The 57,671-nt window shown below is 35.2% G+C and carries 47 protein-coding genes and 1 pseudogene; 31 read left to right on the top strand and 17 right to left on the bottom strand.

The genetic code is table 11. The annotated features are described in order from the left end of the window. The first annotated feature begins 661 nt into the window (after window positions 1–661). Entirely contained in the window at window positions 662–1,033 is a 372-nt protein-coding gene (locus SCA31_RS17725; protein ID WP_106914920.1) for a septal ring lytic transglycosylase RlpA family protein, read from the top strand. A gap of 68 nt (window positions 1,034–1,101) precedes the next feature. On the opposite strand, the gene SCA31_RS17720 is transcribed toward SCA31_RS17725, so the two are convergent. The 4 genes from SCA31_RS17720 to SCA31_RS17705 form a co-directional block, all read right to left on the bottom strand. Then, a complete protein-coding gene (locus SCA31_RS17720) occupies window positions 1,102–1,866 on the bottom strand; it encodes an exodeoxyribonuclease III (protein WP_410698327.1) in 765 nt (254 codons plus the stop codon). An 89-nt stretch (window positions 1,867–1,955) separates the two neighbouring features. Next, complete coding sequence (locus tag SCA31_RS17715; protein WP_410698325.1) at window positions 1,956–2,333, bottom strand: MliC family protein; 378 nt, start codon at window positions 2,331–2,333, stop codon at window positions 1,956–1,958. 109 nt (window positions 2,334–2,442) lie between these two features. Further along, entirely contained in the window at window positions 2,443–3,987 is a 1,545-nt protein-coding gene (locus SCA31_RS17710) for a bifunctional response regulator/alkaline phosphatase family protein (protein ID WP_076352567.1), read from the bottom strand. Between the two features lie 131 nt (window positions 3,988–4,118). Beyond that, window positions 4,119–5,759: a S41 family peptidase gene (locus tag SCA31_RS17705; protein WP_410698323.1), complete on the bottom strand. Its 1,641-nt coding sequence runs from the start codon at window positions 5,757–5,759 to the stop codon at window positions 4,119–4,121. A 270-nt stretch (window positions 5,760–6,029) separates the two neighbouring features. On the opposite strand from SCA31_RS17705, the gene SCA31_RS17700 reads away from it, so the two are divergent. The 8 genes from SCA31_RS17700 to SCA31_RS17665 all read left to right on the top strand — a co-directional run bounded on the left by SCA31_RS17700 (window position 6,030) and on the right by SCA31_RS17665 (window position 13,825). Next, a complete protein-coding gene (locus SCA31_RS17700) occupies window positions 6,030–7,247 on the top strand; it encodes an HD domain-containing protein (protein WP_410698400.1) in 1,218 nt (405 codons plus the stop codon). A gap of 79 nt (window positions 7,248–7,326) precedes the next feature. Further along, window positions 7,327–8,358 carry a UDP-3-O-(3-hydroxymyristoyl)glucosamine N-acyltransferase gene (gene lpxD / locus SCA31_RS17695; protein ID WP_410698321.1) on the top strand — a complete coding sequence of 344 codons (1,032 nt, stop codon included), beginning with the start codon at window positions 7,327–7,329 and terminating at the stop codon, window positions 8,356–8,358. After that, on the top strand, window positions 8,351–9,748 hold the full coding sequence (locus SCA31_RS17690) for a bifunctional UDP-3-O-[3-hydroxymyristoyl] N-acetylglucosamine deacetylase/3-hydroxyacyl-ACP dehydratase (RefSeq protein WP_076352563.1): 1,398 nt from the start codon (window positions 8,351–8,353) through the stop codon (window positions 9,746–9,748). Before lpxD ends, SCA31_RS17690 begins: the two co-directional genes overlap by 8 nt. Further along, a complete protein-coding gene (gene lpxA, locus SCA31_RS17685; RefSeq protein WP_076352562.1) occupies window positions 9,749–10,543 on the top strand; it encodes an acyl-ACP--UDP-N-acetylglucosamine O-acyltransferase in 795 nt (264 codons plus the stop codon). A gap of 93 nt (window positions 10,544–10,636) precedes the next feature. After that, entirely contained in the window at window positions 10,637–11,200 is a 564-nt protein-coding gene (gene efp / locus SCA31_RS17680) for an elongation factor P (RefSeq protein ID WP_076352561.1), read from the top strand. A 70-nt stretch (window positions 11,201–11,270) separates the two neighbouring features. Next, a complete protein-coding gene (locus tag SCA31_RS17675) occupies window positions 11,271–12,173 on the top strand; it encodes an LpxD N-terminal domain-containing protein (RefSeq protein WP_410698320.1) in 903 nt (300 codons plus the stop codon). A gap of 90 nt (window positions 12,174–12,263) precedes the next feature. Then, complete coding sequence (sucD, locus tag SCA31_RS17670) at window positions 12,264–13,136, top strand: succinate--CoA ligase subunit alpha (protein ID WP_047488432.1); 873 nt, start codon at window positions 12,264–12,266, stop codon at window positions 13,134–13,136. 17 nt (window positions 13,137–13,153) lie between these two features. Beyond that, window positions 13,154–13,825: a porin family protein gene (locus tag SCA31_RS17665; RefSeq protein ID WP_410698318.1), complete on the top strand. Its 672-nt coding sequence runs from the start codon at window positions 13,154–13,156 to the stop codon at window positions 13,823–13,825. A gap of 115 nt (window positions 13,826–13,940) precedes the next feature. Here the strand turns inward: SCA31_RS17665 and SCA31_RS17660 are convergent, their stop codons facing one another. The 3 genes from SCA31_RS17660 to SCA31_RS17650 all read right to left on the bottom strand — a co-directional run bounded on the left by SCA31_RS17660 (window position 13,941) and on the right by SCA31_RS17650 (window position 16,624). Continuing rightward, window positions 13,941–15,251 carry an ABC transporter permease gene (locus SCA31_RS17660; protein ID WP_410698317.1) on the bottom strand — a complete coding sequence of 437 codons (1,311 nt, stop codon included), beginning with the start codon at window positions 15,249–15,251 and terminating at the stop codon, window positions 13,941–13,943. A 4-nt stretch (window positions 15,252–15,255) separates the two neighbouring features. Beyond that, the gene (locus SCA31_RS17655) at window positions 15,256–16,167 is read right to left on the bottom strand and encodes an ABC transporter ATP-binding protein (protein ID WP_410698316.1); all 912 of its coding nucleotides are present in this window, start codon (window positions 16,165–16,167) and stop codon (window positions 15,256–15,258) included. 106 nt (window positions 16,168–16,273) lie between these two features. Next, window positions 16,274–16,624 carry a T9SS type A sorting domain-containing protein gene (locus SCA31_RS17650; RefSeq protein WP_106914933.1) on the bottom strand — a complete coding sequence of 117 codons (351 nt, stop codon included), beginning with the start codon at window positions 16,622–16,624 and terminating at the stop codon, window positions 16,274–16,276. Window positions 16,625–16,742: 118 nt separating this feature from the next. Between SCA31_RS17650 and hemB the strand changes: the two genes are divergently transcribed. The 3 genes and pseudogenes from hemB to lptB form a co-directional block, all read left to right on the top strand. Continuing rightward, window positions 16,743–17,732 (top strand): porphobilinogen synthase, encoded by a 990-nt coding sequence (gene hemB, locus SCA31_RS17645; RefSeq protein ID WP_410698314.1) that lies wholly within the window; start codon window positions 16,743–16,745, stop codon window positions 17,730–17,732. Between the two features lie 219 nt (window positions 17,733–17,951). Continuing rightward, window positions 17,952–19,466 (top strand): hypothetical protein, encoded by a 1,515-nt coding sequence (locus SCA31_RS17640; RefSeq protein WP_410698312.1) that lies wholly within the window; start codon window positions 17,952–17,954, stop codon window positions 19,464–19,466. 136 nt (window positions 19,467–19,602) lie between these two features. Next, window positions 19,603–20,328, top strand: a pseudogene (lptB, locus tag SCA31_RS17635) (LPS export ABC transporter ATP-binding protein); the annotation flags it as partial. 551 nt (window positions 20,329–20,879) lie between these two features. On the opposite strand, the gene SCA31_RS17630 reads toward lptB, so the two are convergent. After that, window positions 20,880–21,329, bottom strand: coding sequence for an RrF2 family transcriptional regulator (locus tag SCA31_RS17630; RefSeq protein ID WP_410698310.1), 450 nt, complete (start codon window positions 21,327–21,329; stop codon window positions 20,880–20,882). Between the two features lie 6 nt (window positions 21,330–21,335). Next, window positions 21,336–22,538 (bottom strand): NO-inducible flavohemoprotein, encoded by a 1,203-nt coding sequence (hmpA, locus tag SCA31_RS17625; protein ID WP_410698309.1) that lies wholly within the window; start codon window positions 22,536–22,538, stop codon window positions 21,336–21,338. Window positions 22,539–22,876: 338 nt separating this feature from the next. Between hmpA and SCA31_RS17620 the strand changes: the two genes are divergently transcribed. Next, complete coding sequence (locus SCA31_RS17620) at window positions 22,877–24,604, top strand: ABC transporter ATP-binding protein (RefSeq protein WP_410698398.1); 1,728 nt, start codon at window positions 22,877–22,879, stop codon at window positions 24,602–24,604. 43 nt (window positions 24,605–24,647) lie between these two features. Further along, window positions 24,648–25,598 carry a helix-turn-helix transcriptional regulator gene (locus SCA31_RS17615; protein WP_410698308.1) on the top strand — a complete coding sequence of 317 codons (951 nt, stop codon included), beginning with the start codon at window positions 24,648–24,650 and terminating at the stop codon, window positions 25,596–25,598. Between the two features lie 145 nt (window positions 25,599–25,743). On the opposite strand, the gene SCA31_RS17610 is transcribed toward SCA31_RS17615, so the two are convergent. Further along, on the bottom strand, window positions 25,744–26,235 hold the full coding sequence (locus SCA31_RS17610; RefSeq protein ID WP_410698307.1) for a DinB family protein: 492 nt from the start codon (window positions 26,233–26,235) through the stop codon (window positions 25,744–25,746). A gap of 176 nt (window positions 26,236–26,411) precedes the next feature. Here SCA31_RS17610 and SCA31_RS17605 point away from each other — a divergent pair, with 176 nt between their 5' ends. From SCA31_RS17605 to SCA31_RS17580, 6 genes are all read left to right on the top strand, one after another. Then, window positions 26,412–26,993, top strand: a complete 582-nt coding sequence (locus SCA31_RS17605) for a hypothetical protein (protein WP_410698306.1) — start codon at window positions 26,412–26,414, stop codon at window positions 26,991–26,993. Window positions 26,994–27,293: 300 nt separating this feature from the next. Then, window positions 27,294–29,714: a TonB-dependent receptor plug domain-containing protein gene (locus tag SCA31_RS17600; RefSeq protein ID WP_410698305.1), complete on the top strand. Its 2,421-nt coding sequence runs from the start codon at window positions 27,294–27,296 to the stop codon at window positions 29,712–29,714. Between the two features lie 196 nt (window positions 29,715–29,910). Beyond that, entirely contained in the window at window positions 29,911–30,480 is a 570-nt protein-coding gene (locus SCA31_RS17595) for a cob(I)yrinic acid a,c-diamide adenosyltransferase (protein ID WP_410698304.1), read from the top strand. After that, on the top strand, window positions 30,470–31,117 hold the full coding sequence (locus tag SCA31_RS17590; protein ID WP_410698303.1) for a thiamine diphosphokinase: 648 nt from the start codon (window positions 30,470–30,472) through the stop codon (window positions 31,115–31,117). Before SCA31_RS17595 ends, SCA31_RS17590 begins: the two co-directional genes overlap by 11 nt. After that, entirely contained in the window at window positions 31,114–31,989 is an 876-nt protein-coding gene (locus SCA31_RS17585) for a tyrosine-protein phosphatase (RefSeq protein WP_410698302.1), read from the top strand. Before SCA31_RS17590 ends, SCA31_RS17585 begins: the two co-directional genes overlap by 4 nt. A gap of 122 nt (window positions 31,990–32,111) precedes the next feature. Continuing rightward, entirely contained in the window at window positions 32,112–33,506 is a 1,395-nt protein-coding gene (locus tag SCA31_RS17580; RefSeq protein ID WP_410698301.1) for an arginine decarboxylase, read from the top strand. 114 nt (window positions 33,507–33,620) lie between these two features. Here SCA31_RS17580 and SCA31_RS17575 read toward each other — a convergent pair whose 3' ends face one another. Beyond that, a complete protein-coding gene (locus SCA31_RS17575) occupies window positions 33,621–34,280 on the bottom strand; it encodes an HAD family hydrolase (protein ID WP_410698299.1) in 660 nt (219 codons plus the stop codon). A gap of 211 nt (window positions 34,281–34,491) precedes the next feature. Between SCA31_RS17575 and speB the strand changes: the two genes are divergently transcribed. From speB to SCA31_RS17560, 3 genes are all read left to right on the top strand, one after another. Continuing rightward, window positions 34,492–35,349 carry an agmatinase gene (gene speB / locus SCA31_RS17570; protein ID WP_109623539.1) on the top strand — a complete coding sequence of 286 codons (858 nt, stop codon included), beginning with the start codon at window positions 34,492–34,494 and terminating at the stop codon, window positions 35,347–35,349. A 69-nt stretch (window positions 35,350–35,418) separates the two neighbouring features. Then, complete coding sequence (locus SCA31_RS17565; protein WP_410698297.1) at window positions 35,419–36,261, top strand: bifunctional helix-turn-helix domain-containing protein/methylated-DNA--[protein]-cysteine S-methyltransferase; 843 nt, start codon at window positions 35,419–35,421, stop codon at window positions 36,259–36,261. Between the two features lie 84 nt (window positions 36,262–36,345). Then, window positions 36,346–36,960 carry an alpha-ketoglutarate-dependent dioxygenase AlkB family protein gene (locus SCA31_RS17560; RefSeq protein WP_410698296.1) on the top strand — a complete coding sequence of 205 codons (615 nt, stop codon included), beginning with the start codon at window positions 36,346–36,348 and terminating at the stop codon, window positions 36,958–36,960. A gap of 113 nt (window positions 36,961–37,073) precedes the next feature. On the opposite strand, the gene SCA31_RS17555 is transcribed toward SCA31_RS17560, so the two are convergent. From SCA31_RS17555 to SCA31_RS17540, 4 genes are all read right to left on the bottom strand, one after another. Beyond that, complete coding sequence (locus tag SCA31_RS17555; protein WP_410698295.1) at window positions 37,074–38,933, bottom strand: CocE/NonD family hydrolase; 1,860 nt, start codon at window positions 38,931–38,933, stop codon at window positions 37,074–37,076. A 197-nt stretch (window positions 38,934–39,130) separates the two neighbouring features. Continuing rightward, complete coding sequence (locus SCA31_RS17550) at window positions 39,131–41,848, bottom strand: outer membrane beta-barrel protein (RefSeq protein WP_410698294.1); 2,718 nt, start codon at window positions 41,846–41,848, stop codon at window positions 39,131–39,133. Between the two features lie 93 nt (window positions 41,849–41,941). Beyond that, window positions 41,942–42,361 carry an SH3 domain-containing protein gene (locus tag SCA31_RS17545; RefSeq protein WP_076352535.1) on the bottom strand — a complete coding sequence of 140 codons (420 nt, stop codon included), beginning with the start codon at window positions 42,359–42,361 and terminating at the stop codon, window positions 41,942–41,944. A gap of 10 nt (window positions 42,362–42,371) precedes the next feature. Beyond that, window positions 42,372–42,860: a BON domain-containing protein gene (locus tag SCA31_RS17540; protein ID WP_106914952.1), complete on the bottom strand. Its 489-nt coding sequence runs from the start codon at window positions 42,858–42,860 to the stop codon at window positions 42,372–42,374. A 222-nt stretch (window positions 42,861–43,082) separates the two neighbouring features. Here SCA31_RS17540 and SCA31_RS17535 point away from each other — a divergent pair, with 222 nt between their 5' ends. Beyond that, window positions 43,083–44,333 carry a dicarboxylate/amino acid:cation symporter gene (locus tag SCA31_RS17535; protein WP_410698293.1) on the top strand — a complete coding sequence of 417 codons (1,251 nt, stop codon included), beginning with the start codon at window positions 43,083–43,085 and terminating at the stop codon, window positions 44,331–44,333. A 6-nt stretch (window positions 44,334–44,339) separates the two neighbouring features. Continuing rightward, entirely contained in the window at window positions 44,340–45,074 is a 735-nt protein-coding gene (locus SCA31_RS17530) for a phytanoyl-CoA dioxygenase family protein (RefSeq protein ID WP_410698292.1), read from the top strand. Between the two features lie 40 nt (window positions 45,075–45,114). Here the strand turns inward: SCA31_RS17530 and SCA31_RS17525 are convergent, their stop codons facing one another. Further along, window positions 45,115–45,822, bottom strand: a complete 708-nt coding sequence (locus SCA31_RS17525; RefSeq protein WP_410698290.1) for a hypothetical protein — start codon at window positions 45,820–45,822, stop codon at window positions 45,115–45,117. 83 nt (window positions 45,823–45,905) lie between these two features. Continuing rightward, window positions 45,906–46,976, bottom strand: coding sequence for a discoidin domain-containing protein (locus tag SCA31_RS17520; RefSeq protein ID WP_410698288.1), 1,071 nt, complete (start codon window positions 46,974–46,976; stop codon window positions 45,906–45,908). Window positions 46,977–47,334: 358 nt separating this feature from the next. Between SCA31_RS17520 and SCA31_RS17515 the strand changes: the two genes are divergently transcribed. The 6 genes from SCA31_RS17515 (at window position 47,335) to SCA31_RS17490 (ending at window position 57,623) form a co-directional block, all read left to right on the top strand. Then, the gene (locus SCA31_RS17515; RefSeq protein ID WP_410698286.1) at window positions 47,335–48,945 is read left to right on the top strand and encodes a T9SS type A sorting domain-containing protein; all 1,611 of its coding nucleotides are present in this window, start codon (window positions 47,335–47,337) and stop codon (window positions 48,943–48,945) included. Window positions 48,946–48,950: 5 nt separating this feature from the next. Continuing rightward, the gene (locus tag SCA31_RS17510; protein ID WP_410698284.1) at window positions 48,951–51,932 is read left to right on the top strand and encodes a hypothetical protein; all 2,982 of its coding nucleotides are present in this window, start codon (window positions 48,951–48,953) and stop codon (window positions 51,930–51,932) included. Between the two features lie 5 nt (window positions 51,933–51,937). After that, window positions 51,938–55,555 carry a DUF6443 domain-containing protein gene (locus SCA31_RS17505; protein ID WP_410698283.1) on the top strand — a complete coding sequence of 1,206 codons (3,618 nt, stop codon included), beginning with the start codon at window positions 51,938–51,940 and terminating at the stop codon, window positions 55,553–55,555. Window positions 55,556–55,562: 7 nt separating this feature from the next. Then, complete coding sequence (locus SCA31_RS17500; protein WP_410698281.1) at window positions 55,563–56,132, top strand: hypothetical protein; 570 nt, start codon at window positions 55,563–55,565, stop codon at window positions 56,130–56,132. A 188-nt stretch (window positions 56,133–56,320) separates the two neighbouring features. Next, the gene (locus SCA31_RS17495) at window positions 56,321–57,328 is read left to right on the top strand and encodes an RHS repeat domain-containing protein (RefSeq protein ID WP_410698279.1); all 1,008 of its coding nucleotides are present in this window, start codon (window positions 56,321–56,323) and stop codon (window positions 57,326–57,328) included. A gap of 7 nt (window positions 57,329–57,335) precedes the next feature. Continuing rightward, the gene (locus SCA31_RS17490) at window positions 57,336–57,623 is read left to right on the top strand and encodes a hypothetical protein (protein ID WP_410698277.1); all 288 of its coding nucleotides are present in this window, start codon (window positions 57,336–57,338) and stop codon (window positions 57,621–57,623) included. The last annotated feature ends 48 nt before the right edge of the window (window positions 57,624–57,671 follow it).

The raw sequence follows: 57,671 nt of genomic DNA, 5'->3' as shown, positions 1-57,671 counted from the left end.
AGAGTGAATAAAATATCTAATTTAAGTCTGTTTTTCAAAGCTATATGATGGAGTATATCAACTCCTTTTATTGTTTTATAATCTGTGGTTTTTTAAAATATATTGAGTGTAAATTTTGCTATATTTTCAATGAAAAACTTTTTAAGTTGATTGTAAAAACTTATTTTTGAAGAATATATTTAGAGAAAATGATCTTTTTTACGATCCTGATGATCTAAATTGACTTTAAAAATTAAGTTGAAATTCAAAAAGTCTATTTTTTGCTGTTAACATTGCTGTTAAAAAAAAATATGAGTTTAGGCTTTATGTCCATAAAAGACTTCTATCAGGGCTTTTAAACATATTGAATGTCTTAAATGTTTTTATTCTTAAAGTCGATTTTATTTATATTCTTATAATTTTGTAAATTTATTAAGACATTGGTTGTTAGTGTTTTATGATATTTATTTTTTTAAATTACGCATAAATTAGTTAAATATATTAACGTTTCGCTTGTTTTTTTAACACTTTTTAACAGTGTGCTTTAAAATCCCTATTCATAGGAGGTTACAAGTTCAATTAACATATGTTTTGGTTTTTGTTAACAGTTTTTAACAATTGAAATAGGGAGTTAATGAGATTCCTGATACTTTTGCCCTGTCAAAACCAATAAAAGTTCAAAATGATGAAAAGATTCATTCTCGTAATCATAATGATGATTTCAACCTTAGGTATTTATTCTTTTACGAATAACGCCTTAGATGCGAAAAAAACAAGTTATGCATCGTACTACCACGATAAATTTAACGGTAGAAAAACTGCTAGCGGAGAAATCTTTGATAACTCAAAGTTTACTGCAGCAAACAGAACGCTTCCTTTTGGAACAAACGTTAAGGTTACTAACCTTAAGAATGGTAAAGAAGTAATAGTGAGGATCAATGACAGAGGACCTTTCCATTCATCAAGATCTTTAGACATGTCTAAAGCTGCGTTCGATGAGATCGGAGATATCAACCATGGTACCATTCCGGTCGAATATGAAATTGTCGATTAATCTTATGATTTAAATTATGAAAAGCCAGCTGATTCAGCTGGCTTTTGCGTTTATAGATGTATGGGGTATTATACATCCAATTCCAATAATGCGGGACAATGATCTGAATGTACCGCTTCCTTTAAAATAACAGCTCTGCTAAGCTTGTCCTTTAAACTATAAGAAGTAAAGTTATAATCCAGTCTCCAGCCTTTGTTTCTAGCCCTTGAATTTTGTCTGTAACTCCACCATGTATAATTGTCAGGATCATTATTGAAAAACCTGAAACTGTCTATTAGTTCACACTCATTCATGAAATTGGTCATCCACTCTCTTTCCATAGGAAGAAACCCTGAAACATTCTTTAACCCCTCAGGATTGTGAATATCGATAGCTTCATGACAAATATTGAAATCTCCGGAAATGATAAGATTCGGAATTTCCTTTTTTAAATTTTTGATATACGTCAGAAAGTCATGGCAAAACTGCATTTTAAATTCAAGCCTTTCAATATTGGAAGCAGAGGGGACATATACTGAAATAACAGAGTATCCGTCAAAATCGGCACGAATGATTCTTCCTTCATTATCATAGCTTTCAATACCACAACCATACTCTATATGGTTAGGTTTTATTTTTGAGGCGATTCCGACCCCGCTATAGCCTTTTCTTACTGCTGAATGCCAATAACTATGATATCCTGATTTTTCAAGACTTTCGATATCTATCTGATCATTTCCGGCCTTGCTTTCCTGAATGCAGATAATATCCGGATCAGCAATTTTTAGCCAGCCCAGAAAATCCTTGGTAAAAGCTGCCCTGATTCCATTGACATTGTAGGTGATTAATTTCATAAAGAATAATAAATTTTTTCAAATGTAGGAAAATAAAAAAGTCGGTTCTGAATTTCAAAACCGACTTTTTTATTTTTTAATAAGATATTTTATTTTTTAAAAACTGTTTTACCGTCTTTTGTCAGTTCAATTTCTTCACCTTTTCCTCTAAGTTCATAATGGTCATTCTTATACCAGATCCCAGATGCAGGCTTTTGCCCCTGTAATTCAATCGTTTCATTATTAAATACTACAGTAGCTGTATTTTTAGTGTTATTGAAAGTCATATCCAATGTTTTTCCACTACTGTCTTTAGATGTACTTTTTACAATTTCATCATTACTGCCGGAAACAGCTCCTGAATCAGATGGTTTTGACGCAATGCTGTCTGTAGTTGCCGATGAAGAATCTATTGCACTCTTTTCTTTATTACATGAAGTTAAAAATAATGCCGTAAGTGTTGCGGTAATAAAAATGGTTCTTTTCATAGGTTTATATTTATTTATGGATGTTTCTTATCATGCAAATTGAATGCCTTAAAAAAGAAGCGGAAAAAATCTATTGATTTTTTCCGCTTTTAAATATAAATTAAATAAACTATTTAGGTTCTAAAACACTGATCGGAATAATACATTCTTCCAGTGAAATTCCACCATGCTGGTAGGTTTCTTTATAGTAATTTACAAAATGATTGTAGTTCTTTGGATAAGCCAGAAATATATTGTTTTTAGCAAAGATATATTTTGAGCTTAGGTTTCCTTTTGGAAGGAAAAGTTTTTCCGGATTGGTAATAGCCCATACATCGCTATCATCATACGTTAAACTTTTACCGGTTTTATATCGGATATTAGTAGAGGTTTCTCTGTCTCCAACAACTTTACTTGGTTTTTTAACGTAAACTGTTCCGTGGTCTGTTGTAATGACTAGTTTATAACCATTTTCAGCGGCTGCTTTAATGATCTTCAGCAATGAAGAATTTTCAAACCAGTTAAAGGTTAATGATCGGAAAGTTTTATCATCACGAATAAGTTGATCTACAATATGATTGTCGGTTTTTGCGTGAGAAAGGATATCGATAAAGTTATATACAATTACCAGCAGGTCATTGTTTTTATGTTGATTAAAATCGTCATATATTTTTCTTTCAAAATCAGCATTCAGTACTTTAAGATACTTCATGGATTTGTTTCCAATGCCAATTCTTTTCATCTGATCTTCCAAGAAATCACGTTCAAACTCATTCTTGTTTCCTTCTTCATTGTCATTAAACCATTTCTCAGGGAAACGTTTTTCAATTTCTGATGGCATTAATCCTGCAAAGAAAGAGTTTCTTGCATATTGTGTAGCAGTAGGAAGAATACTATAGTAATAATCTTCTGAAACCTTATTGTAATATTTCGTAAACAAAGGCTCAATAACTTTCCATTGATCATAACGAAGATTGTCTACCATCAATAAGAGTACTTTATCTTTTTCAACTTCAGGCTTTACCTTTTCCTTGAAAAGTGTGTGGCTCATCATTGGCTTGTCAGAATCAGTCAGCCAATGTTCATAATTTTTTTCAATAAACTTCGCAAACTGAATGTTGGCTTCCTCTTTTTGAGATTGCAGTAGATCTGCAAACTCATTATCTGCAACCTTATCAAACTTAATTTCCCAGCTAAGAATCTTCTTATAATATTCTGCCCATTCCTGGTACGTTCTCAAGTAAGAAAGTTCCATAGAAAGATTTCTGAATTCCTGTTGATATTGTAAAATGGTTTTTTGTTCTACCAAGTTGTCCTCCTGAAGATTCTTCTTTAAGGAAAGTAATATCTGGTTAGGATTGACAGGTTTTAATATATAATCGGCAATCTGTGAGCCGATAGCTTCTTCCATAATGTGTTCCTCTTCACTTTTGGTAACCATTACAATTTTTAAGGAATTATCTTTTTCCTTGATCATAGGGATGGCTTCCAACCCGGAAATGCCAGGCATATTTTCATCAATGAGCGTTAAAGCAAATTTTTCTGAATCCATAAGTTCCAAAGCCTCGTTCACGTTATTAACAGGGGTTACCAGATAACCTTTTTTCTCTAAAAATACGATATGAGGTTTAAGTAAATCTATTTCATCATCGATCCATAATATCTTTTCTGACATAATTTATTTTTTACATGATTATTGTATCAAAATGTTGACCAATTCCTTTTAAAATCTCACAAAATCGAAAGTTTAAAAGTTAAATATTAGTTAAATGAAAATCCGTGAGGGTATTTTCTCTATATCCTCTGTTATTCATTGTTTTTTATATACATCAAAGCTCTTTCCAATACTTCATCCTTTCCATTTTTGATTCCGCCTACGGTAGGCTTTATAAGGATGTCGGGAATAATCCCAATTCTCTGCGTTTCTCTTCCATCTGGATAATAAGCACCAAGACCGGTGAAGCATGTGTCCAGATCCGCAATCTTAAATCTGATAATATCTCCGTTGGCCCCCGAAGTATTACTTCCGATTATCTTTGATTTTGGGTGTTGTTTGAACATCATAGCGGTGGTTTCAGCCTGGCTTTGAGTATTCTCATCTACCAAAACTATGACATTTCCTTTATAATATTCAGGATTTTTTTTTCCTATACTGTTTTTTCTGCTGTAAAATTTACCAGGATAATTGGTTTCCGGGAAATTGAATTGATAATAAGTAGTTGTCTGCGGAAGCAAAAGCCCGCTTAATGGTAGAATGGTAAGCTTAGAATAATTTCTGAGATCAAAAATAATGGAGTTGGTAGACCTTAGATTTCTGTACATTTCATCCAGGTCTTCTTTGGTGATCACCCCCATGTTGACATATCCAATTTTCTTTTCCTGATCCCAAAACTTCCACTTTTGAGGAACTGAAGTCTTCTTAATGACAATATCTTTAATGAAATAGGTTTTAGCCATAACCTCCATGTTCTGTCCATCTCTTTCCAACTTAACGGAAATTGAATCCATATTATTGAAAAGAAGCTTGCTTTTCACCTTATTTACCTTTCCCCAGGAATTGGATGCAGAAATATATTTCCCATAGCTGTTGACCATTTGTGGAATGGTTTTACCATTGATATCATAAATAACATCACCTAAATTGAAAGGTGTTTTCTCATGAAATCGATTGGCATTGATTTTTGTAATGATTAATTTTCCCTCTGCATAAGAATACTCCACAGGAAGTTTTCTGTTCCCATACTGGTTAAGGCTTATGAGTGTTGAAAAAAGAAAGGCGTGGGAATCATCAATTTTTGCCACCAACTCTGCTAAAGTCAAGTGATAATCTTTATCATTTTGAACAGCAAGAAATTTTGGAATCATTTCTCTCAGAACATCATTCCAATTTTGATCCGTTTCATATTTATAAGGAAAGAAATATTCTACATAATTCCAGTATCTGAATAATTCCAATAAACTGATAGGGCTGGAAGTAAATTTTGACCCATAGGAATCTTCATTTTTGAAGTATATTTTTCTTCCACCTTTACCTATGTAATGATTATTTCCAATATTGCGATTCTGTTCAATATAACGAAGCTTTTGAGCAGTAGTCTCGGTAAATATACTGGTATTGTTTATCCAGCTAAGATCAAAATTTTTCAAAAAGTAGGTTTTGTTCTCTACGAGTAAACATTCTTTACACTCATCTACTTTTCCCAGGCTATCAAGCCAGGCAGCATATACATTGTTGAGTTCGGTTTTATCATGAATATTTTCAATCTCATTGATTTTTTTGAGCAGCTGCTTATCCCAGTTTATCTCACCTTTTGCTACATAGGGATGGTAATATTTTAAAAACCCCCAAACCTTGCAGAGGGATTCTAGCTTTTGATTTTCAGATAAAATCTGTGCAGAACAATGTAGACTTAAAAATAATAAAATGAAAAAAAGATATTTTCTCATCAAAAGGTATTGGGTTTTCTCAAAGATAAATTTTAAAAATAACAGATGCAAAGGTTCTTGAAGAATATTTGATGGGATAGATAAGTTAGTGTTAAAAGAGGATAATTTTTGTATACAGTAAGTAATTTTGATTTTGAGCAACTCCCATCTCATGGTAATACCCAGCCTTGCTCTCCACTCTTCCCACTTTTTAATCCCAGCTATTAACACTAATTTAATCATTCCTAAAATTTAAAATCCCTAACTTTGTTTACTAATATTGACGATTCAATGCAGAATAAGCTAAAAATTATCAACGATCCTGTTCACGGATTTATCAAAATTCCACACGAAATTTTATTTGATATTATTGAACATCCTTACTTCCAGAGACTGAGAAGAATAGGACAAACAGGACTTTTGAACCTTATTTTTCCCGGAGCAACGCATACGAGGTTTCATCATGCTTTGGGAGCTATGCATTTGATGTTTACAGCACTGGAAACATTAAGGCAGAAAGGTGTTAAAATCTCTGAAGAAGAGGAAAAAGGAGCAATGTTGGCAATTTTAATGCATGATATAGGACATGGTCCGTTTTCCCACGCATTGGAAAGTATGCTGATGGATGACTGGCACCACGAAAATCTTTCGTTGCTGCTCATGAATAAATTAAACGAAGAATTTGGCGGGCAGCTATCCATGGCCATTGAAATGTTTCAGGGAAAATACCACAGAAAATTCTTTAATCAGCTTATCTCATCTCAATTGGATGTAGACAGGCTGGATTACCTGAATAGAGATAGTTTTTTTACAGGAGTTTCGGAAGGAAATATTAATACCCAAAGAATTATTTCCATGATGAATGTCTGTGAAGAAGGTGAACTGGTTATTGATGCAAAAGGTATATATTCTATTGAAAACTTTTTAACGGCCAGAATGTTTATGTATTGGCAGGTATATTACCATAAGACATCAGCCCTTGCAGAGTTTTTATTGGTTAAGATTCTTGAAAGAGCAAAATATTTGATTTCTCAGGGAGCAGAGCTGCCTGCAACGGATAATCTGAAATACTTTTTATACCGCAGTAAAAGTTCTGCAACCAATGAAGATGTAGAAAGATTTACCCAATTAGACGATAATGACATTATTCAGGCAATGAAAGAATGGCAGAACTCTGATGATTTTGTGTTGTCTTATTGGTGTAAAAGTGTCATTCAGAGAAATCTCCCCAAAACCATTATTTCTTCACATCCTTTTAATGAAGAGATTATTAATGAAAAAGTAAAAAATACCAATGAATTTTTTGGTATCCATAACGGAAAAGAATTGGTTCAGGAGATAAAAAGAAAGCTTTTACCTTATGATACTGAAAAGCAACCAATCTATTTATTGCAAAAAAATGGCAGGAGAATGAAACTTCATGAGTCTGAAGATCAGCTTTTATCAGGATTAATGGTGAATAAAACAACACGCTATATCCTTATGTTTCCGAGAGATATCTCTAACTAGATTCTTAAATAATATTAAAATTTACGATCTGAAACCAAAAAATGTTTGCAAATTATAGAATTTCTTATCTTTGCAGAATATGGAATTTACAGCTTCGCAAATTGCAAGTTTTATTGACGGAAAAATAATAGGTGACGAGACAGCACTTATTACAGGGGTTTCTCCAATTGAAAATGGAGAATCAGGACATCTTTCTTTTATAGCACAAGATAGATTTTCTCATTTTTTGGATACCTCAAAGTGCTCTGTTATCATCGTTTCGGAAAAACTTTTGAATGAAAATAGTTATACCCCTACCTTAATTGTCGTAAAAGATGCCTACTTATCTTTTCAGGTTCTGATGAATTTGTATCAGGAAATGAGAGGAAGAAAAGAGGGTATTGAAGATGGATCATCCATTCATGATTCAGCAGTAATAGGTGATAGAGCTTATATAGGAGCATTTACATATGTTTCGGAAAAAGCTAAAATCGGTGAGGGTTCACAGATCTATCCACATGTATATATAGGAAAAGGAGTGAAAATTGGTAAAAACTGTAAAATTGACAGTGGAGCCAGAATTTACGATTACTGTATTATTGGAGATAATTGTGTGATTCACTCTAATACGGTAGTAGGAGGTGATGGTTTTGGGTTTCAACCGACAGCTGAAGGGTTTAAAAAAATTCCACAGCTTGGAAATGTCATTATTGAAGATGATGTTGAAATTGGTTCAAACTGCAGTATCGACAGAGCTACAATAGGCTCTACCATCATTGGGAAAGGAACAAAAATTGATAACCTGATTCAGATTGCTCACAATGTGAAAATTGGTCAGAATAATGTAATTGCAGCGCAAGCAGGAATAGCAGGTTCTACTACAATCGGGGATTGGAATCAAATTGGAGGTCAGGTAGGAGTTGTTGGACATATCAAAATCGGAAACCAAGTGAAAATTCAGGCTCAGAGTGGCGTGAACTCCAGTGTTAACGATAGAGAAACCTTGTATGGTTCACCAGCAATCAGTTATAATGACTATTTGAGAAGCTATGTTCACTTCAGAAATTTACCCGGAATAGTCAACAGAATAAATAATCTTGAGAATAACTCAAAAGATAATACTAATGAGTGATATGCAAAAAACGCTTCAGGAAGAGGTAACTCTTTCTGGAATAGGCCTTCATACTGGTAAAGAAGTAAAACTTACCATCAAACCCGCAAAGGAAAATACGGGATTTGTATTTGTAAGAACCGATTTGGAGGGACATCCTCAGGTTGAAGCTGATGTTAATTATGTAGTAGCAACAGAGAGAGGTACAACATTAGAAAAGCTTGGCGTAAAAATTACTACCTGTGAGCACCTTTTGGCAGCATTGGTTGGTTGTGATATAGACAACGCAGTGTTGGAAATGGATGCTTCAGAGCCACCTATCCTTGATGGATCTTCAAAATATTTTGTAGAGGCTATCGAAAGTGTAGGGGTTGTGGATCAAAATATTGCCAGAGAATATCTGGTTGTGAAAGAAGTTCTTACGTACAGCGATCCGGCTACAGGTTCAGAAATCACGATCATCCCTTCGGATACTTATGAAGTGACAACAATGGTAGATTTTGGAACTAAAGTTTTAGGAACTCAAAACGCTACTCTTAAAAATATCTCCGAGTTTAAAGACGAAATCTCTTCAGCAAGAACATTCAGTTTCTTACATGAATTGGAAATGCTTTTAGACCACGGATTGATCAAAGGGGGAGATATCTCCAATGCGATCGTGTACGTAGATAAGGATCTTACTCCGGAAACTACAGAAAAATTAAAGAAAGCCTTTGGTAAGGATAATGTTTCCATCAGACCAAATGGTATTCTAGATAATCTTAACCTAAACTATCCTAACGAAGCTGCAAGACATAAATTACTGGATGTAATTGGTGATTTAGCCTTAGCAGGAGTGAAAATAAAAGGTAAGGTTATTGCCAACAAACCAGGACATTTTGTAAATACTCAATTTGCAAAAAAATTAAACCGTCAGTGGAAATTGCAGAAAAAGAAAAACGTTCCGGACTTTGATTTAACTAAAGAGCCGGTATTTGATATCAACGGAATTATGAAGCTTATGCCTCACAGACCTCCGTTCTTATTAATCGATAAGATTCTTGAACTTTCAGACTCTCATGTAGTAGGCCTGAAAAATGTAACAATGAATGAACCTTTCTTCGTGGGACATTTCCCTAAGGAACCTGTAATGCCTGGAGTTCTTCAGGTTGAAGCTTTGGCTCAAACAGGGGGTATCTTAGTCTTGGCAAGTGTTCCCGATCCAGAAAACTATTCTACTTACTTTATTAAAATTGATAAAGTGAAATTCAAGAGAAAAGTAATTCCGGGAGATACGCTTATCTTCAAAATTGAATTGATTGAGCCTATCAGAAGAGGTATCGTTCACATGCAGGGATACGGATATGTAGGAGATACAGTGGCAGTAGAAGCAGAGCTTATGGCTCAAGTTGCAAAAAATAAAGTTGATTAAATGATTCATCAATTAGCAGCCGTAGATAAACGCGCAAAAATCAGCAAAAATGTAATTGTAGAACCTTTTACTACAATTGCAGGGGACGTAGAAATTGGAGAAGGAACATGGATTGGTCCAAATGTTACCATCATGGATGGGGCAAGAATAGGAAAAAATTGCAGGATTTTTCCCGGGACTGTAATCTCTGCAATTCCTCAGGATCTGAAATTTGATGGTGAAGACACCCAGGTAATTATCGGGGATGATACAACGATCAGAGAATGTGTTACAGTAAACAGAGGTACAAAAGCCTTAGGTCATACTAAAATAGGTGCTAACTGCCTTATTATGGCTACTTCACACATTGCACACGACTGCGTAATCGGAGATCACGTTATCATTGTAAACGGTTGTGGTATTGCAGGACATGTGGAGATTGGAGATTACACTGTAATGGGAGGTTTATCGGCTGTTCACCAATTTGGTAAAATTGGGAAACATGTAATGATTTCCGGGGGCACTCTGGTAAGAAAAGATATTCCACCTTACGTGAAAGTTGCTAGAGAACCAATGTCTTATGCAGGGATTAATTCCGTAGGTTTGAGAAGAAGAGGATTTACTAACGAGAAGATTTTCGAAATTCAAAAGATCTACAGAACAATTTTCCAAATGAAAATGAACGTTTCCCAAGCGTTGGCATACATTGAAAAAGAAATGCTTCCTACTGCTGAAAGAGATGAAATTCTACAGTTTATCCAAAACTCTCCAAGAGGTATTGTGAAAGGCTACGGAACCACCAAAGAAAGCAACTAATAAGTTGAAAAGGCAAAAAGGTGAAGAAAGCTGAGAAGCACATTTGCTTATAGGAGCCAATAAAAAACTAAATAAAAGAATAATTATATATTAATGGCAACAAGTAACGATATCAGAAAAGGTCTTTGCATCGAATATAGCAACGATATTTTTAAAGTAATTGAGTTTCTTCACGTAAAACCAGGCAAAGGCCCTGCATTCGTAAGAACAAAATTAAAGTCTGTGACAAATGGAAAGGTATTAGATAATACATTCTCTGCAGGTCACAAGATTGATGAAGTAAAAGTAATCACAAGAAAGTTCCAGTATCTTTATGATGACGAGAATGGTTTCCACTTCATGAATAACGATGATTTTTCTCAGTTATATTTAAATAAAGAAATGATTGAAAACTCAAACTTGATGAAAGCAGGTGAAGAAGTTACAATTATTTTGAAAGAAGCTGATGAAACTCCACTTTCTGCTGAACTTCCTCAATCTGTATACTTAGATGTTATTGAGGCTGATCCGGGAGTAAAAGGAAATACTGCTACAAATGCTCTGAAAAACGCAATCGTTGAAACAGGAGCAAGAGTAATGGTTCCTTTGTTCATTGAGCCGGGAGACAAAATTAAAGTAAGCACTGAAGACGGTAGCTACTTAGAAAGAGTAAAATAATAAATAAAATTTACATAAATTCGGTTTGCATTAGCACTCCGAATTTTGTTTTATAAGAAAATCTATTGTTATGAGATTTCATTCTCCACAAAAGCTTAAAACAATTGCAGATTTAATAGGCTCCAAATTTGTCGGTCCAGAAGATTTTGAGGTACTAGGTTCCAACGAAATCCATATGGTGAAGCCGGGAGAGATTGTGTTTGTCAATCATCCCAAATATTATGACAAAGCATTAAATTCTGCTGCAACCATTATTTTGATTGATAAAGAAGTGGAATGTCCGGAAGGAAAAGCACTTTTAGTTTCTGATGATCCGTTCAGGGATTTTAATAAGATCAATACTCATTTTACAAGAATCTATAACTTTACAGAAGAACTTCACGATGTAGAAATTGGTGAGGGAACAAAAATTCATTCATCTGCTGTTATCGGAAACAATGTGAAAATTGGAAAAAACACATTAATTTTTCCAAACGTTGTCATTGGTGACAGATCAGTTATTGGAGATAATGTCATTATTCAGTCCAATACCGTGTTGGGGGGTGATGCTTTTTATTACAGAAAATTAAATAGGAATTTTGACCGTTTAATCTCAGTAGGAAATGTGGTTATTGAGAACAATGTAGAAATTGGTAATGGGTGTACCATTGATAGAGGGGTTACAGACTCTACGATCATTGGAGAGGGGTCAGTTTTGGATAATCAAATTCAAATCGGACATGATACCATTATTGGAAAAAAATGTCTAATAGCTTCTCAGGTTGGAATTGCAGGATGTTGTGTGATTGGAGATGAAGTAACATTATGGGGACAAGTGGGTATTGCTTCAGGGAACAAAATTGAGAGTGGATCTGTAATTTTAGGGAAAACCGGAGTGAACAGGGACCTTGAAAAAGGAACCTATATCGGGATGTTTGCCGAAGATTTCAAAACATATCTGAAAAAAGAAGTAAAACTGAGAAATCTCAAATAAACAATTCCAAAGGTTTTATCCAAAATCAAAGAAATTTGAGTAAATTTGTGAGCATTAATAAAATAATAAATAAATTAAAACAACAATAAAATGTCAATTTTAGTAAACAAAGATTCTAAAGTAATTGTACAAGGATTTACAGGGAACGAAGGTACTTTCCATGCTAGCCAGATGATTGAATACGGAACCAATGTAGTAGGTGGTGTTACTCCAGGAAAAGGAGGTAGCGAGCACTTAGGAAAGCCGGTATTTAATACAGTAGCTGACGCTGTTGAAAAAGCAGGAGCAAACGTAAGTATTATTTTCGTACCACCAGCATTTGCAGCAGACGCTATCATGGAAGCTGCTGAAGCAGGGATCAAAGTAATTGTATGTATTACTGAAGGTATTCCTGTAGCTGATATGGTAAAAGTAAAATCTTATATTGCTGACAGAGACTGCAGATTAATCGGACCAAACTGCCCTGGAATCATTACTTCTGAAGAAGCTAAAATTGGTATTATGCCAGGTTTCGTTTTCAAAAAAGGAAAAGTAGGTATCGTTTCAAAATCAGGTACCCTTACTTACGAAGCTGCTGATCAGGTAGTAAGAGCAGGTTACGGTATTTCTACTGCAATTGGTATCGGTGGTGACCCAATCATCGGAACGACTACAAGAGAAGCTCTTGAATTGTTCATCAACGATCCTGAAACTGAAGCTGTTGTAATGATTGGAGAAATTGGTGGTGGACTAGAGGCTGAAGCTGCTAGATGGTACAAAGCAAGCGGATCTACTAAGCCGGTTGTTGGATTTATCGCTGGACAAACAGCTCCAAAAGGAAGAACAATGGGACACGCTGGTGCTATCGTAGGTGGTGCAGAAGATACAGCTCAGGCAAAAATGGAAATCATGAGAGAGAATGGTATCAACGTTGTTGATTCTCCTGCTGATATCGGTGCTACTGTAGCTAAGATCCTAGGATAATATAAAACCCAAATCATATGAAAAAACTTTTATTAGCCTCAGCTTTGGCTGTTTCTGCTTTTTCCTTTGCCCAGGTGCAATGGAAGAATACAAGATTTGGTCTTACAGGAGGTTTAAACTATTCCAGAGTAGCAAATGCCCATAATCCTTCAGGCCCTAGATACACTTTTCAAGGTGGTGCTTTGGCTTTAATTCCCGTAGGAAAGGCAAATCAATTTTTTATCCAACCGGAAGTTTTGTACTATGGTGCAGGAGAAACCGGGAAAGATAAGGATGCGAAAGGAAGAGATGGTTATGATGCAGTATATGCAAATAACTATCTAAGTGTACCTTTGTATTTTAAAGGATACTTTTCAGAATCTGAATCAGAGTTTTTTGGTCTATTAGGGCCAAGATTCAATTTTTTGGTAAGTCAGGATGTTAAGAATCCTCCTATAGGCAGATCTTACTATGATCCGGATGTTACTGATCCCGCACAACCACCAGGAGTAAACGGAAAAGCGAAAAGCTTTAACTGGGGACTAGGGCTGGGAGTAGGGTATAGCTATAAGAGACAACTCGAAGTAGCTGTAAAATATGATTTAGGTCTGTCAGATACTTACCCTGGTCTTGCAAAAGAAACTAAGGGTACTGATAAGAAAAAATCAGAGCAGGTCCTTGCACTTACTTTAAGCTACATATTCAAATAAATCATTTATTCAGAATATAAAAACTCCCGGAAATTTTAATTTCCGGGAGTTTTATTTTTTATATAAGCCTGGGTATTTTAAACTCAGTTTTTTTGCAATTTAGCCTTTTTCACTATCATCCTTTAATCCACTTCCAAAGCTCTTTTAAGGTGGCTTTATTGCCATACATCAATATACCTACACGATAGATTTTTCCAGCAAGGAATATCATGAAAACGGTTGTTATCAATAGTAATACTATAGATAAAGCAATTTGCCATGCAGGAACTCCAAATGGTATTCTTGCAATCATGGCAACCGGTGAAGTAAATGGTATGATAGATAACCAAAAGCCCAATGGACCGTCAGGATTGTTCATCAATGAGAAGCTTCCATACATTCCCAGCGTTAAGGGTAAAATAGCAAATAAAGTAAACTGTTGAGTCTCCGTTTCATTATCTACTGCAGAACCAATGGCTGCATAAATGGAGCTGTAGAAAATATATCCTAAAAGGAAGAAAACAATGAATACAAAAATAATCAATGGGAAATTCATTTCCAGTAAACTATGAGAAATCTGAGTGGCAAGTTGTGCCATATCAAGTTTACTTGTTACCTGCTCGCTTCCACCAGGAATGCTTTGCTGGAGTGGAGAGAAGCCTGTATTCAATACCAATGCACCAATGACAGACATGGTAATCCAGATCAGGAATTGTGTCAATGCAACCAATGTTACTCCTAAAATTTTACCCATCATCAGTTCAAAAGGCTTTACCGAAGAGATGATGATCTCTACAACACGGTTGTTTTTTTCCTCCAGAACGCTTCGCATAACTCTTACCCCATAAATAATAATGAACATAAAAGTGACATACATTAATACCATGCTAAGCCCGGATTTTACTCCAAAAGTAAGATCAGAATCTTCCTTGTTATTATCAGCCACATTAATGGTTTTTAAGCTAAAGCTCTTATCAAGATCATTAAGCTGTACTTCCTGTATCCCCAGTTGCTTAATTTTTTCTTTCTTAACAACATTGGTAATGTCAGAAACAATTTTCTGCTTAGTATCGAATCCCATTTTACTGTTGACTACAAGCCTTGTACCTGTCTCAAGCTCATCAAAATTCTGACTTTTTAATTCCGGTAAAATTAAAATCCCATCCAGAGATTCATTACCTTTTAAATTATTAATCTTGGATTTCTCATCAGCCGCAGAAACGAAGACATAGTTCAGTTTATCATTGGATTTTAACTGATTGGTAAACAATCCACTTTTATCCACAACTTCAATAACGCTGTGAGATTCATTGGCTTTGAACATTAATCCGATGACTGCTCCAAAGGCAATAATCATAACAGGAGCCAATAAAGTCAATATGATAAAGGATTTTTTCTTAACCTGAGTAAGAAATTCCCTCTTTGTAATTAAAAAAATATTATTCATAAAATTAAGAGTGGTTACTTACGGCATTAATAAACACCTCATTCATACTAGGAATTCTCTCATCAAATGATCTTACTTTACCCACATGTACAAGATCAAGAAGAATGTTATTCTGATCAGCTTCATTTTTTAGGTCAAAGGACATCAGATTGTTTTCATTGGAAAAATTGAAGATCTCGTATTTGTTTTTAAATCTGTCCAGTTGTTCATTATTAACCTCAGAAAGAGTAATTCCGAAAATATTTTTCTTGAATTTTTCTCTTACATCAAAGACTCTTCCGTCAATGATTTTTTGAGAATTGTTGATTAATGCCACATAATCACACATTTCTTCCACACTTTCCATTCTGTGGGTAGAAAGAATGATTGTGGTTCCATTATTTTTAAGATCAATAATCTGGTCCTTAATTAAGTTGGCATTTACAGGATCGAAGCCTGAGAAAGGTTCATCAAGAATTAAAAGATGAGGTCTGTGCAATACAGTTACTACAAACTGGATTTTTTGTGCCATTCCTTTGGATAGCTCAGAAAGCTTTTTCTTCCACCATTGATCAATGTTGAGTTTATCAAACCATTTTTTTGCTTCATTCAGGGCGTCGTTCTTGCTCATTCCTTTCAGCTCGCCAAAATAAAGAAGCTGATCACCAACAGTCATATTCTTATACAACCCTCGTTCTTCAGGCATATAACCAATATTCTTGATATGGGTTGGATTCAGTTTTTCTCCATTGATAAAGATATCTCCTGAGTCTGCTTGGGTAATTTGGTTGATGATACGGATGAAAGAGGTTTTCCCCGCTCCGTTGGGTCCTAAAAGACCATAAATACTGCCTTTCGGTACATGGATGCTGAAATCATCCAGGGCGACCTTTTTTCCGGCATTATAGGTCTTTTTAATATGTTCAGCTTTTAGCATTCAATTGTTCTTTTTACAATTAGTATAAAAAAGTCCCTAAAGTTACGGAAATATTAAAAGAGATTAATGTAAAAGAAAAAATCCTGATGATTATCAGGATTTTAATTTATTGTTTCACGATTTGAGTAACTTTCTGTGTATTGTCACTTAAAATATAGCGGATCATATATTTTCCGGGTTTTAATTTTTCAATATTAATCTCACCGGAATTCATATTTACAGTATAATTAGCGACCTGCATACCCAAAATAGAATAAAAAGTCACACTTTTGATTCTTAGAGAAGAATCTTTTGCCTTAATAATAAGGAAATCCTTTGCAGGATTTGGATAGGCAAGCAATACACCATCATCCGCCTTTTGAGTGATGGAACTCGGCTCTCTAAGCTGAGCTTGTAAATTGTTGGAAAATCCAACAAAAGTGCCTACGAATAGAAATAAAAGTAAAAGTTTTTTCATCAAATTTATAATTTCTCGAATATATATAACAAATATAACAAATTCTATAATCTCGTACAATAGTTTTTTATAGAACTTATAGTAAATTTGTAGAAACTTATTCAAAAAGTATTCCAAAATGATACATTCAAGAAATAGAAGACTTAGAGTTAATGAATCTATCAGAAGTTTGGTAAGAGAAAATGTGCTTACAACTGATGATTTTGTAATGCCGATCTTCGTAATGGAGGGCGAAAACAAGCAGGAGGCGATCCCGTCTATGCCGGGAATTTTTAGGCGAAGTATAGATTTAACAGTAAAGGAATGTAAGGAGTTATTTTCTTTAGGTGTAAAAGCTGTTAATTTGTATATGAAAGTGTCAGAACACTTGAAAGACAATACAGGAAAAGAAGCATGGAACAAAGATGGATTAATGCAGAACACAATCAAGGCGATTAAAGATGCAGTACCAGGAATGATTGTGATGCCGGATGTAGCTCTGGACCCTTATTCAATATACGGACACGACGGAATTATTGAAAATGGAAAAATTCTAAATGATGCTACCAATGATGCGCTGGCAAGAATGTCAGTATCTCATGCAGAAGCAGGAGCAGACCTTGTGGCACCAAGTGACATGATGGACGGCAGAGTATTGGTGATTCGTGAGGCATTAGAGGAAAGTGGATTTGCGGATGTGGGTATCGTAAGCTACGCTGCAAAATATGCAAGTTCTTTCTATGGACCTTTCAGAAATGCTTTAGATAGCGCTCCAAAGGATGATATTGAAATTCCAAAGGATAAAAAAACATACCAAATGGATTTTCACAACTCCCGAGAAGCATTGAACGAAGTGTATAAAGATATTGAAGAAGGTGCTGATGTCATCATGATCAAACCGGGACTTCCTTATCTGGATATCGTTTCCAAGGTACGTGAAGCTATTGATCTTCCTATTGCTGTTTATAATGTAAGCGGAGAATATGCGATGGTAAAGGCAGCTGTTCAGAACGGTTGGCTGGATAATGATAAAACAATCATTGAAAATCTTACTTGCTTCAAAAGAGCAGGAGCAGATATGATCTTTACTTATTTTGCTAAGGAAGCTGCAATGATTTTAAATAAATAATTAAACGATAAATTATGAATTATGAATGAATTTTCTGATTTGTAAATTTCTATAAACTTAAAGAGGTTGTCATCACGGCAATCTCTTTTTTTTTTAAAAAATTTTGTACACCAAGGTGAAATCAGCGAAGATCAAAAAACTATCTGTATCATTGCATTCCCAATTACAAATAAAAGATTATATTGTACTGTAGTCATCCAATAAAATATATAAAAGTTAATGAATATCATTTTTAAAGAAAACCTTAGAAAACCTTTTCAATACGTGCTGGGTATTTTATCAGTAGTCTATCTTTTCTTTATATGTATCTATAGTATTGATCAATTTGATCTGGGCTTTATTCCATCGATGGTAGGGCGATTGCAGCAAGGGCAGGAAATGTATAAGGATTTTGATTATATCCGTCCCTTTTTTACTCTCATCTTTTGGGATTTTCTACTTAAATGGATTCCCGCCACATCTCCCTATTTTATTTTGATATGCAGGGTTTTATTCATTATACAATGTTTTATTGCGGGATTAATTTTTCAGAAATTACTTTTTGATAAAATCAGATACGAGATTAGTTTCCTTTTTGTAATCTGCTTTGTTAACGTGTTTCCAATTATGCCATGGCATACTGTTGACGGCCTATTTTTCGGGGCAGTCTCTCTTTATTTTTATAAGAAGAAATGGTTGCTGAGTACATTGGTATTTTTAGCGATCACGGCACTTACCAAACAATCTTTTTTTGTTTTTACCGCTATTATGTCTCTTTTTATATTGAAAGATATATTTAAAAAAAATAGCCTTGTCAGAAATGATATTATCGTTTCCGGTGTGTCTTTTTTTGTGTTGGTATTCGCTGTTTTTCAATATCATATTATTGAAAACTTTGCTTCATTTTGGAATCTGGTTTTTAACCTTTCCATAGCTTCGAGTTTTTATGACAGCAGTATTGCTCCTTATTTATTTAAAAGCAAATGGCAATCTGCATTATTGATTGGTTGCCTGCTTATGATCTATCTGATTAAGATTAAAAAGGAAATTATTGAGAATATTTTATTGATCGTTTTTCCTGCTATAATCTTCTATCCACTATTTAATAATGGAGTTTTCATTGGGATTAATACATTATTTCTACTTTTGATGGTTTTGTTTTTAAAATATAATCCATCTGAAAAAAATATATTCTTTTTACTGCTTTTAGGTTGGACTTCCACTATTTCCTGGGGAGCCAATAATCCTACGTTTTTAGTGTTTATTTTACTGATTAAATTTCTGGAAGATAAAACCCGATTTTTTGGAGTTCTATGGTTGTTGTCCTTAAGTTCATTTTTATTGGTCAGATTAAAATACCCCTATTTTTCTGAAAGTATATTTTCTTCTCATTACGTATTCACAAAGAATATTCCTGCCGTTTCCGGATTATTGATTCCTGAAAAGGAATATGACTATATTATGGAAGCCCAAAGTCTCAGTTCCCAATACCCGAACATCGTTTTTTTGCCGGGGTCGCCACTTTTAGATGTAATTCATGGGAAATATCCGGACAGGGCATCATGGGAAATGGATGTAGAATATCCGCAGTGGAAAACAGATATATCAAGACTTAATACCAACGTATTTGCTGTAGACGAAAAGAAATTTACACTCTTCAAAGATGGTTTTTATAAAAGTACGTTTACAGTTGAGGTAATGAAAAAGAAAAAAATAGTAAAGAAAACAGAACATTTTACGATGTATGGAAATTAGTAAATAACAGTAAGTAAAGACTCTATTTACCAGTTTTAATCATAAAAAGTGTAAAAAATTTTATTGATTATCATAAACTAGATATAAAGAGCATAGGGGCATGCCAACTTGTTTGCATTTTTGATATATTTGCCCTATGATTTTACGAGGAGAAAACTTAATCAAAGAATACGGTCCTAAAAAAGTTGTAAAAGGCGTTTCTGTACAGGTTCAGCAGGGAGAAATTGTTGGTTTGCTAGGTCCGAATGGGGCAGGTAAAACCACATCGTTTTATATGATTGTAGGATTGGTTAAGCCTACTTCAGGGAAAATTTTTCTGGATAAGCAGGAAATTACCACTGATGCCATGTATCGGAGAGCCCAAAAAGGAATCGGTTATCTGGCGCAGGAGGCTTCAGTATTCAGAAAATTATCCGTAGAAGAAAATATCATGGGAGTGTTACAGTTGACGAAGCTTTCAAAACGTGAGCAGCAGATCAAGTGTGATGAACTTATTGAAGAATTTTCTTTGCAGCATGTTCGTAAAAACAGAGGAGATCTACTTTCCGGAGGAGAAAGACGTAGAACGGAAATTGCCCGTTGTCTTGCCACAAGCCCGAACTTTATTCTTTTGGATGAGCCTTTTGCTGGAGTTGACCCGATTGCAGTAGAAGATATCCAGAAAATTGTAAGAAGTTTGGTAGATAAAAATATCGGAATTCTGATTACAGACCACAACGTACAGCAGACTTTAGCCATTACCAACAAAACCTACATCATGTTTGAAGGGAAGATCCTGAAAGAAGGGCTTCCAGAAGACCTTGCCAATGACCCGCAGGTAAGAGAGGCGTATCTTGGTGAAAACTTCGTGTATCAAAGCATTCTTGATAAACCGAAAAAGAAAAAATATGCCTATAATATCTGGGCAGGTAATTTCGATTCAAAATCTCAATTGCAAGGATTTGTAAATGAAAACTTCAAGCAATATGATGACTTAAGGCTGATGTATGGCTTTGAGGATATCAGTTTTGCCTCATTAGCTAATTCTGAGATTGAACATATCTTTAATGATATAGTAGATAAGAATGTGAACAATTCATTTGTGTTTCAGAAAAAAGAAATCAATAGCAATTATTCATTGGAGCAGGCAGAAGCTGAATCTAAAGAGGTAAGCAGACCTGAACTGCATTACCTTACGACTTATATGTACGAAGGATAAGGCAAATTTTATAGCAAAAACTTTTTAATGGACTTGTTCAGTTTTTTCTCATGAATTTACAATTGGGAAAAATAAGAATATTGAATGTTAAAGTTATCGTCAGTGCAATAGACCATGCCTCTAACCAGTCATATATAAAATATTCGTTATAAATCTTTTCACTATTGTGTAATGAGCTTAATGTAAAAGTGATGATAGCCGTAATAAACAGGCTTTTAATTATTGTTTGTAGCATTTTTCTGATTGGCAAAGATAATTTCCCAATGGTTAAAAGCGAGGTCAGATAAATGATGCTGGTTCATACTGTCGATAAAAGCTTGGTAAGCAGTATCCAAAAATGATTTTAATTTACAATCATAGGAGACAAACACACAAGATTTTGCAAAACAATTGATGATGGGGGTATCATCTTGTTCCAATAAATGGATGAGACTTCCTAATCCTGTCTTATTAGCTTTTTCAGAAATGGTAATTCCACCATTTTTTCCTCTTTTCGTTATGACTAGTTCTTTTTGAGCTAGAAACTGAACCACTTTAATAAGATGATTACGGAGTATGTTCAGTTTTCCGGACAATTCATCCAAAGAACATGAAGAAGCCTTATCGTTTTGATTTAGATAAATTAATACTCGTAAACTATAGTCGGTAAAATGGTTCAGTTTCATTGATTGTTAATTTAGATGAAGCAGCTGAGGCCCAAATTCCTCATAGAGAATATCTTCTTTGGCAATGCCTAGCTGTAATAAAGAATTATATTGAGCTTTAATAAATGCTTCGGGTCCACAAATATAATACTTTGCCTTATCAATAAGAATTTCCTCTTTAATTTCATGTAAGTCTATTCTCCCTTTTCTGGCAAAATGAGACTCATTTTCAATAGTTTCATAAAAAACATGAGTAGTAAGCCATTGATTATTAGTGTTTAGTTGATTTACATGATCTTTAAACGCATGTACATTTTCATCTCTACAGCTATGAAGCCACACTACGGTGTTATTCTGTAATGTATTTTTTTTAGTTTCCAGCATACTCAATAATGGAGTTACCCCAACGCCACCACTTATTAATACTAATGGATCTTCAGATATTGGGTTGGCATAAAAAACACCAGCAGGAGCGCTGACCCATATTTCATCACCTATCATTTTTTTGTGCAATACATTTGAAACAACCCCATCAGGTAAATTCTGAATGTTTTTTTCTCTCTTCACGGATATTCTGTAATGATCTGGGTTGAAGGCTGATGATAAACTATACTGTCTTGGCTGCTCATGTCCTAATGCAGGAACAAATGTCTTCACTGAAATATATTGACCAGGAAGATAGTCCGCAATAGCCTTATTATCTTTAGGACTTAGATAGAATGATTTAATTTCACTGCTCTCCTCCACAATATCTGCAATTACAAACGCTCTCCATCCTTTCCATCCTCCATCCTTTTGCAGGGTAGATTGGTAAAGTTCATGTTCAATAGAAATCATAATTTGAGCCAATTCATTATAGGCTTGTGTCCAGGCTTCTATCAGTTGATCATTCGCTGCTTCTCCAAGAACCTCTTTTATTGAAGAAATCAAGTGAAGTCCAACGATATCATATTGCTCGGGGGTAATATTTAAGCTTACATGCTTATTTCCGATAGATCTTAGTACATTGATAAGAACTTCAGGATTTTCAATTTGCTCAGCATAGGCTAATACAGCTCCAGCTAAAGCATTCTGCTGTTTTCCGCTTGCCTGGTTACTCATATTGAAAATGTTTTTCAGTTCAGGATTGTGCGTAAACATCCTTGTATAAAAATGTTTTGTTAAATCGGTTCCATTCGTTTTTAAAACGGGTACTGTTGCCTTTACAAGTGCTTTTTGTTCGTTATTCATCAGGTCTTTTTTTATATGATGGTACAAATGTACAAAAAAATATTAATTGTTGTATTTAAAATACAACAATTAAAGAATGTGTATTTCTAAAAAATAAAGTGGAGGAGAATAAACTTCCGAAATGAGGAAAATCATTTTGAATGCGAAGAGATTAAATGGTTTTGGTCCGGAAGGAAAATTAAGCCGGTATTAAGCCTGGTTTTTCTATGAATTGTTTTAAAAAAGGCTTAATTTTACTAAGACCTATACTATGATTCATGGCAAAACCTTTTAACAGAACAGTTACTTTATTTGGAATTTATAAACAACTTGTTCCATTCATCAGACCTTACCGGTTGATGATCTATGGAACCCTATTCCTTACTTTTCTTGGTGCTTTGGCAGCACAGGTAAACCCGATTGTTCTGAAATATACGGTGGATGAGGTTACCAAGCTTACCCACCTTCCACACCCAATGACAGAGGGAATTCATATTTTGATTATCATCTCCATTATCTTACTGGGAAAGGAACTGCTGAATATTTTTATCAACTTCGGACAGAAATTTTATGGAGAAAAAATAAGAATCAATGTCAGTTCTGTATTGGCTCAATCAGCAATTGATAAAATTCTGACCTATAAAGTTGCTTATTTTAATGATGAAAACCATGAATCCGGAAAACTGCAGATCAGGATTGATCGTGGTATTGAAAGTCTGACAAAGCTGGTACAAAATTTTTTCATTGATATTCTTCCGCTTTTCTCCAATGCCATTATTGCGTTGATCATTATGTATATGCAAAATGTATATGTAGGAGCCGTTTCCACGATTATTGTACCCATTTATTTTTATATAAGTTCTTTACAGGCTAAAAAATTAGGTGGAGTACGTCGCCAGTTAAGAAATCAAAGAGAAAAGAAGACTTCAGGTCTTTTAAACCTTATCAATTCTATCATGGTGATTAAAAGTTTTGTCCGTGAAAAATTTGAGGGTAAAAAACAATATGATCTGCAGATGCAGTTGATGGAAAGCCAAATGTTCACCAGGAAAATCAATTTTATTTACGATGGATTAAAAACGTTCATTGAACAGTTTGGAGTAGTTTTAATCATTCTTTTGACTGTTTATCTGGTGCTTGATCAGCAGATGACCATTGGGGCAATTATGCTTCATATTATGCTTTTTAATAATGTTTCAGCGCCAATCCGCCAGTTGCACAGGATTTATGATGATATGAATGATGCTATGATCTATGCTGAAGGGTATTTTGATATTCTCAACGCAGATAATGAAACCGAGCAGAACGGAAACTTTGTAGAAAAAGAAATTAAAGGAACTTTTGAACTTAAAGATGTAGACTTCACGTATCCCAACGGAACAAAAGCGCTCCATAATGTTTCCATGAAAATTGAAAATGGGAAAACAACAGCATTGGTAGGGTTGAGCGGAGCAGGAAAATCAACAGTCATTAATCTTTTATGTAAATTTTATCTTCCCGATTCCGGAGAAATTGTATTGGACGATGTCAACCTGAACGAATATGATAATACTTTTCTAAGAAGTGATCTTGGGCTCGTTCTTCAGAAGAATCATATCTTTCAGGGAAGTATTGAAGATAATATCCGCTACGGAGATATGAATGCAGATTTTGAGCAAATTCAGGATGCTGCAAAAAAAGCATACCTTCATGATCAGATCCTGGATCTCCCGGATGGATATAAGCATGATGCCACTCAGCTTTCAGGAGGACAGCAACAGAGAATTGCCATAGCAAGATTATTTCTAAAGGATCCTCCCATCATCTTTTTGGATGAGCCTACGGCAAGTTTGGATGCCATTGCCACAGAACAGATAAAGAATTCTCTGGATGCCATAAAAGAGGGAAGAACAGTTGTTATTATTTCTCACTCCTTATCCCAGATTTTAGACTCAGATACCATCTATGTAATGAAAAAGGGAAGAGTAGTAGAGAGCGGAACCCATGATGAACTTTATACTAAGGATGGTACGTATCGTGAAATTTTTGACGCTTCGGCACGCAGTTTAAATCTTGATAAACTGGTCAATACTCTTAAAGATAATTAATAATTTTGCGAATTATAAACTTTCAGTCAGCAACGGTACATACATGAACGATCACTATCTTAAAAAACTTGACCGGGTAACGGCTATTCTTACCCAGCTTCAGTCTAAGCCAGTTGTAAGGGCACAGGATCTGGCCGAAAAATTTGATGTCAGCATCAGAACCATTTACCGTGATGTAAAAACATTGGAAAACGCAGGGATTCCAATTGTAGGAGAAGCGGGAAATGGTTATTCCCTCATGGATGGCTATAAACTTCCTCCAGTGATGTTCACAAAAGAAGAAGTTTTGAGTTTCATTACTGCTGAAAAACTTATGCAGAAGTTTTCTCATCAAAGTTTGGGAAATCATTATCAGACGGCAATGGAAAAAGTACGTTCTGTATTACGATATTCAGATAAAAACCTGATTCAGAATATTGAAAAGCAGATTGATGTTTTTAATGTTCATACCCAGAAAGAAGATTCCCTGAAAAATGTAATTCCTATTATTTTAGAAAGTATTGCAGAGAAAACCCAGTTAAATATCGAATATCAGACGGTAGATTCAAAAGTGACGAGCAGAACCATTGAAGCGGTTGGAATCTTCTTCGAATTTAACTTTTGGTATATCATGGCCTATTGTACGCTGAGAAAAGATTTCAGACAGTTTCGGGTAGACAGAATTTTGCAGATTTCCAAGACACAGGTTCCTTTTTTACAGGAATATGGACAGATTAATGATTATAGAAAATCACACGGAAATAAAGTAAGGGCAAAGCTTTTGGTAGATAAAGAAATAATGTCTCATCTGGTGAATTCCAAAAAGTATTATGGCTTAATTGAAGAAGTAGAGACAGATCAAGGCGTAGAACTGACTTTTGAAACAGAATGGATTGAGGGCGGATTTCCACGATGGGTCATCACTTTTGCAGATTATGCTACCGTTTTAGAACCTGAAAGTCTTCGTGTAAAATTGAATGAACTGCTTGTAAAGATGACGGAGAGACATCAATAAAACCTCAACAGTTTGAGTGTTGAGGTGAATTGAGGCAAAAAGATGAAATGGTTAAAAAGTTCAAGAAAGCTAACCCAACGAGACTATATTGAAAATTCAAGATTGTTTCTCAGCCTATCTGCTTTCTTTAATGATTGTATTTTAATTAGAATCTCTCCCAGAAGAATGGAGGTTCAATCCCTAAAGCTCTCAGATAAACATATCCCTGTCCACGGTGATGGATCTCGTTGTCTACAAAATAAAGAATGTTTTCATATACCGGGAACTCATACTCACCAAATAGGTTGAAAGTTTCCTGAAGACGTTCCTCTGAAATCTGATTGAAATAGTGATTGATAACCCCTGTTTCTTCGTCCCATTTTTTAAGAATATCCTCTTTTGTTTTTGGATTAAAGCTTTCTTCAGTATAAGCTTCCGTATTGCTTTCGACAATTCCTTTTAAAGCGACCCCCCCAATGCTGATAAGTTCTACTGCTAATTTAGCAAACGGTCTCATACCCCCTATTGAAAACTCAAATAATTCTTTTTCAGGGAATGCTTCGATCACTCTTCTTGTCAGATTTCTGTGTCCTTGCCAATGCTTTAATAATTGCTCGGTTGACATGAATTGTTGTGTGGCTGTAACTGTAGTTGTCATAATGTATTGTTTTTGTTTGTTATTGTTGATACAAAGGTAAGAGCGGGTGATGACAACAGTTTGTCAGTAGGATTTTTGATGTTGAAAAATATTTTATTTCTTTGCTAAAATATTGAGAGCTACTTTTCCGTTAGAAGAAAAGTATATTAATGAAAAGAAATTGATCCATTAGAATTATGAAGAAGTATATTTTGCCTGTTATGACTACATTTTTATTAGTATCATGTAATAAAATTGAGGAGAAAATTGACCAGACAGTCCAGAAAACAACTGAAACGGTACAACAAAAAGCGCAGGAAGCAGTAGAAGAAACCGTTAAAAAAACAGTTAATGAATCCATTAACTCTTTTACCAACTCTCAGGATGTGAAATTTAATGAGGTTTTTCCTAATTCAGGATCCTTGGTTTCAGAAGATAAAGGAAAGAAGTTTAAGCTTCCTACCGGAACTGAAGGATATATCTTGAAATACAAAGCTGATATTGCAGCATTGATTCCTTTTTTAGAAAAACAGGCGACTTCTGATGAAAGTAAATCGGATAAAGCCGCAAGGAAGATTGATGGACAAAGTATTCTTAGTAAAATAAGTCTTATTTCAAAATTTCTTCCTGAAAATACCTTTGATACAAGTCTTTTAGAAGATATTAAAACGGATAAAAGCATTGAATATTACAAGCTAAAAAGGTTCCCAAACAGTAGTACAATTATCTACAACCCAAAAAATCAGACCATCATACAATACGTAGAGGTAAATAAATAATTTGGATTGGCCGGTTTTTACCGGCCGTTTTTGTTCAGCAGTCATAGCGAGCCATTGGTGAACTAATTTCAATCTTTTGAAAAAAAATCACTTCCCAGAAAGAATAAAATATTGTTTATTGCTAATATTGGCTAATATTTTTCGGATTATTAGCGAGCTAATTTATGTTTTGTAAATTAAGTTTTGTTTTTTTGAGAAATAATATCATTTACACAATATAGAAGTGAAATTTTCATTATATGTATTATTTTTGTGTTTAATATTAATATTTTTACTAGATTTATTGAATAATTAACAATAATGAAAAATAAATTATTTAATAAAAAAATCTATGCATTAGTATTAAGCGGAGTCGGTACTATGGGGTATGCTCAGGAAAAAGTAAAAGAAAATAATATAGATGAAGTTGTGGTTACTACGGGCAGAACTAAGCCTAGAACTATAATTACCTCTGCCATTCCTATTGATAATATTTCGGCAGTACAACTAAAATCTACAGGACAGGTTACTTTTGATAAAGCTTTGACGTATGCTGTGCCATCATTTAATTCATCACAGCAAACCGTTTCTGATGCAACGGCTCACTTTGATCCGGCAGACTTAAGAGGATTAGGTCCTTCCAGAACATTAGTTTTGGTTAATGGTAAAAGAAAAAATCAAAGCGCTTTAATTTATGTAAATGATACACCAGGAAAAGGCGAAGTAGGTACAGATCTTAAAAGTATTCCGTCAGCAGCTTTACAAAACGTAGAGGTATTGAGAGATGGTGCCTCAGCACAATATGGTTCTGATGCTATTGCAGGAGTAATTAATATTATTCTTAAAAACAGTGTTGGAAAAAGCACTGTTAATCTTTTTTCAGGGATTACTTCAAAAGGAGATGGCTTTAATATAGGGGCAGATTTTAATACGGGAATCAGAGTTGCAAAAAATGGAAGTTTGAATCTTACGTTGGGATATTCTTCCCAAAATAAAACTAACCGTGCGGGTTCTATTACAAAAGATGAACTTTTTGGTGTGGATAATGCTTGGACGCAGGCTAATCCTGGTTTGGGAATGATTATAGGGCAGCCGGAGACAAGAGTTGCTAATATGTTTGTAAATTTTGAATTGCCAACAAGTGAAACAGGCAAATTTTATGCTTTTGGTGGTACAACTTACAGGAATGGAACTAGTTTTGGTTTGTATAGAACACCCTATTGGGTAACTTCAGATTTTGGTTTATTAACTCCAAAAGGACAACCTTACAATGGATTTCAGCCGAAATTTAAAACAGATGTTTATGATTATAATTTAACTTCCGGGTGGAAAGGCATGTTTGGAAAATGGAGTTTTGATGGTAGTGCAACCTTTGGATCTAATGCAGTAAATTATGTTGTAGGAAATACCATTAATACATCTTTGGGTGGAAATTCACCAACAAGTTTTAAAGCAGGTGGCCATCAGTTTAGTAATATTATTGGAAACATAGATATCAACCGAAATTTTGGTGCGATAGTTTTAGGAGCTGGCGTTGAAGTACGCAATGAAAACTATCAGGCGAGAGCAGGAGAGGAAGCGTCTTATATAGGAAGTGGTGCAGAATCATTTCCAGGATTGCAGTCTCAAAATGAAGTCAATAAAAATCGTCAAAATATTGGAGCTTATATGAATGCTGAATGGGATGTTACGAAAAACTTGTTACTTGGGGGAACTGTGAGATATGAAAACTTTAGTGATTTTGGAAATAATGTTTCCTGGAAAGGAAATGCAAGATATAAGTTGTTAGATGATAAATTAGTTTTCCGTGGGTCTGTTTCTACAGGATTTCGAGCACCTTCATTACACCAAATTTATTATTCCAACGTTCAAACCAAAATTACAGGAAATACTGTAGCTAATCAGGGTACTTTTAATAATGATTCTCAAATTGTAAGATCTGATCTTGGTGTAGCAAAATTAAATGCTGAAAAAGCCTTTAATATTACTGCGGGATTTGCAGTGAAACCTTTTAAAAACCTTACTATTACAGCCGATTATTATAGAATAAAAATTAAAGACCGAGTACTTTTCTCAGGAGATATTGGTTACAAAACCGGTGCTCCGGGTAATCCGGATACAACAAACCCTGTGGAAGTAATATTAGACAATAATAAAATAACCTCCTTGAAGTTTTTCACCAATGCTGTAAATACAGTTACTGAGGGGGTAGATTTCGTGGCTAATTATTATACATCCGCTATCGGCAAAGGAAGATTGGGAATTATTGCAGCTTTCAATTATAACGAAACTAAAATAGTAGATAATATTGCAGTTCCACCTATTTTGGCTGAAAATGGTTACTCAGAAAACTTTTTTGATAGAAAAGAACAATCTAGAATTACATCTGCAAGGCCAAAAACAAAAACTATTCTTAGTCTTTCGTATGATATTTCAAAGTTTAACTTTAATCTTAATAATACTTACTTTGGTTCTGTTACATGGCAGCACGCAACTGATCCTGCCAAAGATCAGACATTTTCTGGTAAGGTAGTTACGGACATCGTTTTAACATATAAAATCACGAAAGACCTTAAAGTTTCCGGAGTCGTAAATAATTTATTTAATATTTATCCGGATATAATAGATAGTAAAGGAGATATAGTAACAGATCTTGGAGGAAGGTTCAAATATCCTTGGGAGGTGAATCAGTTTGGATTTAACGGAACAATTTTTCAGCTAAATGTTAATTATACTTTTTAATCTATAAATAAAAGAATTGGCATTTGATTTATCATGCTTAACAAAGGGAAAGTAATCTAAAAAGATATAGCACCCACCTATGCAAATATTAGCTGACATTAATTCCTAATGTCAGCTAATTGTTTTTTCAGGAAGAATAGGCAGTTATTGCTACTTTTTGCATTGTACTTTATACAAATTAAAGTATTTTAGTAGTATGAAAATTTATACAAAGACAGGCGATAAAGGTCAGACTGCATTATATGGTGGGACAAGAGTTTCCAAGGCCAGTGCAAGAGTTGACAGCTATGGGAATATAGACGAGTTGAATTCATTCATCGGAATTGCTAAAAGCCATATTGAAGATGAAGAAGTTTTGAAGCAATTGAAGAAAATACAGTTTGATTTATTTACAGTAGGTTCAGAAGCAGCAACACCGGCGGATAAATTGATGTTGGCTAATGGAAAATCACGTCTTCCTATCATTATCTCAGAAACAGAAATTGAAGAATTGGAACAGTGGATGGATGCCTTTGAGGAAAAGCTGGAGCCTCTTCAATATTTTATTCTTCCGGGTGGTGGAAAGCCGGCAACATTTTTACATGCTGCAAGAACCATCTGCAGAAGAGCAGAACGTTCATTGGTATTCCTTAACGAGGCAGAAGAAGTACGTCCGGAATTAATTAAGTATTTAAACAGACTATCAGATTATCTCTTTGTACTAGCAAGATATATTTCAAAAGTAAATAACGAACCGGAAGAATACTGGAACCCGAATGAGAGATAAAGCATTACTTTTCATTAACGGAGACGCTCCAAAATCATTTCCGGATTTAGATAATTATAGCCTTATTGCCTGTACAGACGGTGCTTTTCACTATCTTAAAAGAATGGGATTTCCTCTGGATAAATTGGATTTTATATCCGGTGATTTTGATTCTCATTGTGGATCGGATGAAAGCGTGTATCAGGAAAAGTTTATTCTTACCTTGGATCAGGACAAGACAGATTTTCACAAAGCGTTGGAAATTATTTTAGAAAAAGGAAATTCAGAAGTTGATGTTTTCGGAGGAAGTGGAGGAGAACAAGACCATTTTCTCGGGAACCTTACCGTTGCTTTTGCATTTAAGGACGATATGAACATTAAATTTTATGATGAATTTTCTGAGTACTATTTTATTCCCAACAATTTTACATTGAAAGGAGTAAAGAACAGAATGATTTCTCTTTATCCTTTTCCATCCGCTGATCATATCACAACCACAGGTCTTAATTGGCCTTTAACAAACGGAAACCTAAGTATCACTTCAAGAATAGGAACCCGAAATTTTGCTGTTGAAGATGAGGTTACTGTTCAGTATGAATCTGGAGATTTATTATTTTTTGTAGGAAGTAACGAAATAGAATATCCGAAAATATATTGAAAAAAATAATTAAAATATCAGTTTTTACGATTTCATTATGCTGTGCTTTTTCTTGTAAAACACAGTATTTTGAAACGCCGGAATATGGTAAAAATGAAACGGAAAAAGAAATTAAGATCAAAAAGGTTCATAATTTCCGCGCTGTAGGTAATGTTAAAAATATGGAGGGAAGAAGCTTAAAAGAGGGAGTGTTCTACAGAAGTGCCCATCTTCATAAGCTTAAGAAGGCATCTTTTGACCAGATTGAAAAATTAGGAATAAAAGAAGTTATTGATCTTAGAAATTCAAAGGAGATATCTGGAAAACCGGATCATCTACCCAATGAAATAACATATAAAAAGTATTCTGCTTTTGAGGATGAAAGTGATCAGTTATCACAGGCAAGAAAGCTTGTTCTGAAAGGGAAAGTAAATGCTTCTGACGCAGACAAAAGAATGATAGATTTCTATCGTGAGTATGTTACAGAAAATCCCGAAACAATAAAGACTATTATTACAGAGATTCTGGATTCTAAAGATCCCATTCTTTATCATTGTACCGCAGGTAAAGATAGAACCGGAATTGTTACTGCCCTAATTCTAACAATACTGAAGTTTGATAAGAAAACAATTTATAACGAATATCTTTTGTCTAATAACTTTAGAAAAGATTTGGTAGAGAAAAGACTTCGGCTGGCCAATACCCTGCATTTTCTATATCCAAAGATGGACTTGCAGGTGCTGGAAAAGTTGAGTTGGGTGGAAAAAAGGTATCTTGATGCAGCTTTTGGGGAGATTGATAAAAAATATGGCTCCACAGATGCTTATATTCAGCAGGTTTTGGGGATCTCTGACACCAAAAGAGAGGAATATATCCAAAAGTTTACCTATTGATTATCAGCTATAAATTTCTGTAAGAGGCAATATTGAGGTTTTATTTAAAATTATAATAATTTTAACATCCAAAAATCAAACTTTTTTAGCAATTTTGCATTTCTTAATTCACTTGTTTAGAAATGAAAATAAAGTACTCGGAACTTATTGATCAGACATTATATTTTCCTACTGAGGAGTTTAATGTTTCTGAGAACAATTTGTTGTTTCACGATGTTCCATTGATGGACGTTGTTGAGCAATTTGGCACTCCGCTAAAGATTAGCTACTTGCCGAGAATTTCTCAAAATATTCAGAAAGCCAAAAGCTGGTTTAAAGAAGCTTTTGAGAAAGCCGAATATAAAAAGAATTATACCTACTGTTACTGTACAAAATCCAGTCATTTCAATTTTGTATTGGAAGAGGCTTTGAAGAATGATATTTCGATAGAAACTTCTTCTGCTTATGACATGGATATTGTGAAGTCTCTTTATGAGAAAGAAAAGGTAGATAAAAACATTGAAGTAATCTGTAATGGGTTCAAAACGGATGATTATCTGATGAAAATTTCAGATATGATTAATAATGGTTTTGAAAACATTACTCCAATTTTGGATAATTACCGTGAACTTGATAAGCTTACGGAAAGTATAGACTCTACATTCAATATTGGAATCAGAATTGCGTCTGAAGAGGAACCAAAATTCGAATTTTATACCTCAAGACTTGGAATCGGATATAAGGACATCATCCCTTATTACAGCCAAAAGATTGCCGAGCACCCGAATGCAAGACTGAAAATGCTTCACTTCTTTATCAATACGGGGATTAAAGATACTTCATACTATTGGAATGAATTGTATAAATGTCTTCGTGTGTATGCACGTTTGAAGAAAATTGCTCCGGAAGTAGATTCATTGAATATTGGAGGTGGTTTCCCAATCAAAACTTCATTAAACTTTGATTATGATTACCAATATATGGTAGAGGAAATTGTTTCTCAAATCAAAAAATTCTGTGAAGAGGAGGGGGTAGAAGAACCCAACATTTATACTGAATTCGGAAGTTTTACCGTTGGAGAAAGTGGAGCTAACCTTTATAAGATTATTTCCCAAAAACGTCAGAATGACAGAGAAAAGTGGAATATGATTGATTCTTCTTTCATGACTACACTTCCTGATACCTGGGCAATTTCAAGACACTTTATCATGCTTCCGTTAAACCGTTGGGAAGATACCTATGAAAGAGTGTTTTTGGGAGGATTAACGTGTGATTCGGATGATTATTATAACTCTGAGCAGCATACCAATGCCATTTATTTACCTGTTTTCAGTGATACGAAGCCGTTGTATATTGGTTTCTTCCATACCGGAGCATATCAGGAAACAATTGGAGGATATGGTGGAGTACACCACTGCCTGATGCCTCAGCCTAGACACGTCCTGATCCAGAAAGATGAAAATGGTGAATTACACTATGAAGTTTTTCGCGAGAAGCAGGAACCAGAAGATATCTTGAAACTTTTAGGGTACAAATAAGATCTTAGACAGTTATTTTGAAAGGTAAAAGTAATACAATCATTTTACTTTTACCTGATCAAAAGACTAATGAATATAAAAAGGAAGCTCTCAAATTTGAGAGCTTCCTTTATTTTAAAAGTATTTAGATACCTTATCGAGTTCAAGTTCTTCATAATCTGAAATAACAGTATCCGCTAAAGTATAATCCTGATTTTTTGAATGGGGACTTCTGTAAGCTGCACAGAAAATTTTTGCTCTGTGGGCTGCAAGAATCCCATTGGTAGAATCTTCAATTACCATACAGTTTTCTACAGGTTCTTCTGCCATTTCAGCTGCCAATAAGAATACTTCGGGATGAGGTTTGGACTCCTTTAAATCGGCACCACTAATTTTTCCGCTGAAATATTTTTCAAGTCCGAATTTTTCAAAAACCATATTGATTGTTGTCATGGTTGCGGAAGAAGCTAAAATAAGCTTGACTCCATTTTCATGGTAATGCTCAATCAGTTTTCTAACCCCGGGAATTAAATCAAACTCATCATCATTAAAAAAATAATCCTTGAAGTGAGATCTTTTGATACCGGCAATGGCTTCATGGGTATGGCTCAGGTCATACTTACTGATTAGTGCTTCACAAACCCTTTTGGTAGAAGCACCGGTAAAGGAGGTGTATAAATCTTCGGAAACTGCAATTTCCAATTCATCAAACGTTTTGAAGTAAGCTTTTCTATGCAAGGGTTCTGTGTCTACAATTACCCCATCCATATCGAAAAGAACAGCTTTTAAAGACATATATAAAGTTTTTTGTAAAAATAGTTATTTGATTTTAAAGTTGAAAGAGACAAGACGTAAGATATAGGACTTCATCTATCAGATTTATAGTCTTGAATTTTAATTTGATATTAGTAAATTGTAAATTAGACATTCTCAAAACTCATAACTTTCTTCGTATCTTTGCGACTAATATTTCAATCTTTACAACATTAAAATTTTTAAATAAAGCATGAGAACATACGCAGGAATTCCCGAAGAAAACGCAACGTTAGAGAATTCGAAAGTAATGTTGGTAACAGTTCCTTATGATGGAACTTCAACATGGGGAAAAGGAGCAGATAAAGGTCCTGAATTATTCTTAGACGCTTCTGAAAACATGGAGCTTTATGACATTGAAACAGGTACTGAACCATTTTTGCAAGGAGTATACCTGGCTGGTGAAGTAACTGAAAACTCTAGCCCTGAGGCAATGACTGAAGCTGTTTATCAAAAAACAAAAGAGCTTTTGAACAATGAAGGAAAAGTATTCACTCTTTTCGGTGGTGAGCACTCTGTTTCTATTGGTTCTATCCGTGCGGTAGGTGAGAAATTCGAGAATTTAACGGTTCTTCAATTAGATGCTCATACAGATCTACGTCCTGAGTTCCACGGTTCAACTTCTAACCATGCTTGTGCAGTATTTGAAGCAAATCAAAAGCATAACTTGGTTCAGGTGGGAATCCGTTCTATGGATGCTGAAGAAGCTCAATATCTACCGGAAGGAAGAGTATTCTTTGCTCACGAAATTGCTAACAATGAAAATTGGGTCAATGATGTATTAGAAAAAGTTTCAGGAAACGTATATATTACGATTGACCTTGATGCTTTCGATCCTTCTATTGCCCCTTCTACAGGAACTCCTGAGCCAGGTGGATTACAATGGTACCCAACGTTAGAATTATTAAGAGGAGTATTTGAAAAATGTAATGTAGTGGCATTTGATATTGTAGAATTAATGGATTCTCCAATGGCTAAGCCAACCGCTTTCTTATCAGCGAAGTTATATTACAAAATGCTTGCTTATAACGATATTTATAACAACAACTAATATTCCGCAAGAATCGGATTTTTTCTGCCGTATATTCTTTGGAAATTTGTGAGGTAAAAACAAAGTAAAATGTCCACACAAAGTCAGATAGATTATAATAGAATTGCCAAAGCGATAGAGTATATCCAGAGCAATTTCAGACTTCAGCCAAGTTTGGAGGAAGTGGCAGAGAATATTCACTTGAGTCCGGCCCATTTTCAGAAGATATTTACAGATTGGGCAGGTACAAGTCCGAAGAAATTTTTGCAGTTCATCAGTCTTGAACATGCCAAAAATTTATTAAAGGAAGAAAAAGCAAGTATTTTTGATACCGCTTATGAAACGGGACTTTCCAGTACAAGCAGACTTCATGATCTGTTTGTGAAAATAGAAGGAATGTCTCCCGCAGAATATAAGAATGGAGGAAAAAACCTTGTCATCAACTATAGTTTTTCCGAAAGTCCTTTTGGAAACATTTTGGTAGCATCTACAGAGAAAGGGATCTGCCACATGGCTTTTGAAAACAATAAAGAATCAGCATTAGGAAATTTGAAACATAAATTTCCTAATGCTTCTTTTTTTGAAATACAGGATGCTCTTCAAAAAAATGCATTGTCCATATTTGATAAAGACTGGACAAAGCTCAATACGATCAAACTTCATTTAAAAGGTACCGATTTTCAGCTTAAAGTTTGGGAAAGTCTATTGACAATTCCCATGGGAAAACTATCTACTTACGGTAACTTAGCTGAAAAAATAGGAAATCCGAAAGCATCCAGAGCTGTAGGAACAGCCATCGGGAGCAATCCGGTAGCATTTCTTATTCCGTGTCATCGTGTGATTCAATCTACCGGCCATCTTGGAGGTTACCGATGGGGGAGTGATAGAAAACAGATGATTGTAGGCTGGGAAAGCTCACAAATCTATTCGTAAATTAAGTAACAGCTATTGTGTTATTTGTGAAAATATTAATGAAATTTGTAGTTGTAAATTATTACCCTCACAAAAGAAAGTATTATGCTAAGTCTGTTCGATGAAACACCAGGTTATCCCTTAAGTCTTCTTCCGCATGATGGAACTGTTCATTATTATGGAAAGGTTTTCACAAAAGAAGAATCTGACTTGTATTATGACTATCTATTCAATCAAATTCCCTGGGAAAATGATGAGGCGGTGATCTTCGGAAAACTTATTTTAACCAAACGTAAAGTAGCGTGGTTTGGGGAAAAAGCATTTGAATATACTTATTCAAACAGAACAAAATATGCTAAGTTTTGGACTCCTGAGCTTTTGAAATTAAAACAAAAGTGCGAAGAGATTTCCGGAGAAACATACAATTCCTGTCTGCTTAATTTATACCATGACGGAAGCGAAGGAATGGCCTATCACAGTGATGGAGAAACAGATTTGAAAAAACATGGGGCCATTGCATCCTTAACCTTTGGAGCAGAGAGAAAATTTTTATTTAAACATAAAAGAACAAAGGAAAAAATAGAAATATTCCTTGAAACGGGAAGCTTATTAATCATGAAAGGAGCTACCCAGGATCATTGGCTTCACAGGCTTCCACCCACAACAAAAGTAAAAACTCCAAGAGTAAACCTTACTTTCAGAACCATTGAAGAAGAATAGTAGAAATTAGATTTTCATTAAATGATCTATGATCAGTTTGTCTATCAATAGAAGTGGGATTTAACCAAAACCTAAAAATATAAAAAGCTGTTCGTTGGAACAGCTTTTTCAGTTTATTTTAAAATTTCAGCCTCAATGGAACTGTCATCATATATTTTGATAAATGCCTTAGTGTAATCTTCTTTGGAGGCAAAATTTGGATTCTCCATAAATTTCTGCGGGTTTACAGCAAAAAGAGGGAACCAGGTACTGCTGATCTGGATTTGGATTTTATGCCCTTTTTTAAATGTGTGAACCACATCCTGAAGTCTGAAATTCACTGCTGTTTTTTGATTAGAAACTAAAGCTTCTCCTTTTTCTTTAGAGTTTCTGAACCTAGCCGGCATAATTTCACTTCTTACCATCTGGTGATAATTTCCATAGATCACCCCGTCTTTCTTTTCTGCAGGTTTGAAATCTTCAGGATAAACGTCTATCAGTTTTACCGCAAAGTCAGCATCCGTAGAAGAAGAGGAAATATTAAGTTTAGCTAAAATCTCTCCGGCAAAAGTAATATCATCGGTCAGTACCTCTGTTGTGAACGTGAGTACATCCGGTCTTCCTATTGCAAACCTTTGGTCCTCCGACATATAATTTTTTGGAGTAAATCCATTGAAATCCTTTAAATGATCAGAGCTTAACACAGGATTGTTAGGATCACTATAATACTCAGAATATCCTTGACCGGAAGTCTTTTTTAAAGTTTTATCTGATAAATAAAAATTCACTTTCTGTGCATTTTTAGGGGGGTACGAAGCAAATTCTTTCCATTCTTTAGCTCCCGTATCATACATTAAAGCCTCAGGAAGCCCTGCATCTTCCTTGGTATTTCCTTTCAGATAATGATTAAAGAATTTTGTTTCAACATTTTTCTGGTAATAGGTGGCAATGCTGTCTCCAAAATAAGTTTCACTATGGAAATGCTTCCCTTGCTCCTGAGACCATCCACCGTGAGAGAAAGGTCCCATTACAATTGTATTTTTAGCTTTAGGACTTGTTTTTTCTATTGTCTTATAAATATTTAAAGGTCCGTATAGATCTTCTGAATCAAACCATCCTCCAACAGTCATTACTGCATGGTTAATATTTTTCAGATGAGGAAGAAGGCTTCTTTTCTGCCAGAATTCATCATAGTTTGTATGATTCATAATTTCTGTCATGAAAAAATTATTTTTATAATATTTTTCATAGGCATCTTTCAAAGTACCCAATTCTCTGTAGAATTTCAGACCATCCTCAGATGTTTGTTTAATGAATGAATCCATATACCATGCTTTTTGCTCAGGCTTTGTTTTCTGAACTCCAAAAACAGGGAATGTTCTGAAATATCCCAACATGAATTTTCCGTTGTGAAGAAAATCATCATTCCAGAAATCTGAAATAGGAGCTTGAGGAGAAGAGGCTACCAGGGCCGGGTGTTGTGCCAGTGTTCCTACAGCAGTATAAAATCCGGGATAAGAAGTTCCAAATTGTCCTGCTTTGCCATTGTTATCTTTAACGTTTTTCAAAAGCCATTCAATGGTGTCATAAGTATCTGTACTCTCATCCACATCCTTTTTAGTTTTATGTTCTACTTGTGGAGTCATATTGGTAAAAGTTCCCTCACTCATATACCTTCCACGTACATCCTGATACACAAAAATGTACTTGTCTTTCATTAGAAAGGAATTAGGTCCAATTTTCGTTTTATATTCATTTTCACCATAAGGAGCAATGCTGTAGCAGGTTCTCTGCATGAGGAACGGATATTTGTTTTTGTTGGAAATATCCTTGGGAATATACACTGCAGTGAAAAGCTTAATTCCGTCACGCATGGGGATATAAAATTCTTTCTTGGTGAAATTGTCTTTAACAAAACTATCTTTTTGTTCAGTGTTCTGTGCTTTTCCAAGAATGAAAAAGAGAATAAGTAAAATTGAAAGATGAATCTTCATAAGTAAAATTTGAAGCTAATTTAAAAATAAAAAAACACTGTTATTGTATTTTATAATGAGAATCTTCCTTTAAAATGAATTTGTCTTAGTTTTTATTATGGATAATGGAAATTTACAGACAGATGGTTAAAAAATATTTTGTCAAATCTCAGGATTTCAAAAAAATCTTGTGACTTTAAAATCTTTAAGTATAATGATTATTTTTTCTTCGTTTTTTTACCCGCAAACTTATTAAGCTTCATACTGAGTGAAAACATAATGTATCGCTTTAGAATTAAGTCTTCACGGTCTTCAAAATAAGAATCTGTAATTGTTCTTCTTACACTTTGATTTTGATTCAATACATCATAAACCTTTACCTTAGCTGTAAACTGCTTATTGTAGAATGAATATCCCAAGCTGGTATTCCAGAAATAAAAATCCTTTTTGAAGCCTGGCGCAATATTAGAATTGGTGTTGTACTCAAAGTCATTCCCAAAGACAAGTCTGCTTTGAAACAGGTAATTGGTGAGTTCCAGTTTCAGGGACTGATTGGCTGTATTCACTTGGTCTACCCTGTAATTAGAGTAGTTTGAAAAGCTGTATCCAAGCTTATAGGAGGGTTTTATGGTAAGTTTATCCTTAATCTCATAGCTCAGATTCAGTCCCGGATTGAAGTTGTATGAATTGCTTTTGAAAAGCTGTCCATTGATAAAGCCGTTGTTGTAAGTATAATTCATGCTGAATCTAGGATTAATACTCAATTTATTGTCTTTCCATTTAAAAGTCTTGGTTAAGCCTGAACTGAGATTGAAATTTTTATTTCCGCTTATATTGCTGTAGGTTACAATCTGTTTTCCTGAACTGTCATATTGAGAATATTGTGTAATATCATTGTTTCTATAGGTAAATCCGGCATTGATATAATAGTTGAAATTATTTACAATATTAAAGCTGCTAAAGGAAACATTGCTGCTGTTTGTCCATGTGTTTTTTAAATCAGGATTTCCGGTATAGGTTACTAATGGATCAGCTTCATCTCTGTAAGGAATTAATTTTTCTGCATCAGGAATATTAAAGTTGGAAGAATTCATTAGGGTTAATCTTTTGCGGTCAGAAAAAACGTACTGAAAATTGACCGTATATCTGGGTAGGAAAAAACTTTTCTGAAGATCATACAGCTGTCCATTGAACACAGAATTTACTTTCATATCTGAAATGTCAAAATTAACAGTACTCCAGGTGTTGAATTTCTTTTTGTAAAGGAAAAAAGATAGTTCTGGTGATAGCTGATTGATCTTTTGGTCCATACTGTTAGAAAGACGTGTATTATATTGAGAATATTGTCCGGTAGCAGGGTCAAAATCACTGAAATTCCTTATATCACTGGATAATTTTGAGTTATATTGCAATCCAAAGTTTACCATTGCAGAATCCGAAATAGGCTCTGTATATAAGGCACTGAAAGTATAATTGTTGCTTTGTCCGCGTGTTTTTTGTAATTGATTTCTATTGTCTGTGGTAATATCAGGTTCCTTGTAAAATGTATTTTGGGACTGATTGATATTATCATTTTTTGTTTCAGAGATTGAACTGTTGATGTTGGCAGATATTGATCGTCCTTTTTTCTTTAGATTTTTGGTAAAATAAATATTAGGGGCGAATGTATTGCTTTCTCCGTTGGTTTGGCTAGAAGATGTGCTTTCGTTCAAGAGCTTGTCATCTCTTAAAGTGGAAGATGCTGATCTGTTGAAACTGAAGTTCTCAGACTTTGAAAAAGAGGGCATTATATAAATATTGGTCATTGAGTCCAATTTTATTCTCGCTGAAGCCTCAAAACTATATTGATTCGACTCAGTGTCACCATTACTTTCAGAATTGGTTTTTAGCGTATAATCCGGAAGAAAGGTAGTTTTTGAAACCTTGGAACGGGTTTCCATCTCAGACTTTGAATATTTTAGACTGAGGTTATCAAGATCTGCATCATTGCCAAGTTTATCATTATAATTAAGTCCAATAGTCGTAGATCTTTGAATTCCACTACTGCCATTTTGGGTTCCCGAACCTCTGCCACGCCCCATATTATCAAAAACATCATCCGCAGAAATACTTTTTGAATTAATATTATTAGATGAAGCCAATAGACTGATCTTGGAATCTCCTTTAAAATAACTTAGCAGCCCGCTTCCTTCATAGCGTTTATCTGATCCATAGCCCAATGTGAGTCTTGAAAGAAGACCTTTGTTTTTCTTTTCGTCAATATTAAAATTAATGGTTGTATTTTGAGATTTTGGGGGTTTTCCGCTCAGTTCTTCTTCCTTTGTTTTGGTTGTCGTAAACTGGATATTTTTAATAATGTCGGCAGGGAGGTTTTGCAGGGCGATTTTGCCATCTTTATCAAAAAATGGTTTTCCATTGACCATGATCTGATCTACTTCTTTTCCGTTGGCTGTGATTTTTCCATCATTGCCGATTTCTACCCCTGGAATTTGTTTCAAAAGCTCCTCAATTTTACTGTCAGGACGTACTTTAATGGCCGAAGCGTTGAATTCTATGGTATCATTCTTTACTTTTACTGGAGAAACTGTGATCTTTACCTCATCGATCGTAATCACTTCTTTTTTGCTAAGCTCTATATCTCCAAGGGATAATGATTGTTCTATTTTTTCGAATGCTTTTGAATACGATAATTTTTCAGCATCAATTTTTAATATAGATGGCTCTTTCACTTCATCAATTTTCAAAGAAAATTTACCTTCTTTATTGGTGGCAGTGTAATTGACAATGGAGGAGTCTTTTTGTTTTAAAAGATATATTGTGGCATTTTCCAGCGGTTTCTTTTCAAAATCAGATACTTTCCCGTCAATATACAATTTCTGAGCATGGAGAATCAGGACGTTGAATATCAAGATCAGTAGCAGAATAATTTTCTTCATTAAGTTCTTTTCAAAGCGGTAAAAATAAAAAAAACATCTCCTCATGGAGATGTTTCTTTAAAAATATTTCAAAAATTATTTTTTTTAATGAAATTATGCTTTCAAATATCTTGAATAAGCATATCCTTCCTGTCCGTCAGCATTTTTTACTTTCCACCAGTCATCAGAAGTTTGTTCAATTAAAGTTACTGAAGAACCTTTTGCAGCTTTACCTACAACAGCAGCTTCCGTAGAAGGTTCCTGTCTGATATTTAGGTTAGAATCTTCTGTAGCTACAGTTAAAGAAGCTCCTGAAGCAAGCCCTTCTACCTGTACGTCAATATTGATATCTGAAGCAGAATAGGTAGAGTCAATAGCTCCTAAAGCATTCCATACGGCATCTTTTGCTGCAGAATTGGAAGCTCCACCAGAAACATATAAAATTCCGTCTTGCTCCTGAACCTGAAGATTTGAAATTCCAGCAGACTGAGCTGCTGCAACTACGCTTGAATATTTATCTTGTAATGTACTCATCTTAATTTAATTATTTTACAGTGTAGTTATATTTTACTTTACCTACTTTTAAAGCGTCTACAGACTGCTTAATTTTTTTAGCTTGTTCTTTAGAAACATTTCCTGTAAGAGTAAGCTCATTATTTACTACTTCTACTTTTACGGTAGGGAAATCTTTAACAGCATCCTGAACTTTTTTCTGAATAGCAGGATCTACTGCAGATGTAGTCTCTACAGGTGCAACAACAGGAGCTGCCTCAACTTTAGACATATCCATTACATCCTTTACTCCATTGATTGCCTTTAATTGTGCAATCATTGCATCTTTAGATTGTTGATCAACGAAAGTTCCGCTTAAGTGAGCCACACCTTCTTTTACTTCAACAGAAGCATTGGGATTAGAAGTTACTACAGTTGTAGCTTGGGTCTGAAGATCAGCATCAGAAATTTTCTTTTTACAAGAAACTGCCCCGAAAGATACAGCTACAGCTAATGCAGCCATTGCGATAGTTTTTTTCATATTGTATATTTATTTTAATGTTGTTATACAATCAAATGTAATAATAAAATTTGTACCAAAAGAATAAAAAATCAATAAATGTTTCTTAAATTTTTTACAATATTTTATGAACCAGCGATTTAATTTTTATGTTTCAAAAAATTAATATGGCTTTAAGGTGATTAGAATAAAATACCCTGCCAATTCAAAAACCATTATATTTGCGCAAATTGAACTATATATATGAAAGGACAGAATAAACTTTTTATAGCAATTATCATTGCGCTTATCCTGGGAGTAGGGATTGGAGGAATTGTACACGTGCAGTATCCTGAAAGTGCAGCACCTTTTTCCAAGAATATAAAACTACTTGGAACTGTTTTCATCAGATTGGTACAAATGATTATTGCGCCTTTGGTTTTTACTACCCTGGTAGTGGGGATTGCTAAAATGAGCGACATTAAAATGATTGGAAGAGTGGGAACAAAGGCTATGCTTTGGTTCATCTCTGCTTCTTTGATTTCCCTTTTCATAGGATTGATACTCGTGAACTGGCTGGAGCCGGGGCATGTTACCAAATTGCCTATTCAGGATGTTGCTTCGGCTGATGAACTTCTTAAAAGCAGCAAGAGCTTTTCTCTGGAAGACTTTGTAAAGCATATGATCCCTAAAAGTTTATTTGAAGCCTTTGCTACGAATGAAGTATTGCAGATTGTAGTATTTGCTATTATGTTTGGAGTGGCTTTGGCTAATTTGGGTGAAGAATATTCCAAGCCTGTTGTTAAGCTTTTCGATATTATGGCGCATGGTATCCTTAAAATGGTAGGATATATTATGTGGTTTGCTCCACTTGGGGTATTAGGGGCTATTGCAGCGGTGGTTGCTACCAATGGTTTTGAAATATTTAAAGTATATGCAATCTATCTAAGAGACTTCTTCTTTGCACTGGGTGTACTTTGGTTGGTCCTTTTATTGGTAGGATATTTTATTTTAGGAAACCGTTTATTTGATTTATTAAAAAGAATTAAAGAGCCATTATTGATTGCTTTTTCTACAACGAGTTCAGAAGCTGTATTCCCGAAATTGGTGGAAGAGCTTGAAAAATTCGGTTGTAACAGCAGAGTAGTGTCTTTTATTTTACCTTTAGGATACTCTTTCAACCTGGATGGAAGTATGATGTATATGACATTTGCTTCTATCTTCATTGCACAGATCTACGGTATTGAAATGACTATCGGACAGCAGATCACGATGCTTTTAGTGCTGATGCTTACCTCTAAGGGAATTGCGGGAGTTCCAAGAGCTTCACTGGTCATTATTGTAGCCACTTGTTCCATGTTCGGAATTCCACCGGAAGGAATTGCTTTAATCCTGCCTATTGACCATTTCTGCGATATGGGAAGAAGTATGACTAACGTGTTAGGAAATACACTGGCTACTTCTGCGGTATCAAAATGGGAAGGACAGTTAACCGAACCTTTGGATAAAATTTAAATATCAATGAGTTTAAAAAACTTAGAAACTTATAAAAGCCATATTCAAGAATATGGCTTTTCCATTATAAATGATGTTTTTTCAGCCGATGAAGTAGAAAAAATAATCGGTGTTTTGAATGGTATAGATACTTCGCGGGAGAATTTTAGGAAGTCTGAAGACCTGTTTGCGATAAGGCAGTTTTTAAAGGAAATACCGGAGATAAAGGATCTTATCTTTAATGATAACATAAAACGAATCATTACAGAGGTATTTGGAGAAAAATATTTTGTCGTAAAAAGCATCTATTTTGATAAGCCTGAAACATCCAATTGGTATGTTGCTTATCATCAGGATCTGACCATTTCTGTAGATAAAAAGCTGGAACTTCCCAATTTTGGACCGTGGACTACAAAACAAAATCAGTTTGCCGTACAACCTCCCTTGAATATTTTAGAGAATATTTACACCATCAGGATTCATTTAGATGACACAGATGAAAATAATGGAGCTTTAAAAGTAGTTCCAAAATCCCATTCCAAGGGAGTTTATAGGCCGGAAACCATAGATTGGTCAATAGAAACAGAAAATATCTGCAATGTAGAAAAAGGTGGAATTATGCTGATGAAACCTCTCACGCTACATGGCTCAAACAGAACAACTAATGGAAAGAAAAGAAGAGTAATCCATATTGAATTTTCAGATATGGAACTTCCGGAAGTTCTTCAATGGGCTGAAAGAATGAATTCAAATATGGGGTAAATCAAAAGACAGCCTCTTCATTTTTGAAGAGGCTGTCTTTTTAGTGCCAGGTATCAGATATTAACTCTCTGTTCTCTTTATTGATGTTTTGCTTATTGTAAAAGAGCAATACTAAATATTCTTCTTTTTTCGAAGTATCTTTAAACATAGGGGTTTCAATGGTCAGATTTTTTTTCATTATGGCTTCAATGGTTTTGTCTTTGCTTCCAAAACTTGTAATAGGCGAAATTTCAGTAATTTTAAAAGAATCATTTATTTTCACTTGGTAGATCGCAAATGGCTGCTTAGGGTTGAAATTACTGATTTTTGACAATTCGGATTTGGTATTATCTCCCAGTGTTTCATCGTAATAATAAGTAAACTGAGATCCTATAAATTTGAATTTATTTTTGTCTAAATAGGAAAAAGCTTTGGCTAAAGTTTCCAGTTGAGAATCTTCGTCTTTTGTTGGTTTGTTGTTTAATCTAGACATAGGTGAGCAGGACGAAATTGAAAAACTGCCATTTGATCCGCTTAAGAGAACCAAATATCTTTCATGGGGTTGTACATCTTTTTCGCACGCCCCGGATGATGCGTAGCCAATCAGTCCTCTTACGTTTAATGTCGTGAATTTTGTTCCTTTGTATACTTTCTCAAATTCAACGTCAGCTTTATAGGTTCTTTGTTGGGGATCTTCATCATATACTTTCAGAATCTTTATAACGCCTGCAACATCTGCAGTCAAATAATTTTCTGCTAAGGTATTCATGACACATTTGCATGCTGATACTTTTATGATACTTAAGAATAAAAAAAGAATGAGTAATCGTTTTTTCATTGATTATAATGGTTTTATTGTACAGAAATTTCATCAATAAAGATATAGGTTTCACCGCTATTTCCCTGATGCAATTTTGTAAGTTTCCCAAAGTAGTAGGCTTTTACCTTTAGGTATCTTGCTTCTGTAGGTAGAATTTCTGTGGTGAAATCCTTGATTTGTATTTTTTGATCTTTAGGATCAATGTCATTGTCAATTGTTTTTAAAAGGATAAAATCTTTTCCGTTCATTGAAGCATAATATTCTACTTTTTTAGGCATCAGAATCAATGCTTTGCTGTCCTGAAGATACGTAGAGGATAGTGTTGTAAGCTGTTGTGGAGATTTAAAATCAATAATTGTTTCAAAATTTTGCCCCTGATATCCTTGCCATTCCCCTTTTTGCCAATTTATATCACCTCTTATTCCGTCGATTAATGCAAGCTTTCCGCTGGCTGTATATTGAGGGCTGGCTTTTGAAGAGGTATTGATATCCCAGTAGTTAGGTCTTCTATTGAAGCTGGCTGTGGCCACTAAGCTTTTTTTACCTTTTCTTTCAGCATAGGCCATGACCTGAGTGGTCTTACTGATCATAAATGGTCTTTTGTAGGCCGTGAATGTTTTTCTTTTGTTAGCATCATTGGCATCTATGGTCATATAGTAGATTTTATCGCGAGGATTCAGTGACGTAATTTCAACCTTGGTAGAAAAATCAAAGAGCCTGTCTGCTGAGATTACTGGAGAGTCTGTCTGCTGAGTATATTTGAAATCTTCAACGGGTTGTGTATTTTCAAAGCCTGTTTTTTTTAGTTCTGTCTTCCTGATATTTTGGATAATGGGCCTTGTCGTTCCGTTTTTAATATCCTTACAATAAGGAGCTGAGGTTTCCCATTCTGACAGCCTTGGAGTGGCAGAATAAATTGCTATAGAGCTTCCATCAATTTTTGTATCCGGAGATAACTGTACCATTCCAAATGCAATGGCAGCTCTGGAAAAGGGATGTCCGTGCCCTCCAGTACCAATAAAAGGATTTGCATATTGAGAATAGTTGTGAGCATAAATGATTTGGGTAATGAATAAAGAGAATACAGCGAGTCTTCTTTTCATATTCTATGATTTTATAATAACGGATACATTGAAAATACCGGGCCAAAAACTAAGAATACAAATTATCCAAAGTCAGATGTGCGTGTTCTAAGAATATGTGATAAAAAAAGGACGTAGAATCCGTTTTATTCCATTATAAGGATCTAATAACCAATTAATCAATCGTTTTTAGAGTGAAAATAATACATCATATTTTGTTACTGTAATTTAATAAATAATAGAAAAGTGATTTTAATAATTAAAATATGAATTATAAATTAAAATAACATGTAATATGGTTGTTTTGTATTTTTATGTTATAAAAACAGTTAATTTTATAAGTAATTGATAAAATAAGTATTAACTTAAAAAACATAAGATGAAAAAGATCTATCTCGGTGCATTTACCTTGTGCGCTGTGCTGGGGGTATCTGCCCAGGAAGTTCTATGGCAACGGGACATCAAGTCCTCTACACAGGACTTTCTAAGCCAGGTGACCACCACCATCGATCAGCAGTACCTGATTACAGGAAGCTCCATTCAGGGCGATAAAATCCAACAAAACAGCAGGCAAAACAACGGCTACGACTTCCATCTGGTAAAACTGGACCAGCAGGGAGAACCGGTTTTTGAAAAATACTTCTCAGGAAACAACCACGACTACCTTTCAGCAACGGTAACCACCCAGGATGGTGGATTTCTTTTGGCAGGAACCTCCTATTCAGGCAAGGGACTGGATAAAAAGGATGACTCCAGGGGAGGTTCAGATATCTGGCTGATCCGCATCAATGAATTTGGGGATGAGCTGTGGCAGAAAACCCTGGGAAGCTCCTCGGATGAGGAAGCAAGGTCCGTGATCCAAACCACGGACCAGGGATTCATTGTGGCAGGAAACATTCAAAACTCCCCCAAGGGACATGGCTCCAAGGATGTTTGGATTGTTAAACTCGACAAAAATGGCAAGGAAATTTCCCAACTCATTTTGGGTGGAAGAGGTCTTGACGAGGTTGAAAAAATGATTCCCACAAGGGATGGCGGCGCATTATTGGGCATCTATTCCAGAAGTGGTGTTCTCAATAATAATGGACAATCAACATCCGTTGGCAATATTTCAAATGACAAACCCGCTAGCACCAATCAATTATCTACAACCTCCAAGCAAAGCGAAAACTTTGGTGAGGGAGATTATTGGATCATTAAGCTCGACAAGAACGGCAAGGTTGAATGGGAAAGGAACCTTGGCGGAAAGGGAGATGACCACATCAGAACCCTTGCATTGACTTCCAATGGCTACATTATTGGCGGGGAATCCAGGTCGGAAAGATCAGGAAACAAGACCGTGGGAATTGAAAAGGGAACAGACCTTTGGATCGTGTCCTTGAATGAGCGTGGGGATGAGCAGTGGCAGAAGTCCTACACCTTTGGAAACAGGGATATCCTGATGGGAATGAATGTTATTCAGAATCAAGGCCTAACCAAGGGCATTTTGCTGGGTGGCTATACGCAGGCTGAGGGAAGAATGGAAGAGAAAGATGAAACATTTTGGTTACTATACCTGGACGGAGCTGGAAATGAGCAGTGGAGAAAGCACATCAAGGGAGAATCCAAGAAGCGTGAGGAAAGACTTTCAGATGTAAGACTCAACAAGGATGGCTCCATCATCTTGGCAGGAACGAGTGCCGAGGAACTGGGCAAGGAAAACTGGAAGATTGTCAAGCTGGGTGATAAGCAGGTGAATGACTTGATTGAAAAATATGATATTAAGATCTATCCAAACCCGGTATCTGATTATGCCTATGTTGAAATAGGCTTTGACTTCAAGGAGGCTGATATTCTGGTCTATGACATGAGCGGAAGACAACTGCAAAACCTGAAGACCAAAAACAGGGTAACTAAAATTAATACCCAGGCTTTGGTTCAGGGAGCTTATCTGGTGACCATCAAGACTGATAACAACAAGACCGCAAATGCTAAACTGATTAAGAAATAATTACGATGAAAAGAAAGATTATAATGTTAGGTACCATTTTATTCTTAAATTCAATGGTACAGGCACAATATACACCAAAAATATTACCTCCATCTCCCAATGCAACTTCACTTGCAAAGTTTGTAGAGAGTCCGGTTTCCTACTATAGAGGAACAGCAAATGTTAACATTCCTATATTCAATATAGATACAGGGGATATTCCTTTAAATGTATCCCTGCAATATGATACAAAGGGAATTATGGTGGGTGAAACAGCCTCTACTATTGGGGCCGGATGGAGTCTAAATGCGGGAGGAATAATAACCCGACAGGTAAGGCAACGTCCAGATGAAAATCCTCAGGGCTATTTAACCTATAACTATAATGCTAATTATCAAACTAGTTACGACGTACGCAAAACTCTAGGTGATCTTAATATTAACTACGGTGGTTCAGATCAACCTGTGGATGAAGATCCAGATCTATTCTTCATTAATTTTCTGGGAAGATCTGGGAAGTTTATTATTGACAACGTTACCAAAAAGGCAGTTGTTCAAGGTTTTGATGACTGGAAAATAGACATAGACTATGTGAGCTTGAATACTTCTCAATTTACGATTAATAGAATCACCATTACCGATGAGTCCGGAGTTGAATATTACTTTGGCCAGGACTCTCTCAAAGCTAATTCAACATATGATTTGGTTACCGGTATGAACTCAGGACCTGTAAATGAAAATCCGGCTGATCTTGAAGTTGGCTATAGAACAGCTTGGCATCTTATGGAGATCAAGACTCCCAAGAATAGTTATACATTTAATTATACCAAAGAAATTGTTCGTACTTTTTCAAAAACAGATACAAAAGGAAGTATATGGAGGAAATCTGAATCAGGAGGGAATGTTCAATATTTGAACCCTATTTCATTGAGTTCAACAGCAACAGACCAATACATGCTTATGAAAATCTCCTTTCCTGAAGGAACAGTGGACTTGGTATACAATACCGCTTTACGTCAAGATCTAAAAGGAAGTAGAGCGCTAAATAGTCTTATACTTAAAGATAAGAAGCTTAATCAAATTAAAAAAATTGACCTTATACAAAGTTATCGTATAGGAAACCTTGATCATTCAAAGATCCACCCAGCTGTTCTAGTGAAAGATCAACTTTCGGACAAGCGATTATTTTTAAATCAAGTCAATGAAGTGGATGTACTGGGTAACATAATAGCATCCTATAAACTTGATTATAATCCCAAAGAACTTCCTAACCGTCATTCCAACTCTATTGATCAATGGGGATATTACAACGGAAAACCCAATGATATGAATATATTCGTTCCTCCCACTGACAGGAATGTATATGCTGCTGAGGCTGAGGCTGGGATTCTGACAAAGATTACCTATCCTACAGGGGGAACTGAAAGCTTTTTTTATGAAGATAATAGTGTAATCATCCCCACACACTTATTCAATGCAATATATCCTGTTCCCCCATCAGTAAATATTGTAGGAGGAGGAAGAAGGATCTCTAGAATTGAAACCAATGACAGCAATGGAAAGATTACCAAAAGAAAATTCACCTATACTCTGAATAATGGAACATCTTCCGGAAAACTTCTGGGTATTCCTGACTATCTGTCCATTATTTCACAAGAAGGAAAAACATTTAAGGTACATGGGACATTATCAAACGGGATACAGCCTATGTCAAGTTTTAATAATGCAGGGCAGGTAGGTTATTCACAGGTAAAAGAGTCTTTTCTATCAGCAGATGATTCTGTATTATGGGCTAAGACCTATACTTTTACCAATTATTTGGATGGGGGAGAATATTACAAATACCCTTATCACATTCCTGATGATATGGGTTGGGCAAGGGGGTTAACCCTAGGGGTAGTATCTTCTGATTCTAGTGGAAAAACTGTAGAATCATTACAAAATCAGTATAGTTTTTCAGGAGAAGAAATATACCCCTATAGATTTTACGAAAAATATGACGGTACAGTGATAAGCAATGTTTATAAATATGGACCACTTCCAGGAATGCCACCATCTCAGGCTGAACCCAATTATCTTCTGTCTCATAATATAAAAAGTATACCCATGTACAAGCCTGGAAGATATTGGGCTGATTCCAAGACATCTCCTTCAGCATCAGAGCTTACTGATGTCAATATATACAGAACAGCCTTTTTTTATGGTGGCGTCATTAAAAATTACCAGAAGATCAAAACAGAATATGAGAATGGAATTCCTGTAAAGACAACTACTACAGATACAGTCAATGAAAGCCTGAACCACCATCAGGTAACCTCTGAGAATACTACTTATTCAGATGGTACAAGCCAGGAGACTTCCTACCAATATGCCCACGAAAAAGGGAATATAAAATTGATCAATGCCAATATGGTAGGTGTTCCCCTGGAGACCAAGGTTATAAAAAGGCAGAATTCTAATGATATGTCAGGTAAGATAATATCAAGGGTAGAGACAAGGTATGACTATCCTTTAAAATTGTTTCCAATTTCAGTATCCTCCTATGATCTTCAGAGTCCCAATACTAAAAACCTGGAAATCTTCTATGATCTATATGACTCCAAGGGTAATTTGCAACAGTACACCATTAGCAATGGAGTATCAACGGTCATCATTTGGGGATATGGCAAAACCAAGCCCATTGCCAAGATTGAAAATGCAAAGCTGGAAGATATTCCTGACTCATTGATCAGTGTCATAGTAACAGCATCTGATACAGATGGACAAGATGTCCCAGGTAATAATGAAACAGCATTTCTGGCCGCTCTTGACACCTTTAGAAACAGCCTGCCCAACTATCAGGTCACAACCTACAGCTATGACCCTTTGATTGGGGTAAGAAGCATCACCCAACCATCAGGAATCAGGGAGGTTTATCTGTATGACTCCGCCAATAGACTTAAGGAAATCCGAGAAGACAACCAGACAGGTAAACTATTAAAGGAATTCAACTACAAATACAAAAACTAATATTGATGAAAAAAATAATTATACCTATTGGTGCCCTTTTAATGATGAGCACGGTACATGCACAGATGCAATTGCCAAGTGGTCTTACCGGGGTAACCAATGAAAACTATATCTACACAAGAACCTATCTTGAGGCAAAAACACAGAGTGATGCCAATGCCAGGCAGGTAGAAACCGTTCAGTATTTTGATGGCTTGGGACGTCCAAAACAAGTGGTGAATGTAAAAGCCTCTCCGCTGGGCAGAGATGTTGTCACCAAGATTGAATACGATGGCTTTGGAAGACAGGTGTTGGATTACCTGCCTGTTCCACAGGCCAATACCATGAATGGGGCCATTGTTACAGACCCATTGTCCAATGCTAGCCAGCCAGGTATTTATGGCTCAGAAAAGATTTATTCAGAAAAGATCCTGGAAAGCTCTCCATTGAGCAGAATCCAGCAGCAGATCCAGGTGGGTACTGACTGGGCCAACAAACCCGTCAAGTTCCAGTATGAAGCCAATACCACAGGAGAGGTGAAAAAGCTTGTAGCCAGTACCTCATGGGTGAACGGAGCCACCCAATCAATCGTCAGCCCAGCCACGGATCCTGACTCTGAAAATGGATTCTACAAAAGCGGACAGCTCTACAAGAATATAGTTACTGATGAAGATAACAACAAAACCATCGAGTTTAAGAATGGCAAGGGACAAACCATTTTGGTAAGAAAAGTATTAAGCGCCACAGAAAACGCAGATACCTACTATGTCTACAATGAGTACGACCAATTGGCCTTTGTTATTCCTCCATTGGCATCGGTCTCCGGATCATTATCTCCCTCCACACTAGACAATTTATGCTACCAGTACCGCTATGATGGCAAGAACCGTTTGGTTGAAAAGAAACTTCCCGGCAAGGGCTGGGAATACATGGTGTATGATAAGCAGGATAGGCTCGTTATGACACAGGATACCAATCTCAAAATCAAAAGTCAATGGCTTCTTACCAAATATGATCAGTTCAGCAGAGTGGTTTACACAGGTATTACCAATAACCCGTCATTAAGGAATGACTTGCAGGAATATATTAATAACAGCATGGGTAGCCCAATAAATAATGAACAGAGGACTTCATCCTATTTTACAGTAAAAGGGATGAATGTATATTATACCAATTTAGTGTCTCCATCAGTAATTGACACTTTATTAAGTGTTAGCTACTATGATACCTATCCACAAGGTTCACCTGCGGCCAATAATCAATTTTCACAGGAATTGCTTACCGACAACCCGTCCCAGCCTAAAACAACCAAGGGACTTCCTGTTGCCTCTTATATAAAAAACATTGAGGATGACAACTGGACCAAGGCCTACACCTATTATGACACCAAGGGAAGGGCTATTGGAACCCATTCCATCAATCATTTGGGAGGATATACCAGGACGGAGTCCAAGCTGGACTTTGTCGGGGTTGCACAGAATACAGTAACCCAACATCTAAGGAGAGCAGGTGAACCGGAGGTAACGGTAAAGGAACGTTTTGAATATGATAACCAAAACAGGCTTTTGAAGCACTATCATCAGGTAGATTACTGGCCGGAGCAGCTATTGGTGGAAAACTCCTACAATGAATTGTCACAGCTTAAGAACAAGGTGGTTGGAAATAACCTGCAAAGCATTGACTATGCCTACAATATCAGGGGATGGATGACTGATATTAACCCGGCGCAGATGTCATTATCTGACCTGGGAGGGAAGTTATTTTCCTACAAGATCAAGTATAACCAAAAGAATGGAACCACCAATCCTGACACCAGCCTTTTTGTGGGCAAGAATGTAAGGCCCATGTACAATGGAAACATTACCGAGGTGGACTGGCGTGCCGTGGAATCCCTGGGGGCCAATCCTCCCCTGGAACCGAAGAGATACGGCTATGCCTATGATGGGCTGAACAGGCTTACGGCCGGATACTACCAGAACCCCAGCAACCCATGGAGCAAGGAGCATACGGAGGCAATGGACTATGACCTTAATGGAAACATCACCAATCTATACCGAACCTCCGTCATGAATGGAACCACTGCCGAGGTTATCGATGAGCTGGTGTATAATTATGGTCCCCCGACAAGTCTTGGGAACCGTCTTTTGGATGTCAGGGACAACCGACATAACAAGGCCGGATATGAGGGCGGAGGAAATACCATTTCCTATGACCCCAACGGAAATATGATGAATATGCTGGATAAGCAGATTACAGGCATCAGCTACAACTTTCTAAACCTGCCCCGCACCCTGGATATAGGCCATGATCCCATTACCACCCAGGTAAAGACCAACTACCGTGCTGACGGGGTAAAGCTGAGAAAGGAGAACATGCAAACCTCCATTGGCGTTGCGGGTACAAGCTGGACCAAGGAGATTACGGATTATCTTGATGGCTTTCAGTATCTGAACAAGACTTCCTCAGGGGCTGCCGAAATGTTTTCCCGAGAAACCACCTTTGCACTGGAACAACAGGCATTCAGTGTAGCGAGTCGTGTGGTTATCCCTCCAACAGGTGGTGATGGAGGGGGAATCATCAAGAATCCCCACAACCCTGAACTGCAGTTTTTTCCAACAGCAGAGGGCTTTTATGATTACCAGAAAAAGATGTATATTTACCAGTACAGGGATCATCTAGGAAATGTGAGGGTAAGCTTTGATAGAAATAATGTAGGAGCTCTGGAAATTACAGATGCCAACGACTATTATCCTTTTGGAATGAATCACTTAAAAACTGGGAATGCGTTCTTTGGAGTGGGCAGCTACAAGAATTACAAGTACAACGGAAAGGAATTGCAGGAGACTGGAATGTATGACTACGGAGCAAGGATGTATATGGCGGATATTGGAAGATGGGGGGTGATTGATGAAAAAGCAGAAAAGTATCATAGGTGGTCACCTTATACTTATGCTGTAAATACACCTATTAATGCAATCGATCCAGATGGAAAAGAGATTATATTTGTTACAAAAGATGGAACAAGTCTTCAATATAGGAATGGAAATTTTTATTTTACAAGTGGTAATTTAAAGGGACAAATATATGATGGGCGCAATCAATCTGTAAGCAAAACGTTATTCAAATTAGCAAAAGCATATCGAAAAATTGAAAATTCTGGTGATAAAGTATTAATAGGAATGTTGCATCAGCTGGAAAAAAGTAAAAATATTCATCAAATACAAGAGGGTAATAGAAATAATGTTTTTATTAACAGACAGAATTCTGCTAAAAATTATGAGGGAGATGGAACTATAACCCAATATGATTTTAACCAATCTGCAAAAGAATCATTTAAAGAATCAGAAAAAGTTCCCAGTTCTGATTTCTCAACAGTTGTACATGAAATGCAACATCAATATGATTATGAAATAGAAAATGCTTTTGACACAAAAGATTCTGATAAACAATCAGCAAGAGATCCTTTAGAACAAAGGGCTGTTAAAACAGAAAATAGAGCAAGAGAAATAGAAGGTTTACCAAAACGTACAAATTATGGAAAAGGTAAAGTTAATCCTAATCCTTTAAATTATATTTTGCCTGGTGACAAAAGCAGGGAAGAAAGAAAAAAAACAGGTTTACCTCAAGATAATACAATACATTAAAAATAATATGAAATCCACATTAAAAATTAATATTAAAATAATTTTGTTATTTTTTGTGTTTATTTTGAATTCTTGTTCCAAATCAAAAATTCATATTAATGATACATTGATTAAAGAAATATCAAGCATTGATAAAAGTAATAAAGGCGATCTTACTCTATCCTATATTACAGAGAAAGCAACTCTTTTATTATACTTGAAATTAGAGAATAACAAAATGTTATGTATAAACGCTTTAGAATTACAAGATATTTATAGTAATTATTATAAAAATAACTATAAAACTTTTTATGATTTTTTGTATGATGCTTTAAATCAAAAAATTAATTTAAAAATTAATCAAATAACTAAATATGAAACAATAATATTTAGTTTAGATAGTAAAATAATTCAAGTTTCTAATCATCATGTAGAAAAACAATATTTGAAAAAAGTAAATGAAGAAACTTTCTATTTTTATCCAAAAGATAATGCCTTGAACCAAGTTCAAACAATATTATATAAAATGTATTTGGATAATTATTTAATTTCATTTGATGATTACACAGGTAAATATGTCATTACAAAGTTTAAATAATACCCTATTGCACAAAGTCTGTGAATTTGATTTGATAACTAGTCCTGAAAAATATTGATTAGTTTTATAACACAATACACTTAAATCAGAGTAGGAAAATTCCTACTCTGATTTTTGTTTTTATAGTTTTTTGATTATAAATTACTTTTCAGGTGTACTTGGCTTAGAATATTATAATTCAAAGAAAAATGTATATTTACCAGTACAAGGATCACCTTGGAAACGTGAGGGTAAGCTTTGGTAGAAATAATGTAGGAGCTCTGGAAATTACAGATGCCAACGACTATTATCCTTTTGGGATGAACCATTTGAAGACAGGTAATGCATTCTTTGGAGTGGGTAGCTATAAGAATTATAAGTATAATGGCAAGGAGCTACAGGAGACAGGAATGTATGATTATGGAGCAAGAATGTATATGCCGGATTTGGGAAGATGGGGTGTACACGATCCTCTATCTGAAACGACTTTACAACCCTATAGTTATGCAGATAATAATCCTATTTTTTATAATGACCCGACAGGGATGATTGCCCAACAACCTGAAACAATTGCAACAATTTATAAGCATAAAAGAACAGGAGAAGAGGTAAATATTAATGATGGAGTTAATGAAACTGTTTTAGTTAATGGACATGACTTTGCAAAAGCAAAAACTTATGCTAGATACTATGATTCTAATAAAGCTATTTTAGATGGAAATTCTAATTATGAAGTAAACCAGGGATATGTAGATTTTTATTACAATACTAGATATGGTAATGGTTTTAGTTTTGCTTCTTTATTTGATTCGGGGCCAAACAAACGAAAGATGCCGACAAGTGATGAAGATACTATGATATTGCTTGAAATGCCGGATATAGGTAGAGGCCCATTAAAAAGTTCTTTGAGGGCAGTAGGAAAAAATGTTGGAAAATCATTTGCAGAAAAAGAAGCTAAAAAAACGTCTGGCTGGATTGTAAGAAAAGTTTTTAATTCCTTAGACCCTTTATTACAAGCAAAATTTAAGCACGCACTAACAAAAGGAATTGTTGCTCCAAAAGGTAATATAGGAATAATAAAATTAACAGAAAGCGAAGCTAAATCTACAGGATATACATATAAACTTAAAATATTGGATAAAGGAGGAGATATAAGAATTTATGGAAACCCATTAGAAAATGGGCATATTGTATTTGATAAAATAATGAGACACTAACCAGATTATGATAAGTAAAATAGATATCAAGAAATTTTTTAAGTATGCCTTAAAGAATGTTAACGAAATTCTTAAAAATGAGGATTTAGATACTGAATTAAAAGAACTATATAATAATGGTAGCTTACATTTTATAGAAAAATCAGTTTGCTATGTTTTGTATAATAGACATAATTATTTTACCAATACATATAAAATAGATATAGATGTTGAAGATAATCACAATAGACGTATTTGCTCTTATATTCTATATTTAGATGAAGATGAAAATTTTATTGACGAATTTTTATTATAAATAACTAATCCTGAAAAAGGCTAAATAGTTTACTAACTCAAAAACACT

The organism is Chryseobacterium sp. SIMBA_028, assembly GCF_046535285.1.
Taxonomy (GTDB): domain Bacteria; phylum Bacteroidota; class Bacteroidia; order Flavobacteriales; family Weeksellaceae; genus Chryseobacterium.
The sequence above is the reverse complement of the archived record's forward strand: the minus strand, read 5'-3'. Positions and strand labels throughout refer to the sequence as shown.

Coding starts and splice junctions, on each gene's coding strand:
- SCA31_RS17725 (WP_106914920.1), top strand. CDS start 662: ATGATGAAAAGATTCATTCTCGTAATCATAATGATGATTTCAACCTTA.
- SCA31_RS17720 (WP_410698327.1), bottom strand. CDS start 1,866: ATGAAATTAATCACCTACAATGTCAATGGAATCAGGGCAGCTTTTACC.
- SCA31_RS17715 (WP_410698325.1), bottom strand. CDS start 2,333: ATGAAAAGAACCATTTTTATTACCGCAACACTTACGGCATTATTTTTA.
- SCA31_RS17710 (WP_076352567.1), bottom strand. CDS start 3,987: ATGTCAGAAAAGATATTATGGATCGATGATGAAATAGATTTACTTAAA.
- SCA31_RS17705 (WP_410698323.1), bottom strand. CDS start 5,759: ATGAGAAAATATCTTTTTTTCATTTTATTATTTTTAAGTCTACATTGT.
- SCA31_RS17700 (WP_410698400.1), top strand. CDS start 6,030: ATGCAGAATAAGCTAAAAATTATCAACGATCCTGTTCACGGATTTATC.
- lpxD (WP_410698321.1), top strand. CDS start 7,327: ATGGAATTTACAGCTTCGCAAATTGCAAGTTTTATTGACGGAAAAATA.
- SCA31_RS17690 (WP_076352563.1), top strand. CDS start 8,351: ATGAGTGATATGCAAAAAACGCTTCAGGAAGAGGTAACTCTTTCTGGA.
- lpxA (WP_076352562.1), top strand. CDS start 9,749: ATGATTCATCAATTAGCAGCCGTAGATAAACGCGCAAAAATCAGCAAA.
- efp (WP_076352561.1), top strand. CDS start 10,637: ATGGCAACAAGTAACGATATCAGAAAAGGTCTTTGCATCGAATATAGC.
- SCA31_RS17675 (WP_410698320.1), top strand. CDS start 11,271: ATGAGATTTCATTCTCCACAAAAGCTTAAAACAATTGCAGATTTAATA.
- sucD (WP_047488432.1), top strand. CDS start 12,264: ATGTCAATTTTAGTAAACAAAGATTCTAAAGTAATTGTACAAGGATTT.
- SCA31_RS17665 (WP_410698318.1), top strand. CDS start 13,154: ATGAAAAAACTTTTATTAGCCTCAGCTTTGGCTGTTTCTGCTTTTTCC.
- SCA31_RS17660 (WP_410698317.1), bottom strand. CDS start 15,251: ATGAATAATATTTTTTTAATTACAAAGAGGGAATTTCTTACTCAGGTT.
- SCA31_RS17655 (WP_410698316.1), bottom strand. CDS start 16,167: ATGCTAAAAGCTGAACATATTAAAAAGACCTATAATGCCGGAAAAAAG.
- SCA31_RS17650 (WP_106914933.1), bottom strand. CDS start 16,624: ATGAAAAAACTTTTACTTTTATTTCTATTCGTAGGCACTTTTGTTGGA.
- hemB (WP_410698314.1), top strand. CDS start 16,743: ATGATACATTCAAGAAATAGAAGACTTAGAGTTAATGAATCTATCAGA.
- SCA31_RS17640 (WP_410698312.1), top strand. CDS start 17,952: ATGAATATCATTTTTAAAGAAAACCTTAGAAAACCTTTTCAATACGTG.
- SCA31_RS17630 (WP_410698310.1), bottom strand. CDS start 21,329: ATGAAACTGAACCATTTTACCGACTATAGTTTACGAGTATTAATTTAT.
- hmpA (WP_410698309.1), bottom strand. CDS start 22,538: ATGAATAACGAACAAAAAGCACTTGTAAAGGCAACAGTACCCGTTTTA.
- SCA31_RS17620 (WP_410698398.1), top strand. CDS start 22,877: ATGATCTATGGAACCCTATTCCTTACTTTTCTTGGTGCTTTGGCAGCA.
- SCA31_RS17615 (WP_410698308.1), top strand. CDS start 24,648: ATGAACGATCACTATCTTAAAAAACTTGACCGGGTAACGGCTATTCTT.
- SCA31_RS17610 (WP_410698307.1), bottom strand. CDS start 26,235: ATGACAACTACAGTTACAGCCACACAACAATTCATGTCAACCGAGCAA.
- SCA31_RS17605 (WP_410698306.1), top strand. CDS start 26,412: ATGAAGAAGTATATTTTGCCTGTTATGACTACATTTTTATTAGTATCA.
- SCA31_RS17600 (WP_410698305.1), top strand. CDS start 27,294: ATGAAAAATAAATTATTTAATAAAAAAATCTATGCATTAGTATTAAGC.
- SCA31_RS17595 (WP_410698304.1), top strand. CDS start 29,911: ATGAAAATTTATACAAAGACAGGCGATAAAGGTCAGACTGCATTATAT.
- SCA31_RS17590 (WP_410698303.1), top strand. CDS start 30,470: ATGAGAGATAAAGCATTACTTTTCATTAACGGAGACGCTCCAAAATCA.
- SCA31_RS17580 (WP_410698301.1), top strand. CDS start 32,112: ATGAAAATAAAGTACTCGGAACTTATTGATCAGACATTATATTTTCCT.
- SCA31_RS17575 (WP_410698299.1), bottom strand. CDS start 34,280: ATGTCTTTAAAAGCTGTTCTTTTCGATATGGATGGGGTAATTGTAGAC.
- speB (WP_109623539.1), top strand. CDS start 34,492: ATGAGAACATACGCAGGAATTCCCGAAGAAAACGCAACGTTAGAGAAT.
- SCA31_RS17565 (WP_410698297.1), top strand. CDS start 35,419: ATGTCCACACAAAGTCAGATAGATTATAATAGAATTGCCAAAGCGATA.
- SCA31_RS17560 (WP_410698296.1), top strand. CDS start 36,346: ATGCTAAGTCTGTTCGATGAAACACCAGGTTATCCCTTAAGTCTTCTT.
- SCA31_RS17555 (WP_410698295.1), bottom strand. CDS start 38,933: ATGAAGATTCATCTTTCAATTTTACTTATTCTCTTTTTCATTCTTGGA.
- SCA31_RS17550 (WP_410698294.1), bottom strand. CDS start 41,848: ATGAAGAAAATTATTCTGCTACTGATCTTGATATTCAACGTCCTGATT.
- SCA31_RS17545 (WP_076352535.1), bottom strand. CDS start 42,361: ATGAGTACATTACAAGATAAATATTCAAGCGTAGTTGCAGCAGCTCAG.
- SCA31_RS17540 (WP_106914952.1), bottom strand. CDS start 42,860: ATGAAAAAAACTATCGCAATGGCTGCATTAGCTGTAGCTGTATCTTTC.
- SCA31_RS17535 (WP_410698293.1), top strand. CDS start 43,083: ATGAAAGGACAGAATAAACTTTTTATAGCAATTATCATTGCGCTTATC.
- SCA31_RS17530 (WP_410698292.1), top strand. CDS start 44,340: ATGAGTTTAAAAAACTTAGAAACTTATAAAAGCCATATTCAAGAATAT.
- SCA31_RS17525 (WP_410698290.1), bottom strand. CDS start 45,822: ATGAATACCTTAGCAGAAAATTATTTGACTGCAGATGTTGCAGGCGTT.
- SCA31_RS17520 (WP_410698288.1), bottom strand. CDS start 46,976: ATGAAAAGAAGACTCGCTGTATTCTCTTTATTCATTACCCAAATCATT.
- SCA31_RS17515 (WP_410698286.1), top strand. CDS start 47,335: ATGAAAAAGATCTATCTCGGTGCATTTACCTTGTGCGCTGTGCTGGGG.
- SCA31_RS17510 (WP_410698284.1), top strand. CDS start 48,951: ATGAAAAGAAAGATTATAATGTTAGGTACCATTTTATTCTTAAATTCA.
- SCA31_RS17505 (WP_410698283.1), top strand. CDS start 51,938: ATGAAAAAAATAATTATACCTATTGGTGCCCTTTTAATGATGAGCACG.
- SCA31_RS17500 (WP_410698281.1), top strand. CDS start 55,563: ATGAAATCCACATTAAAAATTAATATTAAAATAATTTTGTTATTTTTT.
- SCA31_RS17495 (WP_410698279.1), top strand. CDS start 56,321: ATGTATATTTACCAGTACAAGGATCACCTTGGAAACGTGAGGGTAAGC.
- SCA31_RS17490 (WP_410698277.1), top strand. CDS start 57,336: ATGATAAGTAAAATAGATATCAAGAAATTTTTTAAGTATGCCTTAAAG.